Below are 57671 nucleotides of genomic sequence, written 5' to 3' on the forward strand. Positions count from 1 at the left end.
TCCGTCGGCGTGGATCGGCCCGTGGTCGATCGACAGATCGTGGCCGTCCAGCAGGCGGCGCGAGGTGCCGTCCTTCAGATTCAGCACCACGAGGCCGACCGCGCCCGGATCGGTCAGATAGGCGAGGTCGCCGTGAAAGCGCACATCGTCGAAATAGCTGTTGTCCTTTTGCGTCGCCTGATCGAACTGGTAGACGCGATCGACCTGGTTGGTCGACAGGTCGATGCGCACCAGCTTGCCCGCACCCGGCACCGCATGCGCGCCCGTGCCGATGCCGGTATTGCCCGCGTCGACCGCCCACAGCGCGCCGTCCGGGCCGATGCGCACGGCGTTCACGTGCAGGAAATGCTTCGCGGGATCGGCGCCGGTTTGCCAGTGGTTCCACTGTGCATCGGGGAAGGGCTGCAATTCGCCGTTGCGCAGTTCGGCGAGCGACATGCCCGGCCCTTCGGATTGCGTGAGCGACACGAAAATGCGCCCGTCGGGTGCCACGGCCACGCCGTTCCAGATATGCGGCGAGGTCGCCACGGCGATCAGGCGCGGGTCGTCGACGGTGGGCAGGGCGGGCGGCAGGGTGTCGGCCGCACGGGCCGTGTGGAAGGCGGGCAGCGTCAGCGCGAGCGCGGCGGCGAGCAGGATGCGCGAAGCGGTTTTCATGAGGTGGCGTCTCCGGTCTGTTCTGGTCAGGTTCCGCGCCGGAAAAGGCGCGGAATGGACCGGAGTATCGGCGTCGCGACCGATAGACACTATTGTTGTTTTTTTATGCTTCGATTCCCTCGGGGAATGAATGAGCCGCCATGACCGGCGCTTAATGCACCGCTAACGCATTGACCTGCGCATTGCCCACGCCAGACGCGATATTGATGCCGACGTTGCCGCTCACGGCCGCAAGCGCCCCCGCGCCGAGTTCGGCGACGCCGCTGCCGCTCATGCCGCTTATGCGCGCGGTGGCATGCACGTTTTGCTGCGTGACGATTTCCGCCTGAGGTGTGCTGACCAGGGCGATCTGATTGGCCTGGGCGTTGAGCGCCCCGGCGGCGATATTCACGCCCACGTTGCCGCTTGCGGCGCGCAGCACGTCCTGTCCCACCGAAGCCGCCGATGCGCCGAGCGTCGCGCGGCCGTCGATATCCTGCAGCGTGGTCAATTTCGCCGATGCGAACACGGTCGTGCCGTCGTCCGCGGACAAGGCCGCCGAGTTTTCCGCGAATGCCGGCGACGCTGTGGCCAGCGCTGCGGTCCAGAGCACCACGGTGCTCAGCAAGTTGCAAACATTCATCAAAGGCTCCTGGGCGTGTGCGAATCTCGCGTGTAGTCGCGATAACGACCGGAAATCGGCAAGTTGAAGAGCGGAGTTTCCCGGTGGCCGTGCGAGCCTGCTCTTCGGCCTTCGAAACCACATTTCACATTGCGGAATTCGCGGAAAATTTCTGCGATTAAAACTTTCCGTCCTTTGAAAGGGTGTTTCATGTCGCGAAATTCGTTATCTATCTCATTGAAAAATAACGGAAAATATAGTCTTATGTCTTATATAAGACTTGGATGAAGCGGCGCTACTATTGAGTCATGCAGTTCGCTTCGTCAGACGCAGCGGGACGCAAAATCCTCTACTTAATGCGCTTTGCCCTTAGGAGATCGACATGGCCCAATATCAGGACGACATCAAGGCAGTTGCTGGTTTGAAGGAGAAACAAGGCAGCGCGTGGAATGCCATCAATCCGGAATCGGCTGCACGCATGCGCGCCCAGAACAAGTTCAAGACGGGTCTCGACATCGCGAAGTACACCGCGAAGATCATGCGCGCCGACATGGCCGCCTACGATGCCGATCCGTCGAAGTACACCCAGTCGCTCGGCTGCTGGCACGGCTTCATCGGTCAGCAGAAGATGATCTCCATCAAGAAGCACTTCAACAGCACCGAACGCCGTTACCTGTACCTCTCGGGCTGGATGGTCGCTGCGCTGCGCTCCGAGTTCGGCCCGCTGCCGGACCAGTCGATGCACGAAAAGACCTCGGTCAGCGCGCTGATCCGCGAGCTGTACACCTTCCTGCGCCAGGCCGACGCCCGTGAACTGGGCGGCCTGTTCCGTCAGCTGGACGCCGCCGAGGGCGCCGCCAAGGCCGCCATTCAGGAAAAGATCGACAACCACGTGACCCACGTGGTGCCGATCATCGCCGACATCGACGCCGGTTTCGGCAACGCCGAGGCGACCTACCTGCTGGCCAAGCAGTTCATCGAAGCGGGCGCCTGCTGTATCCAGATCGAAAACCAGGTGTCCGACGAGAAGCAGTGCGGCCACCAGGACGGCAAGGTCACGGTGCCGCACGAGGACTTCCTCGCCAAGGTGCGCGCGATCCGCTACGCCTTCCTCGAACTGGGCGTGGACGACGGCATCATCGTCTGCCGTACCGACTCGCTGGGCGCAGGCCTGACCAAGCAGATCGCCGTGACCCATACGCCGGGCGACCTGGGCGACCAGTACAACTCGTTCCTCGACTGCGACGAAATCTCGGCCGATGCACTGGGCAATGGCGATGTGGTCATCAAGCGCGACGGCAAGCTGTTGCGTCCGAAGCGCCTGCCGAGCAACCTGTTCCAGTTCCGCGCCGGTACGGGCGAAGCACGCTGCGTGCTGGACTGCATCACGTCGCTGCAAAACGGCGCCGACCTGCTGTGGATCGAAACCGAAAAGCCGCATATCGCCCAGATCGCCGGCATGGTCAACGAGATCCGCAAGGTCATCCCGAACGCCAAGCTGGTGTACAACAACAGCCCGTCGTTCAACTGGACGCTGAACTTCCGTCAACAGGCGTACGACGCGATGGTGGCGGCAGGCAAGGACGTGTCGTCCTACGATCGCAATCAGCTGATGAGCGCGGAATACGATCAGACCGAACTGGCGATCGCCGCCGACGAGAAGATCCGCACGTTCCAGGCCGATGCGGCGCGTGAAGCCGGCATCTTCCACCACCTGATCACGCTGCCGACGTACCACACGGCGGCACTGTCGACCGACAACCTCGCCAAGGAATACTTCGGCGACCAGGGCATGCTCGGTTATGTGGCCGGCGTGCAGCGCAAGGAAATCCGTCAGGGCATCGCGTGCGTCAAGCACCAGAACATGTCCGGCTCGGATATCGGCGACGACCACAAGGAGTATTTCAGCGGCGAAGCAGCGCTGAAGGCGGCGGGTAAAGACAACACGATGAACCAGTTCTAAGACCGGTCGTACCTCACGCAAAAACGCCAACCCTTGCGGGTTGGCGTGAGAGAGGCAGAACTGAACGAAACAGCCCGATTGGCTTGCGCCAATCGGGCTGTTTTTTTGCATCCGGCTCTGAGTCGCCAGGCCGGGAGCGTTACGCCGTCGCCGTCTGGATCAGGACGCGTGAGCGGACGTCAGGTTGAGCGCCACCGCCTGCGCAACCTCGATGCCATCGATGGCCGCGGAGTAGATACCGCCTGCGTAGCCCGCGCCTTCGCCAGCGGGATACAAGCCTTCGACGTTCATGCTCTGGTAGTCGTCCTTACGTCGAACCCGGATGGGCGACGACGTGCGCGTTTCCACGCCGGTCAGCACGGCGTCGTGCATCGCGAAGCCGGAAATCTTCCGGTCGATCTGCGGCAGCGCTTCGCGGATGGCATCGATCACGTAGTCGGGCAGCGCGGTGCTCAGGTCGGTCGGGCGCACGCCCGGCTTGTACGACGGCACCACGGAGCCGAGCGACGTCGACGGACGGCCGGCGATGAAGTCGCCGACCAGTTGGCCCGGCGCGTGATAGTCGCCGCCGCCGAGTTCGAACGCGCGCTCTTCCCATTTGCGCTGGAACGCGATACCGGCCATCGGACCGCCGGGATAGTCTTCCGGCGTGATGCCGACGACGATGCCCGCGTTCGCGTTGCGCTCGGCGCGCGAATACTGGCTCATGCCGTTGGTGACCACGCGGCCCGGCTCCGAGGTCGCCGCGACCACCGTACCGCCCGGGCACATGCAGAAGCTGTAGACCGCGCGGCCATTGCTGCAGTGATGGACCACCTTGTAATCGGCCGCGCCGAGTTCCTTGTGGCCCGCGAACTTGCCGAAACGCGCGCGATCGATCAGGCCCTGCGGATGTTCGATACGGAAGCCCAGCGAGAACGGCTTGGATTCGATATAGACGCCGCGATCGTTGAGCATCTGGAAGGTGTCGCGCGCGCTGTGGCCGACGGCCAGCACCACGTGGTCGCAGCGCAGCGTTTCGCCGTTCGAGAGCTTGAGCGCGCGCACCTTGCCCTGATCGATTTCGATATCGTCGACGCGGGTTTCAAAGCGGATTTCGCCGCCCAGTTCCTCGATGTTGGCGCGCATCTTTTCCACCATGCTGACGAGGCGGAAGGTGCCGATGTGCGGCCGGCTCAGATAGAGAATGTCGTCCGGCGCGCCGGCCTTGACGAACTCGTCCAGCACTTTGCGGCCGTAGTGGTGCGGGTCCTTGATCTGGCTGTACAGCTTGCCGTCGGAGAACGTGCCGGCCCCGCCTTCGCCAAACTGCACGTTCGACTCGGGATTGAGGACGCTCTTGCGCCACAGGCCGAAGGTGTCCTTGGTGCGCTCGCGCACGGCCTTGCCGCGCTCCAGGATGATCGGGCGAAAGCCCATCTGCGCGAGGATCAGGCCGGCGAACAGACCGCACGGTCCCATGCCGATCACGACCGGGCGCAGGGCAGTGGAGTGTTCCGGGGCCTTCGCGACAAAGCGGTAGGTCATGTCCGGCGTCACGCTGCAATGCGGCGTGTCCGCGAGCCGCTTGAGCGCGGCCGCTTCGTCCTTGACGTCGACATCGACGATATACGTCAGCTTGATGTCCGAGCGCTTGCGCGCGTCGTGCGCGCGGCGGAACACCGTGTAACGGAGGAGCCCGTCTTCCGCCACGCCGAGATCCGCGAGGCGCGCGCGGATCGCGGCTTCGAGATCACTTTCGGGGTGATCGAGGGGGAGTTTGACTTCGCTTAGACGTAACATGAGTACTGGGATGCGGTCACCACGCAATCGTGGCGGTGTTGAAACAGGCGGAGGCGGCATGCGGATGGCGGCGCTGTTCGCAGCGCGGTCATCCCTTCTGATCAGAATGTGAGGCGAGCCTGGCGTGGAGAAGGCTCTCGCGTCCCGGAGTCGTCACGCAAGCCCGCGAGCGCAGCGGTAGATGCTCGCTTCACGCTCACTTCATCAACGATCTCGCCCGCGCCAGCCGCCGTTGGGCGGCGCGCTATCGCCAACTGGCGGAACGCGAAGATGCGGGTGAGGGCTGTGGGGACGAAACCGAGGGCCTGATCGACGTAACCGCCCTCTTTGTTGAAGTTTACCATCATCGGCCCGTCGCCAGAGCCGCCTTGGTACAAACGGCGCGCGTGGCCGATGGCGCCTGTCGGGCGTTAGCCGCGTTTGCGCAGCGGGTCGAGCAAGCCCTTCAGGCCGTTATGGTCCATCTCCTGCATCAGCGCGAGCAGTCGGCCGATCTCGCCTTGCGGAAACCCTTCGCGGGCGAACCAGTTGAGGTAATGCCCGGGCAGGTCGGCGATGAGCCGACCCTTGTATTTACCGAAGGGCATGGTGACGGTGACGAGGCGTTCGAGGTCTTGGACTTGCATCGGCCTATTATGCCGTGCCTCGCGCCCGCTCCTTGAGATCCGGCACGGTGGCGAGCAGTTGCCCGAGGATCCACCGATGCGCCGGTGTGCTCGCACGCCGCGTGTGTTGATAGATCTTCAGCGTGTAGCGCGGCATTTCAAACGGCATGGGGAACAGCGCGACCGGCGCGGCGTTCTGCAAGGTTAGCGCGGCCTGGCGCGGCACGGTCATCAGCAGTTCGGAGTGCGCGATGATGAACGGCGCGACGAGCACCGTCGGCAACTGGACCGCGACTTCGCGCGCGACGCCCAGACGATCGAGCACCAGATCGACCAATCCACGTGTGTCGTCCCACGGCGTGACCACCACGTGTCGGGCGGCAAGATACTGGGCGAGGCTCAATTTGCGCCGGATCGACGGATGCTGGCGGCTCGCGATCACCACGTATTCGTCGGAAAACCAGTCCGCACCCTGAACACCGGGCGGCAACGGCACATTGTCCTCTTCATAGCCCAGCGAGAAGTCGATGCGCCCCGATGCGAGTTCGTCGGCCGATTCGCGACCGCGCGAGTGCACGACCTTGAAGCGCAGTTTCGGCGCGACTTTCTGCATCCTCGCGATAAACACGGGCAGGATCGCGAACGCGGTGTAGTCGGTGGCGGCGAACACGAAGGTCCGGTCGCTCTCGGCGGCATCGAACCGGCTGGCGGGTGCGAGACCTTCATGCAGCAGGCCGAGCGCATCGCCGATCGGACGCATCATGCGTTCAGCGGCGGCGGTCGGGCGCATCTCGTTGCCAACCCGCACGAACAGTTCGTCGCCTAGCGCGTCGCGCAGTCGCGCCAGCGCGTGACTCAACGCCGATGCGCTGATTGCCAGTTCGTCGGCAGCCGAGGCGACCGAGCGGTGCCGCACCATCGCGTCGAACACGAGCAGCAGGTTGAGGTCGAGTCGGCGCAGCTCTTGATGCATGGTATGCAGCTTGTGGTGAAGAAAATGCAGTATATGCAGTTTCCGTTTCGCCTACCATGGTCGCCCGGCCACGGCTTCATCACAGGACAGATTCAGAGTCATGACACTACATATTCGCCCCGCCATCGCTGACGACGCGGCGCTCATCCTGCACTTCATCACAGAACTTGCGGTCTACGAGAAGGCCGAGGATCAGGTCGCCGCCACGGTCGAGACAATCGCCTCGTCGCTATTCGGCGCGCATTCGCCCGCAAAGGCATTGATTTGCGAGCGCGACGGCGTGGCTGTGGGTTTCGCCGTTTACTTCTTTTCGTATTCAACGTGGCTTGCAAAACCCGGGTTGTATCTGGAAGACCTCTATGTTTCGCCGGATGCGCGCGGCGTGGGGGCGGGCAAGCGGCTGTTGCAGCATCTCGCGGGCATTGCGGTGGAAACCGGTTGCGGGCGCTTCGAGTGGAGCGTGCTCGACTGGAACGAACCGGCCATCGGCTTCTATCAATCGATTGGCGCGCAACCCCAGGACGAATGGATTCGCTACCGGATGGAAGGAGATGCGATTCGCTCATTCGCGACTGAGTCTTGACCCGATTCAACGGCGATTAAAGCAGTCGCTTTCGAATGATGAAAAAAGTCCTTTAATCCGACAAATAAGAATCTCTAAAAACATTTATCGAACAAATCTCGTCAAATCAAGTTTTTCTCACGACTCTCCACGCGATGCTCTACATTCAAAATGGCGATCGAATCAATGCCATGCGTGAGGCATCGTGGGTGTGGATGACTGCGGAAAACATGGAGCAAAATAACGACACTTGATCACGCCAGGGAGGCCCCTCAATCCGACCGACAGGTGAAACTCATGTTTGCCTTCGTGATCATGGTGGCCGTTGCCGCTTTCGTGCCGTACGTTGCCACGCCGGCCATTCAACATGCAGTGAGCCCGGGAACAGCGACGCACCAAAGCCAGGACCCTTCCAGTGCTCCCGTACCCAGTGCCACTGCAACTAACACGACTGTAGACGTGAGTTCCGCGACACCCACCCAGTAGCCCGCGTTGACGATCGTCGCGACCGCGCGCGTCAGCCGTTGTTCTTCGGTGAGGACCGCCGGCGCGCTTCACCTTTCGCGGCGTCCGCCTCATGCTGCGCACGGACGATTTCAATCAACCGCCGCGCGGCGGGCGAAAGATATCCGTCGTTGCGATGCACGACGCCGAACTCGCGCGTCATCGTCGTGACCGGATTGGGTAGCTCGACCAACGCAGGCGTGAAGCGTCCGGCCTCCAGGTTGCGCCGCGAAATAAAGCTCAGAAGCCCGGTTTCGGCGATCAGGCGCGGCACGGCCGCGATCGAACTCGTCATCACCGCGGCGCGTGGCGCAGGCAGACCGTGCGCGGCGAACACGCCCTCCAGCCACTGACGCGTCGCGACCGACTGCGCGGGGAGTACCCAGCCGCACGCCGCCATCGCCTCCAGCGTCGCCCGTTTGCCCGCGAGCGGATGCGAGGCGCTGGCCGCGACCACTACGTCGTCCGCGAGGATCGGAATCTGCACGAGCGCCTCGTCGTGACTACCGAGCGGGCCGATCACCACGTCGAGCAGCCGTTTGCGCAAGGCGTCCTGGAGGACGTCGTTCATGCCGATCTGCAATTCCACCACCACGGCGGGCGCTTCCTCGTGCAGCACGCGGCAGGCCGTCGGCATGATGAATTCGGCGATGGTGGCCGCCGCACCCACCTTCACGAGCCCGGACAAGCCCGCGCCCAGCGTGGCGATCTCGCGCTGCGTCTCGTCGAGCGTGCGTTCGACGAGACGCACGCGCTCCTGCAACAGTCGCCCCGCGTCGGTCAGACGGATGCCGCGGCCGCTGCGCTCGAACAGCGCGGCGCCGTAGGTTTCCTCGAGCCGGTCGATGCATTTCGAGAGCGCGGGCTGCGTGACGTGCAGCGCCTCGGCGGCGCGGCCGAGGTGCCCCAGTTCGGCCACCTTCGCGAAATACAACAAATCGCGGACTTGCAGGTTCATGACCATACGGCCTGCCTTCCGGCGCGCGCGCCGCGTGACGAATCCATAGCTAACAGGAATGGAAAGATGAAAAAACGAAAATAGACATTATGAGTCGAGGTGTCAACAATGACGTCAGGCCGCATCACACCCGGCCACGCCATTCGGAGCTATTCAGAGCTACAAGGAGACACCTCGATGCCCTACCGCATCCTCGTCACCGCGCCGCGCCTCGCGCCGGCCGGGCAGCGCGTGCTGGCGGCCGCGCAGTGCGAGACCGTCTACATCGACGACGCCCAGAACGCCGCGCAGGTCGCGCAGATTCTCGCCACCCAGCCCATCGACGCGGTCATCTCGCGCACGGTCGACCTGTCGGGAGCGGCCATCGCTGCCTGCCCGACGCTGCGCGTGATCTGCAAACACGGCGTGGGCGTCACCAATATCGACGTCGAAGTCGCCACGCACCACGGCATTCCCGTGTTCACGACGCCCGGCACCAACACGCATTCGGTGGCCGAACTGGCGATCGCGCTGATGCTGGGCGCGGCGCGCAAGGTGAACTTCTACGACAGCGAATTGCGCGCGGGCCGCTGGACCCGCACCGGCGATGGCCGTCAGTTGCATGGCCGCACGCTCGGCCTCGTGGGCTACGGGCAGATCGGCAAGCGCGTCGCGGCGATCGCGCACGCGCTCGGCATGAACGTGCGGGCCTTCGATCCGGCGGCGAAGCCGGCCGACGCGCAGCCCTTCGTCACGCTCGACGCCACGCTGAACGACCTGCTCGCGCACGCCGACGTGCTGAGCCTGCATTGCCCCGTCAACGCGCACACGCGCAATCTGCTGGACGCGCAGGCCATCGCGCGTCTGCCGGACGGCGCGATCGTCGTCAACACCGCGCGCGGCGAACTCATCGACGAGGCCGCGCTCGTGGCGGCGTTGCGCAACGGCAAGCTGGCGGCGGCCGGGCTCGACACGTTCCGGCACGAGCCGCTGACGGCGGACGATCCGCTGGCCGCGCTGCCCAACGTCGTGCTCACGCCGCACGTGGGCGGCTCGACCCCTGATGCGCTCGACGCGGTGGCCGTGCTGGCCGCCGAAACCTGCCTGCGCTTCCTGCGCGGCGAGGCCGTCGACGCGGCGAGCTGCGTGAACCCGGAAGTGCTTCAGCTTACTCAATCCGACTCAAAGGTCATCGCATGAACCAATCCCAGGACCGGGCCGGCTGGCCCGCAGGCTTCTTCGTCGGCCAGCGCACGTCGCTGCCGAGCGTCGCGCAGATCGAGGCGTTCCGCAGCGTGCCGGTCGCTCACGCGGGCGATTGCATGGGCCGCAGCACGGGCGCGTACGGCCTGAACGCCTACCACCATTCGATCGCGCTGACGATGTGCGGCCCGGCCATCACGGTGCGCGTGCGTCCGGGCGACAACATGATGATCCACAAGGCCATCGAGCTTGCGCAGCCGGGCGATGTGATCGTCGTCGATGGCGGCGGCGATCTGACCCAGGCGCTCATCGGCGGGCTGATGCGCACCTCGGCGCTGACGAAAAAGATCGGCGGCTTCGTGATCGACGGCGCGATCCGCGACCTGGCCGAATGGGCCGAAGGCGGCATCCCGGTCTACGCGCGCGGCCACACGTTTCGCGGGCCGAGCAAGGAAGGTCCCGGCGAAGTGAACGTGCCGATCGCCTGCGCGGGCATGGTGGTGAATCCCGGCGACCTGATCCTGGGCGACGCGGATGGCGTGATCGCCGTGCCGGTCGATCGGCTCGACGCGCTGCTTCCGCTCGTGCGCGCGCACGCCGACAAGGAAGACACGATCCGCGCGACCAATGCGGCGGGCACCGCCGACCCGGAGCGCTTCAACGCGCTGCTGCGCAAGAAGGGCTGCCCGGTCTAGCCGCCGCCGCAACCCAGGCACCCCGGCACCAGGTTACCGCGCCGCAGATAAAACAAGACAGGAGACAAGGCTATGCAACCCAGCACCCCCGTTGCGGGCGCGCGCGAATCGCTCGATTCGCTGGATTCGCGTGATGCGGCCCATGCCGCCGACGCACGCCGCGCCGCCGCACAGGAAGCGCAGGCGGCGCATCTGGCTTACACCGCGCCGGATGTCCACGCGCGCCAGATATCGGCGCGCCTCGACCGGCTGCCGCCCAGCGCGCCCGTGTGGCTCCTGATCGGCGCACTCGCGCTCGGCGGCTGGTTCGAGATCTACGACATGTTCCTCACGGCCTACATCGGCCCGGGACTCGTCAAGGCCGGCATCTTCACGAAGACGACGGCCTCGCTGTTCGATCTCGGCGGCCTGGGCGCCTTTGTTGCGGCGCTGTTTCTAGGGCTCTTCATCGGCACGATCGGCGTGGCCTTCATCGCCGACCGGCTCGGACGCCGTCGCGTCTTTGTCGGCGCGCTGCTGTGCTACACCTTCGCCGCCGTGATGATGTCGCTGCAAAGCGAAGCGGGCTGGATCGTGTTCTGGCGCGTGATCGCGGGTATTGGCGTGGGCGCGGAGCTGGTGACCATCGACGCCTATGTCTCCGAGTTCGTGCCCGCGAGCCTGCGCGGACGCGCCTTCGCCTTCGTGCAGGCGATCCAGTACACCTCGATTCCGACCATCGCGTTTCTCTCGTGGCAACTCGTGCCGATTGCGCCATTCGGTCAGGACGGCTGGCGCTGGGTGGTCTGGATCGGCTGCTCGGGCGCGGTGTTCGTCTGGCTGATCCGGCTGGGTTTGCCGGAAAGCCCGCGCTGGCTGATCCAGCACGGCCGCACGGCCGAAGCCGAAGCCATTGTCGCGCGGCTCGAACGCCGCATCGAGCGTAGCTCGGGCAAGCCGCTGCCGGTGGTGAAGGTTGCGAGTGCAACGGTATCCGCGCCTGTTGCTACCTCAGCCGTGGACGACAGCCCGTGGAGCAAGCGCTATCGTCGCCGCACGATCATGCTGCTGGTGTTCAACTTCTTCCAGTCGATCGGCTATTACGGCTTTGCGAGCTGGGTGCCGACGCTGCTCGCCGAAAAAGGCGTCACGCTCACGCACAGCCTCTGGTACTCGTTCCTGATCGCCATTGCGAGCCCGCTCGGGCCGCTGGTGTCGATGTTCATCGCCGACCGCGTCGAGCGCAAATGGCTGATCGTCGGCGCGGCCGCGGCGATGGCGGTGCTCGGCGTGATCTTCGCGCAGCAGCGCGCACCTGCACTGCTTGTGACGATGGGCCTCTTGATGACGCTGGCGGGCAACTGCATGACGTTCTCGTACCGCACCTATCAGGCCGAGTTGTTCCCCACCCGCATGCGGGCCCGCGCCATCGGCCTTGTGTATTCGGCGAGCCGGATCAGCGCGATGCTCTCGGGCTTCCTGATCGGCTTCTTCCTGCGCCACCTGGGCGTGCCCGGCGTGTTTGCGTTGATCGCCGGGTCCATGTGCGTGGTTATGTTCACGATCGGCCTGTTCGGCCCGCGCTCGCGCGGCCTGAGCCTCGAACAGATTTCCGCCTGATTACGTCAGCATTGAGGATTCCGTATGTTTTATCTCGACCAGCCGCCGCGCCTCATTGAAACGCGCGTGTTTTCGTCCATGCCCGAGCGGTTCCGCCAGACGGGCGTCGGCTCGACCTGGGCGAACGCCAACAAGGCGGGCCAAAGCGTCGATAGCTTCCTCGAAGGCCCGGCGTTCGATGCGCAAGGGCGGCTCTACGTGGTGGATATTCCGTTCGGTCGGATCTTCCGCATCGACCGCGAGGGCGGCTGGACGCTCGTGGCGCAATACGACGGCGAGCCGAACGGCCTGAAGTTCCATCCCGACGGGCGCATCCTGATCGCCGACTATCGCAACGGCATCATGCAACTCGATCCGCAGACCGGGCGCGTAGAGCCTCTGCTGACCTCACGTAACGGCGAGTCGTTCAAGGGCTGCAACGATCTCGCCATCGCTGCGAACGGCGACATCTATTTCACCGATCAGGGGCAGACCGGCTTGCAGGATCCGACGGGCCGCGTCTACCGCCTGCGTCCCGATGGCCGCCTCGACTGCCTGCTCTCGAACGGTGTGAGCCCGAACGGCCTCGTGCTCGATCCCTCGGGCCGCGTGCTGTTCGTGGCGATGACGCGCGACAACGCCGTCTGGCGCGTGCCGCTGCTCGACAACGGCGGCACCGCGAAGGTCGGCCGCTTCTGCTCGCTGTTCGGCACCAGCGGCCCCGATGGTCTCGCGATGGACGAAGCGGGAAACCTCTATGTGGCGCACGCCTCGCTTGGCCACGTATTCGTGTTCGCGCCGAACGGCGAGTGCATCGCGCGCGTGAAATCGTGCGCGGGCGAGACGGTGACGAATCTTGCTTTCGGCGGGCCCGCGCGCCGCCAGATTTTTATCACCGAATCGAAGAGCGGCAGCGTGCTCGTCGCCGATGTGGCCGAGCCCGGCATCGCGTTGCCACGCGTTCTCTGAGCGCGCGCCATGACTGCCGCCTTCAGCCTGAACGACTATCCGCTTGCGAATCACTCGGCGCCGCGCACGGGGGCGTCGCCACGCATTCCGCGCCGCCTCGCGCGTGTGCTCTCGCTCGCCGACTTCGAGGTCGCGGCGCGACGCCATTTGCCGCGCCCGATCTTCGCGTATGTGAGCGGCGGATGTGAAACCGATCGCTCGCTGCGCGAGAATCGCGCTGCTTTCGAGGACTACGACTGGGTGCCGCGCGTGCTGGTGGATACCTCGCGGCGCACGCTGGAGACGACGCTATTCGGCCATACGTATCCTGACGGCGGACGTGCCGGTGTCAGGCAATCGCGAGAACAATCTGCGCGCGTGCTTTTCTACGCCGCTACGGCCCGGGCCGAGGCTTGCGTGGGATGGGTTGACGCATCCGCGCTGGTTATTTGGGACGGCGTTGCGCACGCTTTGGCGGCACGGTATGCCGCATTTCGAGAACTCGCGTGTCGGGCGCGGCGCGCCGATTTTATCGTCGAGTGTGCTGCGCGATTTTGGCGCGCGCGATCATTTGAGCTGGGAGCACTTGCGGCTGATTCGGCAGCGTTGGCGCGGCACGTTGGTGGTGAAGGGCATTCTCGATCCGCGCGATGCGCGCCGTGCGCGTGAGCTTGGCGCGGATGGGCTGATCGTGTCGAATCATGGCGGGCGGCAACTCGATGGCTCGATTGCGCCGTTGCGTGCGTTGCCTGCTGTGGTTGATGCTGTCGATGCGGATTGTCCGGTGATGATCGACGGCGGCTTTCGGCGCGGTGGCGATGTGCTGATGGCGATGGCGCTTGGGGCGCGCGCGGTGTTTATCGGCAGGCCGTTTAATTATGCGGGTGCGGTGGCGGGGCAGGCGGGGGTGTTGCATGCGCTTGCGATCGTGGCCGCGGAGATTCGGAGGAATATGGCGTTGTTGGGGGTGGAAGGGGTGGGGATTGGGCGGGGGAGTTTGCGGTTGCGAGGGGGGCATGAAGGGCTGAATTCCTGTGCGAACCTGGCGTTGCCCAATCATTTCAATCTATTGCGCATTTGATCGTCTCGTCAGGCTACCGAAATCAGAATGGTGTGCAGCGTGGTTATTGTCAGCCTACGTCGACGCGAGGCGGTTCTCCTTGGTTCGCCTGCGTTTCGTCGTGCGCGAGGAAGCGCTTTTGCGAGCGGTGATACGGGCGTGAGAGACTCAGCAATTAGCCTTCATAGAGTTGCTACCGTCCGCGCCCATCCATCTTGCGGGCGGGTAATTATCGCCATTGCTCCAAGGTAATTTCCACACGACGGTTGCGCGCGCGGCCTTCGCGTGTCTGGTTGTCATCCAACGGTGACGCGTCGCCATTACCGCTGACGGTGATGCGCTCCGGCGAGACACCCGCGCTCGCCAGCACCTGCATCACGCTCTGTGCACGCAGTGTCGAGAGCGCCTGGTTGGACAGTCCACCCGTCTTTTCAAACGGCGTGTCATCGGTGTAGCCGGTGAGATGGACCAGCACATTTGCCGGCGTCGCGGCGATCGCCGTGCCGACCTGGGTAACGGGCAGGGTGGCTGCCTGATTCAGGGCGTACTGGCCGGGCGCGAACATGCCATCGATACGGATAGCAAGGCGGGTATGGTCACCGTTCTCGCTGATTGATATCGCATTGCCGCTGCTTTGCTGCACGATCTGGTTCCTGATCTGCGCGGCTATGGTGTCCAGACTGCTGGCCTGGTCGGCTTCGTTCGTTCGCAGGGCATACAGGGTGTAGCCGCCAAAACCCAGCAGTGCGGTGAGCAGTGTGAGGGTGAGCGCGCCCAGGACATTGCGCTTCCGGTCTTTGCGATCCGGTTTTTCCTGACCGATACGGGTGCGAGGACTGGTCGTGGTTCCGCGCGCGGATGGCCCCATCCTGAACGCGACATCGTCTACGTCATCGTCTTCGGCAGGTCTGCGTCGGCTTGTCCCGGCTTCAGAGCGCGCGGTGCGCGGCGTTTCGAAGACGGTGTCGCTTGCGTCTTCCGCGGCCGACGGCATTGCATTCGCGCCCTTGCGCTTTTGTCCTGCTGAGTCCGTTGTCCGCGGCCCGTCCTGCGCCCTGGCCACCGCCTGCTCAAGATTCCGGCTCATTGCCTTGAGCATGCGCGCGCCGTCGGGTGAACGTCGATAACGGCCTTTAAAGCCGCCTGCAATGATCTGCTGGAGCACCGCGAGCAGTTCACCCTTGGCGGTAGGGTGTCGCATGGCGCTGTCGATCAGGTTGACGACCCGGTCCGCACCCTGGCGGTCATAGCCAAGCGTGGTGGCCAGACCGTTCGCGCTCCATTCCGCACCCGTCGTTTCGCCTTTGCCCCACTCGGTTTGCATGGCCGCTTCGTCGAGCGCCGAGCACAGACAGTAGCGCGCGCTGTCCGCATCCGCGTGCGGGAGCTTGAGCCCTGTACAGAGGCGCTCGAACATCTTCGCCTCATTGAGCAGCCATTGCCGGCGCGTGAGCACATCGTCCGGCCGCAGTTGTGCCGGTGTGGTGCGCAGGGCCTGCAACAGCGGGCGGGCCGCTTCGAGCATCGGGTGCTGCGCCGCGGCTGCCGCCTGCAAACGTTCGCCGTAGGAGAGCGGGATGCCGAACGTGTTGTCGGAGGTGTCGGGTTTGGCTGTCGATCTCATCGTGCGTACTCAGTGCGGTGCCACCGGGATCGCCGGTGCGGCTGCGCCCGCCGGTGGCAGGCCAGCCGGCGGGCCGCTGTCGGGCAGACTCAACATTGGCATCGAGCTCGGGCAATGGAACGTGGTGAGCACGTCGCTCGTGAGCGGATTGGCAACGCTCCCTGCACTCGCGAGATCAAGCACAGCGCGTCGCCCATCGAAGTCGAACGCCACGCGCGTGCGCCCCGGAGTGGCCGTCTGGACCGCTACGCCCTTGTGGATCAGGCGCATCAACGCCCACGGACCATCGGTCGAAATCGTTGAGGTATCGGGCTTGATGCGGGGGCTAGCCGTGATCTCAGTGTGCACGCCGCCGCGCGGGCCCGGCCAGCTGACGTTGAGCGGCGTGACCGGTCCATGCTGGTACAGGGTGCTCTGACCGTCGATGTCGATCGACAGGCTCATGATGGTCGGGTCCATTTCCGGCACACGGACTTCGGCCTTCCACAGCAACTGCTTGCCCTGATCGCCGAAGAACACGTCTCGGATGGATTTCGCGTGCTCGAACGGTTCGAGATCGGGGCCCTGCACAGGCTCGGTCGCGCCGGGCAGCGTGCGATATCGCCAGGGTTTGGCCGACGTATCGACGAACGGGGCGAGATTCTTGGTGAAGAAGTCGTCGATGACGCCGCCCTGGGCAAACACCCGGGTGAAGTCGTCGATGCTCACGTCACGCTTGCTGTCAGGCGCGAACGGATAGTTGCCCTCGACGGTGAGGCGACACGTGTCGCTCACGACGCTCTGCATCTGGCGCGAAAGCAGCTGGCCGATGCCCTGGTTCACTTCCCGCGAGCCCTGCACGGACAGGCCGAGCAGCACAGCACGGAAAGGAGCGGGCATCGTGTTGGCTGCCATCTTGAGCTTCGCGGCGATGTCGCTCGCGGGCGGCATGCTGTTGTTGCTGATGGCGTTATCGGCCACCGTGAGCGCCGTGTAGTAGTCGTTGAGCATGCTCGAGACGCCGTCGAGGCCGGTCTTGCCGGCTGCCTGCGTGCCTGCGCCGGCGTCCTGAGCGTTGCTGCCGGCCTCGGTGCTACCTGTCACCATCTCGCGCAGCGCAGCGAAGTGATTGTCGACGAGTTCGCGCTCAATGCGCTCCTCGGCGCGAATGCCCAATGCACCCACTGCGCCCTGGGCTGCGCTGGACCTCTGACTGAGTTTGTCCGCGGCCTTCTGCAACAGCACACCATCGCTGCCGATGGGCTGCGTGAGCGTCGTTTCGCGCACGACCGCGCGCGCCAGCCGCGTCAGCGGCGAATCAGGTGCCGCGAGCTGACGCAGCACCTGGAGATTGAACGAGAGGCTTGTTCCCGTTACGGTGCGGATATCGCCCAGGTACGCGTCCCATTGCTGGGCGTACTCCGTCAGATAGAGCCTGCGGATGGCGGCGGTCACGGAATCGTCCGAGTCCGTCACTGAACTCACAATGTCAGCCGTTTTTTTTTCAGCCTCACCCAGGTAGGAGCGCCCCATCACCCACGCGTCGTCGTCGCGTGCGGCCTGTGCGAACTCACGCAGGCGCTTGTCGAACAGGTTGCGATACCCGTCGAACGTAAAGAGACCCGGCACGCCGCGCGACAATGGCGCGCCGCTCGCGCGTGTGAACACCGTCCCGGCCTGCGGCCCGACCGCGCGCAACATGGTGAACTCATCAGGCGCTTCCTTGGCCATGTCGGCCTTCGCGCGATCGTAGAGCCGTTGCGTTGCGTTACTCGAATCGAGAAAGGCGCGCGCCTGCTGGATCAGGCCGTCGTTGCGGATCAGCGGGGACTGTACGACGCGGTCTCCCGAGAAGAGCTGTTGCACGTGCTCGATCATCGAGGCGCGGCCGCCGAAGATCGCGGCACTGTCGGTCTTCGCCCAGTCGTCGAGCACCCAGGCTTTGACGTCGCTGGCATTGAACTTCGCCTTGTCGTACAGCATGAGGTAGACGCGCAGGGCGTCGTAGGTCGCTTTGGCGTCTTTCACCGCCATGGCCTGCGCGATGACGTCTTCCATGCGATGAACGATCTGCGGGACCAACAGATTATTCTCGAGCGCGAAGTACGTACCGCGACTTGCATCGACGATACGCGGCGCCGTGTAGAGGCCGTAGCGGTAGCCACCGTCCGGATCGGAAAGGTCGAGCCCCGTGAGTGTGGGCAGATAGCGTGCCTCACTGAGCGTATCCGGCACGGCTTCGGGCTTCGGGTCGCGATAGAGCTGCGTGACTTTGGCCGCGAGCGCCTGGGTCTTGCGCGCGATTACATCGAGATAGTCGCTGTTATTGCCGAAGCTCGTGCGCAGGCCGATCGCGAGCCACGCAAAGAGCAGGACGGCGAGCGCGTGGCCAACGAGGCGCAGCACGCGGAAGCGGTATTCCCAGCGCAGGTTCGGGCTGACCAGATGGGCTTCCGGGAAGATGACCTTCGTGAAAAGGTCGTGCAGGAAGTAGCTCAGATGGCCGTCGGCGCGTGCCGGGTGGGTGACGATGTTGCGATTCAGTCCTGTAGCGAGACGCTGGACAACCGTGAGCGGCTCCGCGACCACGGCGGAGCCGCCCTGTGCTGCACTCGTGAAATACACACCGCGCAGCGTCGCATGCAGTTGCGTGTCGTCGTAACGCGAGTCGAGGAATAGCTGCGAAAGCAGGTCGACGAGCGCAGGTGTGAGCGCCGAGAAAGCCTCCGGCAGCGCTGCGAGGCGGCGCCTGCGTTCGGTATCGTACTCATCCTCCAAGCGCGTGTTGATGCTGCCGGTGAGGCGCGTCGCGAGCTGTCGCAGCTCGCCCTCGCAGCGCAGGCTCAGGTTCGCCTGCGCGCCGTTACCCGTGAGTGGCAAGGTGAAGCCCCACATCTGCGCGCGGGTTTCTTCCGTGAGCGAGCTGAAGTAGTCGGTGAAGCCCGGCATGCGGTCCATCTGTGTGACGATCAGATAGACCGGAAAGCGGATGCCGAGCGTCGCGCGCAACTCGGCCAGGCGTGCGCGGAGTGCTTCAGCCTCTTCGGCGCGTTCGGCCGGGTCCGGTGACGTCAGTACGTCAAGGTTGACCGACACGAGGGCGCCGTTGATCGGCGCGCGCGGCCGGTGACGGCGCAACAGCTCGAGAAAGCCTGTCCACTCTGCCGCATCGACGCTCGCGATGTCGTTGCTTGCGGTACCCGTCGGGCTGGCCACGAGGGATGTGGTGGTCGACGTCCCCGTAGCAGGTGTCAGAGCCGAAGTAGCCGTAGTCGTAGTCGTCGATGACGATGCAGCCTGCCCCGGCACCGCGCTGGCCAGCCGCTGGGGCTCCAGCAGCCCCGAGGCCACCGACATGCCGTGACGCGTGTAGTGGCCCGCCGTGTCGATCAGAACCGCGTCATTGGTCAGCCACCAGTCCACACTTTTGGTGCCCGCAGTGGCACCGGCCTTGCGGGGCGTTGCGGCGCCCAGGGGGAAGGGCAAACCGGCGTTGAGCAGTGCACTCGTCTTTCCCGATGCGTTCGAGCCGAGCGTGAGATACCACGGCACTTCGTACAGGTAGCGGGTACCCTGGAAGAGGCGGCCGGGGCCACGGGCGCCTGTGCGCATTGCCTTGAGGCGCGTGAGCGCGATATTGAAGCGTTGCTCGACGTCCCTTAGGCGCTCGGCAGCCGGCGAGGCCGCCTTTGCCTTGCCAAAGGCCAGCGCCTTCTTCAGGAAGTCCTCGTCGCTGCGCATGCGGTTAAAGAGCCACCACAGGCCCCATATCGCAAAGCAGGCGAGCACGACCACAATGGCGATAATGCGTGCAGCCACCGATGCAAACGGTGTGCTGGTGCCAAAGCTCAGAAGCGGCGCGGCGTACCAGATCAGCAGGCAGGCCAGTGCGCCGAACACAAAACTGGTGGTCAGTCCGGCAATCCACAGCAGGACCCCCGCGAGCAGCAACGCAATGACCACCACGCGCAGGCCCACGCTGGCCAGAGGTTTCAGGCCACCGAATGCGACGAATGGTCCGATGAACCAGATGAGCAGCGCGAGGACCAGCAGTCCCAGCAGCGCCAGGAACCAGCGCGACCACAGAAACGACAGCTTCTTCATTCCAGCATCCTTCGCGCTCAAGGCGTAACAGTAATTTCAACGCGGCGGTTCTGCGCGCGTCCCTGCGGCGTGGCGTTGTCACCCAGCGGATTGGCTTCGCCCTTGCCGATCGCTTCCAGACGTGCCGCCGGCACGCCGTCGGCCTGCAATAGCTGCATGACCTGGGTGGCACGCTCTTCCGAGAGTTCGTCATTCGAGGCGAACTGGCGGCTCTTGATGGGGATGTTGTCGGTGTAGCCGGTGACCGTCACCTTGCCAGGCACCTTGACGACTTCATTGGCGATCTTCGCGATCAGCGGCCCCATCGACGCATTCACGGTGACGCCTCCCGGCGGGAACATCGCGTCGCCGCGGAACGTCACCGAGCTGTGATGCGCGTCCTCGTCCACGCTCACCGTGCCGGCTGCGATCTCGCCCTTGAGCAGTTCCTTCAGATGGGGCAGACGCGGCGCAGGCGGGGGTGTCAGGCGCCCAATGTCGATGATCTGTTTTTCGACGCTCGCGCTGTGGTTGAGCAACTGGTATTTGAACCAGCCGAACAGGCAGGCCAGGATCAACCCGAGCACCGCGAACGTGATCCAGACCGGAAAATCGTAAAACGAGAGGCGACGATGCTTCGCGTCCGAGGCCGCATGCGGTGACAGCGCGAGAGGCACGGCGCCCCGCTGTGTCTGGAGTTCGGTGTAGAGCACCTGGCGCACGGCATCGTGCTTGCGTGAGCCGTCGGCATCGTGGCGGTAACGACCCATGAATCCCAGACTCAGGATCCGGTAGATCACTTCGAGCAGGTCGAGATGCTCACGCGGTTCGCTCATCAGACGCGAGACCAGCAGATAGACCTTGTCGCCGCCATGCCGGTCCTCGTGGAATTCGGTGGCGAGCCCGTTCTTGATCCAGTCCAGACCTTTCTCGCGCTCACCCCATTCCGTCTGCATCGCAGCGTCGTCCAGCGCGGTGCACAGGCAATAGCGCGCGCCGATCATGTGATCGCGACGGATATTGGCCTGCTCACACAGACGCTGGAACGTACGGACCTCAAGCTTGAGCATCTGGTGCAACTGCTCGATGCCCCGTTGATCCAGCTCGCCCGGCATATCGGCGAGCGCGCGCAGCAGCGGGCGCGACGCCTCGAGCAGTGGATTGGCCGCCTGGTTGACCGCGCTCAACCGTTCGGCCGGCGCCTCGCCCGCAGGTATCGAGGACAGCAGACCCGTTGTCACCGGTATGCCGGGCCCCGGATCGAGTTCCGGGTGCCCAAACACGCCGTAGGTTGACTCTGCGTTCACAATTCTTCCCCCTGGTCCTTCTTTTGATTTGCGCGGCAGGCAACGTGCTTACGTGCCTGCTTCCCCGATCTGTGCACTGGAATCAGCGCACCCCCCACAGTTCGAGCTTCAGGCCCGGGAAGTCACCCGCCACATGCAGGGCGATACCGCCATGCTCGACAATCGCATCCCAGAGCTGGCCGCTGCGCGTCAGCTCGTAGTAGATGTAGCCAGCATTGAACGGAATCTGACGTGGCGGGACCGACAGCGATTGCAGCGTGAGGCCCGGCAGATGCGCGCGAACAAGGTCCGGGAGACGCTCCGAGGGACCGACCTTGGCGTTCGTGGCGAACTGCTTTTCGAGCGCGTCGGGTGGCAGTTGGGCCGACACCGCGAGCACCACGGCTGTAAAGCTGCGGAGCTCGCTGGGATCCACCACGGCGTTGCGCATGCCGTAGCCTGCATCCTTGAGCGGGATGCTTTGCGCACTACGTACCAGCACGGCGTTGAGCAGCCAGCGTGTATCTTCAACGAGTGGCTTGAGGCAGGTATGCGGCTCGATGTGCTGATAGGCCGGATGCGATTCGAGCGGCCGCCGGGTTTCCGGACGGACATAGGTCGACAGCTCGCCAGCCATGCTCAGTAGTACGGCATAAATGTCGGCTGGCGACGTCGTCGGGACCCGTCGCAGATGCTGCAACAGCGGCTCGTAGCGATTGAGCGTCTGCAGCAGGAGGTAATCCGACACCTCCGCAACCGAACCTGCCTTGCCGTCACTGCCCGTGAGCCGCCTGGCAAGCGCATCGGCGCGCAGGCGCGTGAGATCATGAATCTGCACGAGCCAGCTCACCAGGAGCTCGCTGGCGCCATAGCCACAGACGGGCGGAATCAGTTCGGTATTCAGCTGGATGCTGCCATCGGCGCGCAACGTGGTGACTTTCGTGAGCGGCAGCCCGATCCACGCATCGGTCATTTCCTTTTCGGGAACAAGCCGCAGACGCAGGTTCGCAAGCTGTACAGCTCGCGCGCCCTGGCCCACCGAGTTTGTATCCCGCAGCTCGGTTGCAAAGACGATGTAACGCGCGAGCGAGTCCGGCGTGTTGTCAAAGCTGGTTTCCTCTCCGTTGGGTACACGGATCGGCACGGCCAGATGGATGACCTGTTCGAGGTGCTCCTGACGGATGGTCAACGGCGGCGGCGGCGGCGTGCTGCCCGGCGCGTCGAATGGCGTGCCGTCAGCAAAGACGCCGCTCGCGGATTTGAGAATCACCTTGCCGAGCGACAGCGCCTCCTGGTCGATCGAGAAATGCGAAAAGCCAAAGAAGAAGGGCGACAGCGGCGCGGCGCGCCGGTGGGCGAATTGCTCGAGATAGCGCTCCTGCTGCTGGAAAATCTGCGGACGCAGGAATTGCCCTTCGCTCCAGGCCACCTTGTTGTGCCAGCTCATGGTTGTGTTCCGTTACTTGCTGTTTGGTTGTGCGTCGGTAATCCTGATGGCGTTCGCATCAAGATTGATGGTGAGTTTCACTTTCGGGCCGCGGTGATACCACGCGGCAGTGGGCGAGGGAGGCAGCGTCCAGGTGGCGCGCCAGACCGAATTGGGCAGATCGCGATAGGCCGCGATCACGCCGAGTGTTGTCGTCGCCTGATCCGCATTGCGCTGGATGATCTTCTGCTCGCCCGGGCGCAACTGAAACTGGTCGCGCAGCACCAGGTCGTCAGCGAGCACCACCTTGTCCTTCTCCTGCAGGGAGAAAAAGTCGGCACTGGTAAAGGCATCTGCATTCTTGAGTTCGTAGACGCGCACGATGATGGGTGCGGCTCGCTGCTGCTCGTCCGGATTGACGCCCGAGGAAGCCTTGATCGACAGGTCGAGCTTGACCGGCTCGTGAGCGACCTTCGAGGTGTCGCTGGCGCAGGCAGTGAGGACAAGTGCCAACAGGCAGACGATCGCAACGGCACGGTTAGACAGGGTCATCGGAAAGTACGGGCGAATGAAAGACGAAAGTGGCCTGAACTCGAGTTCAGGCCACGGACTTCCGGAAGGCGATCAGGCTTCCTTGTTCAGCTTGATGTCGTAACCCGCGGTGATCGCACCGCCGCTGCCGCCCTGGGCGTTCTGCACGACATATTCCTGCTTGACCTTGGAGAACGACAGGCGGACGTGCTCGGTAATGCCGTTGTCGCTGTTGCTGCCCGACGGCGAAACCTGCGTGACGAGCACGTCGCTCATGGTGATCTTGAGGTATTCGAGCGGGTTGCCGCCGGCCTTGCGGATCGTCAGCACCGCGCTGTCGATGTGCTTGCCGGTCAGACAGTACTTCATGAGGTTCGGGCTGGCGCGATCGACCAGATGATCGAAAGCCAGATCTTCGACGGTTGCCTTGCCGGCGCCGCCACCCGAGCCCATGTGCATATTCGATTGCTGGGAAACCTGCCAGCTCCAGCTTGCCACTTCGATCTCGTTCTTGTGAGCCGAGTCCTGCGACTCACCGTCGATGCCGTTGATCTTGATGAAGATATCCTGAGCCATCTGAAACTCCTTGGTTGAAGAGGTACTGCCTTGTCCTACGGTTGAATGAATCGTAGTGACCTTTGAATTATTCAGTGTTGCGAAACTTCACTTTGGTGAGCACGACCGGTCCAGTCGAACTCGTTGATTTCCCATGATCAACACACCGTTACGGTACTTCGCTGGACCGCCTTCGAAAACGCGGCTATGCCAGAGGGTGTGACAATCCCTGGTATCGATTGCGTAGACCCGGTTCTCACTTCCGGAATACGTCGAGAAGTAAATCCTGTTGCCCGCAAGCCATTGCCGGCCAAAGATGATCGAAACGTCATCGCTTGCTGTACAGCTAGCACCGTCACCAACCCGGATTTTCGGTGGACCTTGATACGCCATTGGCGACGACGAATCCGGCGGGGAAGCCTCGCCGAGATCGACGGAGACATTCGCGGCCTGTGCAGTCTGACCGGAGACCTTCATTTCAACGAGGCGGCATTGCTGCGACCACGCAGGCAAGGACGCAATTACGGAACCCAGGAAAATCGCGGTTGCGGCGCAAGCGTGTCGGTTGATATTCATACCCTGGCCTGTTCAAACATCATCATCGAAGCAGATGAGGTTCCCGATACACGGGGATCAGCTTACTGAGAACCCGCAGCCTGCAAGCTGCGGGCGTAATAGTGGACATGCTGCAGATCTGCCGCTGTCCATGACCAATGGATGCTCGCATGCTTGCGTCCGACACTGTGAAGCTTCCCCCAGTAGGCGATGGGCACAGCGCTAGTTGCGCGCACCACGATCGCGACATGGCCGTGGTGACCGGGTTCAGCGAGACCCGCAACGACCAGATAGCCGTTGTTTGCATAGCTGATTGCCTGACTTTGGCTCGTCCCGAGGTCACGCCAGGCTGCCGATGAGCTCATAGATGCAACCAGCTGATTTGCCAGACCGGTCATGCTTATGCCCAGGTCTGCCGCCACGGCTCTTACAAAGCCACTGCAGTCGTTCTTGTGCGTTTCCCACCGTGTTTCGCAGGCACGGATGACTGGATCATCCATATTGACGTTAGGCGTCTGGTTACTCGGATGTGGGTGTGACATTTTGAATTCCTTCCGGGCTGATTTCAGCAGTTGCGATTTTGCTCAATGGACCGCCGCGTTGTCTTTGCGTCATGCTGTTCTCAGACGCCGCGGCGAAACGGGGAATTACGCGGCTTCCTTCACCGAGGGAAGCTTCGCTACAAGACGCAGTGACACCGTCAGGCCCTCAAGCTGGAAGTGCGGTCGCAGGAAGAATTTCGCCTGGTAGTAGCCGGGGTTGCCTTCCACTTCTTCCACAAGCACCTCGGCCGCGGCGAGCGGGCGGCGTGCCTTCGTCTCCTGCGACGAATTCGCCGGGTCGGCGTCGACGTAATTCATGATCCATTCGTTGAGCCAGCGCTGCATGTCCTCGCGCTCGCGGAACGTACCGATCTTGTCGCGCACGATGCACTTGAGGTAATGCGCGAAACGCGAGCATGCGAACAGATAGGGCAGACGCGCGGACAGGTTGGCGTTGGCCGTCGCATCCGGATCGTTGTATTCCGCAGGCTTCTGCATCGATTGCGCACCGATGAATGTCGCGCTGTCGGTGTTCTTGCGGTGCACAAGCGGAATAAAGCCGTTCTTCGAGAGCTCCGCTTCCCGGCGATCCGAAATGGCGATTTCCGTCGGGCACTTCATGTCGACGCCACCGTCATCGGTCGGGAACGTATGGCAGGGCAGACTGTCCACCGTGCCGCCCGACTCCACGCCGCGAATCAGCGAGCACCAACCGTACAGCTTGAACGAGCGGTTGATGTTCACGCCCATCGCGTAAGCGGCGTTGGACCACGCGTAGTTGCGATGATCCGGGCCGTTGGTGTCTTCCTCGAAGTCAAATTCGTCGACCGGATTCGTGCGCGCACCATACGGCAGGCGAGCAAGAAAGCGCGGCATGGCGAGGCCGATGTAGCGTGCGTCTTCGCTGTTGCGCAGCGAATTCCAGGGCGCATACTCGAGGTTCTGGTTGAAGATCTTCGTGAGGTCACGTGGATTGGCGAGTTCCTGCCAGGACTCCATCTGCAGCACGGATGGCGAGGCGCCAGAGATGAACGGCGTGTGCGCCGAGGCCGCGATCTTCGCGATCGAGCCGAGCAGATCGACGTCGGGCGGCGTGTGATCGAAGTAATAGTCGGCGACGAGGCAGCCGTACGGTTCGCCACCGAGCTGGCCGTATTCTTCTTCGTAGATCTGCTTGAAGAGCGGGCTCTGGTCCCATGCGACGCCCTTGTAGCGTTTCATCGTGCGGCGAAGTTCTTCCTTCGACACGTCCATGAAGCGGATCTTCAGGCGTTCGTCCGTCTCGGTATTCGAGACCAGGTGATGCAGGCCACGCCACCCTGATTCAAGCTTCTGGAAATCGGTGTGGTGGATGATGAGGTTGATCTGCTCGGAGAGCTTGTGATCGATCTGCGAGATGATCGCTTCGATGCTCTTGTAGGCGTCGTCGCTGATAGTGATGGATTGCGCGAGCGCCTGCTCGGCGAGCGTGCGGACGGCGTAGTCGACCGCCTCACGCGCCTGCGTGGTTTTCGGGCGGAACTCCTGCTCAAGCAGTTGCGAGAAAACGTCCGGCGAGTGCGCGGCGCGTGCGGCGTGGTGAGCCTGCTGTGCTTCCATGATATTCCTTCGTTATCCTGTCTAAGTGAAAATCATCTCGACCAATTGGCCGGACCGCTCCCTGGGATTCAGGCGGCCGGGGTTTCGGTGTTCGAGGTTTCCTCGTTCGCGTTGTCGTCGAGTACAGGCTTCGGTGCGGCGGCGAGCGACTTCAGCAGTGCGGGGTCGGCGAGCAGCTTGTTGATGAGCGCTTCGGCGCCCGACTTGCCGTCCATGTAGGTCTGCAGGTTGGCGAGTTGCGTACGCGCGGCGAGTAACTGGCTGAGCGGCTCGACCTTCTTCGCGACGGCTGCTGGCGAAAAGTCCTCGATGCTCTCGAATGTCATGTCGACCATGAGCTGCCCTTCGCCCGTGAGGGTGTTTTTCACCGAGAACGCCGCACGCGGCTTGATTGCCTTCATGCGTTCGTCGAAATTGTCGATGTCGATATCGAGGAAGCGCCGGTCGGCGACGGCGGGCAGCGGTTCGACGGGCTTGCCGGACAGGTCAGCGAGCACGCCCATGACAAAGGGCAGCTCGACCTTCTTTTCCGAACCGTAGACTTCAACGTCGTACTCGATCTGGACACGCGGGGCGCGGTTGCGTCCAATGAACTTCTGCGAATTGTTGGTAACGGACATGCATGGACTCCGTAGGCGTGGAAAGGGCCAATCAGACCGGATCGGCCGTGGCGTGGGAAACGGGTTCGAGCTGCGCGGTGAACGTGAGAGCCTGTAAGGGCGCTGCAGTCTGATCGGCTACATCCACCGCGATTGTCTTGAGTGCCTGTCTGGCAGCCAGAGCGTCCAGCCAGAGACCAGAGAGTCTGGGCAGGATGTGCTGCTCAATGAATCCGATGAGAACGCGGGCGCCGGTTTCTTCAACGAGGCAGCGCGACACGACGTAGTCGACAACGCCCTCGCTGTAGGTCAGCACGACCTCCTGGTTCTCGGCCATGCGACGCACGAGGCGTTCCAGATGCAGGCGTACGATGCCGGCCAGGGTCCCGCGCGCGAGCGGCCGGTAGGGCACAACGCTGACACGTCCGAGAAACGCGGCCGGAAAGGTCTTGAGCAGTTCCGGCGCCAGCGCGCTGCGCAACCCATCCTGATCAGGCGAGAGCGCTTCGTCCGCGCACAGGCTCGTGACGAGTTCAGAACCCGCGTTGCTGGTCAGCAGGATCGTCGTATTGCGAAAGTCGATGAAGCGGCCGTCGCCGTCTTCCATGTAACCTTTATCGAAAACCTGGAAGAACACTTCGTGTACGTCGTGGTGGGCCTTCTCGATTTCATCGAGCAGCACGACCGAGTACGGACGCCGGCGCACGGCCTCGGTCAGCACACCGCCTTCGCCATAGCCCACGTAGCCCGGCGGCGCGCCCTTGAGTCCGGAGACGGTATGCGCCTCCTGATACTCGCTCATGTTGATCGTGATGAGGTTCTGCTCGCCACCATAGAGCGCTTCGGCGAGTGCCAGTGCGGTTTCCGTCTTGCCGACGCCCGAGGGCCCGGCCAGCAAAAAGACGCCAAGGGGCTTCTTTGGATCAGCGAGTCCTGCCCGTGCGGTCTGCACGCGTTCGCAGATCTGGAGCAGGGCGCCTGTCTGGCCGACGACCCGCGCTTCCAGCGTGGCAGGCAACGCGCGCACCGCGGCAATCTCGTCCTTGACCATGCGGCCGGCGGGAATGCCAGTCCAGTCCGATACGATCGCTGCAACAATCGCCTCGTTGACTTCCGGGAAAACCATCGGATTCTCGCCCTGCAACTCGCGCAGCTTCTGCTCGAGCGTGTACAGCATCTCCTGGCTGATAGTGTTGTCGTCGCTACCACGCCGCTCGATAGCCGCTTCGCGTGCGCTGATCAGCGCCCGTGAGGCTGCCAGCTGCTCCTGCCAGCAGGTTTCGATGGCCGTCTCCTCGGTCGTCAGGACGTCGATACGCGCCTGCACGGCGCCGACGGCAGGACTGGTGTGGAGGCCAATCTGAGCCTCGCGCCCGAGCAGTTCCCGTTCGACGCGCGCGGCCGCCAGACGCTGACGCACATCCTGAAGCTCCCGCGGCGCCGTGTGCTGCGAGAGTGCCACCCGCGCGCAGGCGGTATCGAGCAGGCTGATAGCCTTGTCGGGGAGCTGACGCGACGGAATGTAGCGATGGGACAAGGTGACGGCCGCACGAATCGCCTCGTCACGCACGATGACGCGATGGTGCCCAGAGAATGTCGCTGTCAGCCCGCGTACCATATCGATCGCTTTGGTTTCTTCGGGTTCCGCGATCTGCAGCACCTGGAAACGCCGCGTAAGCGCGGGATCTTTCTCGATATGCCGCTTGTACTCCGACCACGTGGTCGCGCCGATGGTGCGGATCGTTCCGCGCGCCAGCGCCGGCTTAAGCAGATTGGCGGCGTCGCCTGTGCCAGCCTGACCTCCTGCTCCCACAAGCGTGTGAATTTCGTCGATAAAGAGGACGATCGGAACATCGGATTTTGCGGCGGATTCCAGCAGGTCCTTCAGACGCTTTTCAAACTCGCCTTTCATGCTGGCGCCGGCCAGCAGGGCGCCGACATCGAGCGTCATGAGGCGGACCTGCGCCAGCTGCGGGGGGACATCTCCCTTCGCAATGGCCAGTGCAAGTCCTTCGACCACCGCCGTCTTGCCCACCCCCGCCTCACCCGTGAGCAGGGGATCGTTCTGCCGGCGTCGCAGCAGGATGTCGATCATCGTGCGGATTTCGTGCTCACGCCCGACCACGGGATCGATTTGGCCGGCCCGTGCACGGGCCGTCAGGTCCTGGCAGTACTGCTCGAATGATCCGCCGCCCGCGGTACCGGCCACGGCCTGCGAAGCTTCACCGGGTGAAGCCGCAGAAAAGTCGCTGTTGTCGTAGGGCAACTCAGCGGACTCTGGTGATCCTTCGATCCAGGAAACCAGGCTGTTTGCCTGATCCCCCGTGGGGATACGACCGAATGCAGGAGAGAGCGCAAGCAGTACGCGACGCAGCTCTGGCGCGTCGAGCAGCGCCGCCAGTAGCCACGCGCTGCGAATGCGCCGTTCACCGAATTCAAGGGAAGTGGTGACCCACGCGCGCTCAATCGCCTGTTCAACGTCGGACGAGAAATCACACATCGAACTGGTACCAGCAGGCAACGTGGCGAGCGCACGCACGATGTCCCGTTCAAGGACGTCACGGTCGATACCGGCATGCCGGAGAATGCGATGCAAATCGCTGTCTGGCAATTGCAGGAGCTGGTTGAACCAGTGGGAGAGTTCGATGAAGCGGTTGCCTCTGAGTTTGCAGAAGGCGGCGGCCGATTCAATGCTGCGGTACAGCGTAACCCCGAGTTTGCCGAACAATGCGCGGCGAGGAATTGCCATGGCTTTAGCCTTATGGTTAACCGCTTTTTCTGTTGAACGGTCGATGATTCGACTCGTACTGTTGCTTCAAGATGTCCGCTTTTTTGATTAACGCCGTCGATGGGGCGAAGGAACCAAAATTGTTCGGCAACTGATAAGTGAATGCAATGAGTTGTGGGGATACCTTATGATCCAATTATTGACAGATATTTCTCGGATCGTCAAATGAATTGGATAATATTTTTGGATAGTAATATTCTTGTTTTGTCGCAATGTTTAATGTTTGGTGCATCAAGAAATTGGTGGTTTTTTGATAAAAAATAATGAAAATTTTTAATTTTTGCGATAGAAATTCTCGCCTCTTCGACTGAAAATTATAGGTTCTCTCATGCGAAGTTGTAAGAACCTACAAATAGATGAGATTATTTTCGGATTATTCTCAAATTCATGTTCGATCGAAATTTCGTTTCTAGAATTAATGCTCTACTATCGTGTCGTGATGGTAGGCGTCAGGTTCGAGAGAGGCTGGACTTATCCACCATGCTATGTATTAATAATTTAGCGTTACTGAGCGTGTTGAAAAATTTCTAGGCTTCCTGCACTCGCGAGTGCGAGACGGATGTGACCGGTGAATCAGCTATGTGGATAACCAGGTTGTTTCGTAGCACATCATCGAAGATCGATCGGATCGGAGAACCTTCGGGCGTCTCGATATCCGCGGAAAAAGGCAGGAAATCAACTGGCAGTATCTGCCATGACGCTAGCTCGCGTCGCGCGCCGAGCATCATGGCCGATACTGGGCGCACCGAACATACGTACCCGATTCTTGAGCTTCTGGGTTCGCATATTGGAGATCATGGCCAGGGTTTCATCCCGGCGCCAGAGAGACCCGCGCTCCCATCGACTTTGATTGACGGTCATGGTCTGATGGGTACGCTCTATGCCCACTATTGCAAGGCGCTCGACACGCCACAGTCCCTGATGAGCGGGGCGTGGGTATCGTCGACGCCTGGTGTCGCCAGCAGCGCATCCACACATGACCATGACGAACCATGGGACAGCGAGTCGGGCGGTGTGATCAGCAGTCTCTTTCCCGACATTGAGCGTGTGGATCAGGCGTTCGGGAGGCTAGGCGCAGGAGAGGGGCAGTATCTGGGGGAGCGTGATGGTGTGCCGGAGATTCTGAGACTCTTCGCGCCATCGGAATACAAGGCAAAGCCTCCTGGTGAATCGACCCGGCCGCCGACGCTAACCCAGCGTGAACACCATACCTTGGCGATCGACAGTCCACTCATGGAGCTGAACGGTCCACCGGAGCAAACGGACAATCATTCATGACCCATCCCGTAGAAGCACGCCTGTTCTCGCAGCAGGCAGGTCATCAAACGGTTGCTGAGCGTATTGCCGCCATCGAATCGCAGGTTCGCCTGCATCCGGGCGATGCGCAACACCGATGGGCACTCTTCCAGTGGTTATGCATTGGCCGCGAGTGGGAGCGCGCCATACGCCAGCTCCAGGTCTTTGGTCAGGTTGATGCCAGTAACCTCTCGCTCGTGCAGGCCTGTCGTGACCTTGTCAGGGCGGAGCGTTGGCGCGAAGACGTGATGCTAGGCCGCAAACAGCCTGGTTATGTGATTGACGACGCACCGCAGTGGGTGCAGGGAATGATCGATGCGCTGGTGTTGACGGCGCGCGGAGAGGTTGCTGCTGCGGACGACCTGCGCGAGCAGGCACTCGATGCAGCACCGTCCACGCCGGGTCGAGGTGGTGACGTAAGCTTTGAGTGGATTGCCGACAGTGATACCCGTCTGGGCCCGGTGTGCGAGATCATGACAGCAGGGTCGTACCGGTGGCTGCCGTTTGACGAAATCGCGGACTGGAAGATTACCCAGCCAACGACGCTGGTTGATCTGGTGTGGGCGCCATGCTCAATCAGGCTCCATGACGGGACGGTCGTGCGCGGCTTTGTACCATCGCGCTATCCGCTGCCGCCATTATCAACGCCATCTGGCATCGATCGCGACGCACTGGATCTGGGACGCCAGACGATGTGGCATGAAGTCGGACGAACGGCCGTGATCGCAGTCGGGCACAAGTGCTGGACGACCAGTATCGGGGACGTCGGGCTGTTCGACTGGCCCGCATGTGCCTTCGGAGCCGAGAGCAAAGCGTCCGCGCTTGTGCCAGGTGAAGTGCCGCAGTCTACGCCGACGAATTCAGGAGGGAGCTCACTATGAGACGACGCAAGCACGACGTCACGCCTTCGACTGACACTCCACGTCGCCAGAGCGGCTATCTGATGCCTACGTTGCTTGATCGGTTGGCCGATTCAGCACCGCATCGGCAACACGAGGCGCCAGGCGAATATGCGGTGACGCGCAACCAGATGCGCGACATCATCCAGCGCGATTTGGCGTATCTGCTTAACACGACAAACCTGGGCGAGACGCTTGATAGCGGTCAATTCCCACTCGTTGCCAAATCTACGATTAACTACGGTGTTCCGCCGTTGGCCGGAAGCCATGTCGCAACACGTAAGTGGGAAGACATTCAACGTGAAGTACGACAGGCAATCCTGAATTTCGAATATCGCCTGATTCCTGGGGAACTAGTGATCGAGCGGCTCGAAGGAGAAGAGGACGGCCATTATGGCAACTTGTCTTTCGAGATTCGCGGAATGATTCGCATGGATCCGTATCCCCTGGAATTTATGGTGCAGAGCACGCTTGATCTGCAGACCAGCCAACTTAGCGTCGCGCCAAAGCATGAGGGTTGAAACGTACCTGAGGATTGTCATCTCTTAATACTGCGTCGCGATTTTTTCCTTTCGTAAGCAGACAAGGTCGAGTGCAACAAATTTTCATAAGATATTAATACAACTCTTTGCATCGTTATGCTTATGATGTTGGTAAACACATCGTATGCAGTTTTTGCAAGCAGCGAAGCAATATTATTAATCACAGATCCGACTTCTGATCTGTCTGCATTTCTTTCCCGTTGTCGACCCGCGCGCTTCGATGTTTGAGCGAGCGCATGTGTGGCTAGCAAGGGAAGGAATATCAACGCGCTGGCCGGTTCCCGTGCAACGGAGTGCTTTGAATTGGATCCACTGCTGCTGGACTATTACAACCGCGAACTGATCTACATGCGCGCACTCGCAGGCGAGTTCGCGCATCAGCATCCCAAGATCGCGGCGCGTCTTGGCATGAATGCTGCCGAAGTCGCTGACCCGTACGTCGAGCGTTTGATCGAGGCATTCTGCTTTATGGCGGCACGCATGCAGATCAAGATCGACGCGGAGTTTCCCAAATTCGTCGGGCGCCTGCTGGAGGTTATTTACCCCAATTATGTCGCCCCGACACCGTCAATCTCGGTCGCGCAGATCTACCCCGATCCGGTGGAAGGCAACCTCGCCAAAGGTGTTGAGGTGCCGCGGGGTACCACTTTCCTGGGGCGCAAGCCGCAGGGCGAGAGTACCGAGTGCCGGTTTCGCAGTAGCCAGAATGTAACGCTGTATCCGCTAGAGATCGCTGGGGCGAAGCTCACACCGATTCCGCCGGATGTGGTGGGCCTCGACCGATATCTGTCACCTGAGCGCCAGGTGCGCGGCGCATTGCGCATTCGCCTGCGTACGACGAATGAGACACGCATCGCCGATCTGCAGGAATTGGATCGATTACCCATATACCTGTCCGGTGATGAGCAGGTGGCTTCGCATCTCTTCGAATTGCTGCACGCCGCCAGTATCGCACTTGTTATCGGGGAACCCGATCAATTTGGAGTGCAAGGAAAGCCGCACGCAGTAGTCACTGAACATCCCGTCATGCACGAAGGCATGGGCATCGAAGATGGGCTGCTGCCACTCACCTGGTCGAAGTTCCATGGGCATAACCTATTGCATGAATATTTCGCCTGTCCGAGCCGGTTTTACTTCTTTTCCCTGAACGGGCTGCAGGAAGGATTTAGCCAGATCAGCGGTCGCGAGGTCGAGGTGATCGTGCTGCTCGACCAGCCTGCAGACCGATTGGCCAGTTTGGTGGATGAGACCCGCTTCGCTTTGTTCTGTACACCCGTGGTCAATCTCTTTAGACGGCGTGCAGACCAGGTAGAGATTCCGCACGGCGGCGAATCGCAACTCGTACCTTCGCGGCTTGAACCCATGGATTACGAAGTGTTTTCCATCGATCGTGTGTTTGCGCGAAAGTCAGCCGATTCGGAGGAAATCGAGTTCCGCCCGCTATTCCAGACACTCAATAACGACGAGGGAAACTACGGCAGGTATTTCTCGATCCGACGCGAAAGACGTCTCATGTCCGATTCAGCGCGGCGTTACGGCACACGCACGCCCTACATCGGCACAGAAGTCTTCGTGTCGCTCGTCGACCAGCAGGAGGCGCCCTATGATCAGGAGCTGCGCTATCTGACGGTCGACGCCTGGGTGACCAATCGAGACTTGCCGCTACTCGTCCCGCGAGACGGTGTGGATGATCTTGACGGGCTGGATGAGGACGGCATCCGCTCGGTGGGCCTGATCCGCCCACCGAGTGTGCCCCGGCCTCCGTATGCCGATCGGGAAATGGCCTGGCGTTTGATCCGGCAACTCAACTTCAACTACCTTCCGTTCAGTGACATGGATCACCGCGAAGGCGGGCAGGGGCTGCGCGATCTGCTACGTCTGTTTGTGGCGGATGACGACACCGATCGCCAGCGACAGGTTGAAGCGTTAATCGGCGTGAAGACCCAACCGGTCAATGAGATGCTGCCAGGCAACGGCCCTCTCGTATTCGGACGCGGGATCGAATGTGCGTTGACTGTGGACGAGACGGGTTTCTCAGGCGTCAGTCCTTTCCTGCTCGGCCTGATTCTGGAGCACTACCTGGCGCGCCACGTATCGATGAACTCGTTCACCCGGACCGAACTGCACTCGATGCAGCGCGGTCTGGTGGCACGCTGGCCGGTACGCATGGGCACCCGGGGCGTCGCTTGATGCAAAGGCCGCCCTTCATCGCGCTGCTGCGCGATCTTCGTCTATCGCCCGAGCTGCTGGAAAGCCTGCAGGACGCGCCGTGGAAATGCAGCTTTCTAGCGCTGATGCGCCGTATCGGCGCCGACGCGAATCTTGACCCGATCGGTACTGCCCGCCTGCCGCAAACGGAGCCGTTCCGGCTTGGTCAGATGCCGAACCTGGCCTTTGCTCCTAGCGAGATCGCCCGCGTGTCGGTCGAGCATGGGCGCCTCAAGACGCGCCTCTTTGGTCTTGGCATGCTTGGTCCGAACGGCCCATTGCCGCTTCACATAACTGAGATTGCGCGTGAGCGCCAGGAATTGCGCAACGATCCGACGCTTGCCAATTTCCTGGATCTATTTCATCACCGCTACCTCACCATCTTCTACCGCGCGTGGGCTGCATCGCAGGCGACGGCAGGCCTTGACAGGCCGGATCGCGAGAAATTCACGTTCTATATCGCCAGCCTGAGCGGACATGACGTCAAGGAAATCGAACAGGGACCGCTGCCTTCCCACGCCCGGCTTTCAGCTTCTCCGCATCTGATTCGCGAGGCGCGCAATCCGGACGGTCTGGCAGCGACGCTCGCGCATTACTTCGACGTTCCCGTCTCGATCGACGAAAACGTTTTTCACTGGATGGAGCGGCCATTGCCCAAGCAGAGCCGTCTCGGTGTGCCAGGTGCGTCTTCGACGATGGGTGTGGACGCCATGCTGGGCGATCACATCCCTGATCGTCACGGCAAATTCCGCATCGTCATGGGGCCGCTTGACCTGAAGTCCTATCTGCGCTTTACCCCGCAGGGCGATCAATTGCTGCGTATGGTGGAATGGGTGAGGGCGTTCGTTGGACAGGAGTTGCGCTGGGAACTGAAGCTGACGATCAGGCCCGAATGCGCATCGCCCGCGAAGCTGGGGGACAACGAGCAACTGGGTTGGTCCACCTGGCTCGGGGAGTCGCCCGCAGACGTGCCGCTCACCGGCATGCTATTTGAACCTGAAGACTACGTGCCGAAGCTGAAACGCGCGGCTCGGTCTCCACTGGAAAAAGGTTGATCCATGAGCGGGAGTAAGAAGTCGCCGCAGGACGAGGCCACGCCCATTGTCGTGCACGACTGGATGGCGCATGTGCGCGATGACGCGCCCTGTGGCGTCGATCTTGAATACGATCCTGAGTTCGTCGTACTGGGTGCGAACATGGTGGCAAAAGCCGATGCGCAGTACGGCAACTTCGTGGGGACGCCCGAGCCCGTGAATTGGGGCGACGTAGATCGCGATTGCCGTCGGCTCATGTTGCGCAGCAAGGATATCCGGCTCGCTGTGCTGTTTACCCGTTGTTGTACGCGCCTGAGGTCTGCCACCGGACTTGCCGAGGGCTTGGCTCTACTCACGGGTTGGCTGAATCGGTTTCCCGAACACATCCATCCGCAGCCCGACGTCGATGAGGATCGCACTGCAGCGCTAGAGATCCGTATGAACGCGTTGCAGTCGCTCACTGACCCACAAGGGCTGCTCTCCGATGTGCGTGAAATTGTGTTGGCTCGCTCCACGGCAATGCGATTACAGGTGAGGGACGTAGAGCGGGCGTTTGCGCGTCCTCGACCCGACGATGCGCTGTCGCCTGAATCGGTTAAACGCCAACTCGAAGATTTGCGTGTCGAGCAGCCGTCCTTACTGGCCGACTTCGATGAGGCGCTGCGGGGCGTGATGGCCATAGAAGCCTGGAGTCGCGAGCATTTGAGCCTTCATGTGCCCGATCTTTCCTGCCTGAAGCGTCTGCTTCTGAGTGTGGGTGCTCAGGAGGAGATCATTGCGGCAACAGTCATTGAAGCGATAGCGCTTGCAGACGTCAGCGCAGAAGGAAGCGGGCTGAAGCAGGAGAAGTGCGGGATTGACAAGTCTGCTGAGGGCATGCCGGAGTCAATCGTGATCGATAAACCTGACACACCAGCTACCGAATCGCCCGTCGTGCGAGCGTTCATCAAGGACCGCTCCGCTGTTCTGAGCCTGATCCGTGAAGCGCGCCACTGGTTTGAGCAGCACGAACCAAGTAGTCCGATTCCTCTGTTGCTGCGGCGGGCGGAACAGTGTGCCGGCAAACGATTTGCAGAACTGGTCAACGTCATTCCGGCGGAACTGCTTGGACAGTGGGACAGGGATGGGCAGTCAGGTGAGTGACTCATGAACAAAGCGATCGTGATGTTTTTTGTCGGAATCGCGTTGCTCCTCATTGCGGTTTTCGCGGCGTTGTCCACGCGGCATTTTCTGCAGACGGCGATCGCTGTGCCCGGACAGGTTGTCTCGCTTAACGCAGGGGGTAGTCATCCGCAGATTGAGTTTGTGACGCGAACGGGCGATCGGATTTCGTATCCGCAGGGCGGAATGATCTTCGGGATGAAGGTCGGGGACAAGGTCACCGTGCTCTATCGGCCGGAGGCGCCGTCCATCCGTCCGACGATAGACCGGATCGGGGCCGTATGGGGCGCCGAGCTGACGTTATTGTTTATCGGCTTCGTGACGATGGTGGGTGCGCTGACTAATCTCCCGTCCCGAAAAAAAGAAACCTGAGGGAGGTGGCAGATAGTGTTAGCCATGCGAGACAGCAAATGGACATACAACACGGGTTCGACGGCAGGCGCGAGCGTCGAATTCGTCATTGCGTCCGGCGGGGAGATCGCGTTGAACGATCCCGATGGCCATCGCGTCAATTTCCATTACGGGGGCGCCGGTGTGGGATATGGGGTAGGCATAAAGATCTCTAAAATCAGGATTCCGAAGATAAGGCTTCCGGATATAAAAATCCCACCGGTATTCGGTCATGAAGTGGGCGGTGCAGGGTCGATTGAATCCTTTGATAGCGGCGGATATGTCTTCATGGCGCCGGGGTTCCATGGAGCTGAACTCTCGCGGTCGGATTTTCAGGGCGCGACGATCTATTTTGACGCCGGGGCGGGCCTGGGATACGCCAAGGCGGCAACGGGCATGCTCATGGGGATCAACGCGGCACGACTCGCTATGGGTATGTCGAGTCCCATGCTGGAGTGGATGGCCATCGACGCCATTGCAGACGCGAGGGCGTGTCTGCTGATGTACGGAACCAGCGTCGGCCTGGTCGCAGGCGGTGGAATCGGCATCCTGGTGGGCTATGTGCACTGACCTCGAAGCCGTGATTCGAACACATTCATTGCAGGAGGCATTGCGTTATGTTGGACTTTCTGACTACCCGTACCGTGACGATGGACGGGCCAGCTGTGCCGCTGTCGCCCGATGGTGATGCGTTGCTGCAGTTACGTGCCGTTCGCGGCACCGAAGTTCTCTCGGTCATTTACAGCTATACCCTCGATTGCGTGACTTCACCGGACTCCATGTTCGCCGGCGACACCGCCAATCTCGACCTGAAGGCGATGATCGGCAAGGAGTTGACCATCACCGTGCAACTCGACGGGATGGGCAGCTACGTGCCGGGCTTGCCGGATGGCTCCCCGAACATCGGCAAGGGCATTCGAGAAATCAGCGGCATCGTGACCGAAGCCACTTTCAAGGGGCAGACGAACCGGCAAGGTCGCTACCAGTTAAAACTGAAGCCATGGATCGAGTTGGCGAATCAACAATCGAATTTCCGCATTTTCCAGAACAAGAGCGTGGTGGAAATTCTGGACGAGGTGTTCGGTGCCTATCGCTACTCCTGGGATAAACGCCTAAGTGCCCAGTATCCGCGGCTCAACTACCAGGTGCAGTACGGAGAAACCGACTTCGATTTCAGCCAACGCTTGATGCAGGAGCACGGTATCTACTGGTTCTTCGAGCATTCGAACACGATTCATCGCATGGTGCTGGTCGACCAGCTCGGCGCACACAAACCGGTGGAGAGTGCCGCCTACCAGACGCTCTCGTATTACCCCCCTGGTCACAAGATCGATACGGAATACATTCACACGTTCGATATTACGGAGCGCCTGCAGACCGGCCGCTGGAGCAGCGGCGACTTCAATTTCACGAAGCCGAAATCGCGGCTTGCGGTGGAAAATGCGTTGCCCCGTGAAACGGCGCACAACAGGCTCGAACGCTATGAATGGCCCGGCGACCACAGCGACGTAGATACGGGCGAGGCGTTTGCCCGTATCCGCATGCAGGAACTATACGCGCAGGGCTCTCGCGCATGGGGCGAAGGCAATCTTCGCGATGTAGTGTGCGGTACGACTTTCGACCTGGAGGGCTTTCCGCAGGACAGCGCGAACCGGGAGTACCTGGTAATCGCCGCGTCGCTCCATGCTATCGAACTGGGCGACGCTACGGGCGGCAGCAGCTACAGCATTGGCACGTCGTTTCTGGTACAGCCGGCGACGGTGGTGTTTCGTCCACCGCGCGATGTTGAGAAGCCACGCACGACCGGCCCGCAAACCGCCATCGTGACCGGACCCGAAGGGCATGAAATCTGGACCGATCAGTATGGCCGGGTCAAGCTGAAATTTCACTGGGACCGTTCGCCGATCAAGGACAACCGTTCGTCGTGCTGGGTGCGTGTGTCATATCCGTGGGCAGGCAACAACTACGGGATGATCTCGATTCCGCGCGTGGGTTCGGAAGTGATTGTTGATTTTGAGAGCGGCGATCCCGATCGGCCCATCATCATCGGGCGCGTTTATAACGGCTCGAACATGCCACCGTGGTCGCTGCCGGATAACGCCACGCAGAGCGGAACACTGTCGCGTTCAACGGAAAAGGGTGGTTATGGGACGGCTAACGCGATTCGCTTTGAAGACAAGAAGGGTGCGGAAGAGCTGTGGCTGCAGGCAGAGCGCGATATGCGGACGGAAGTCGAGCATGATCGACTCTCGACCATCGGAGCGAACGATACGACGATCATCACGGGGAATCGAACGGACCATGTGCTCGGCTCTCATGGCGAAGTCATTAAAGGATCCATGGGGTTGAGCGTGCTTAACGAGCCATCGAAAGATGGCGGGGAAAGAGCACAAACTGCAATCAATATCGTCGCGAACAAAGGCGATATTTCGATTAATGCGACGGACGGAAGCATTAATCTGACCGCGAGCAAAACCATCACTTTGACCGTTGGAAAGAGCAGCATCGTAATGGATGCCGAAGGACATATCACGGCTCTTGGACCAGAAATGATTCTTCTGAATCAATAGCCCGCGCGGTCATCGTTATTTCAGGACATGCTGAATCACAGAATCAGTCAGCGTTTTTCCAAGGAAGGCACTCATGCAATATCCGTTGCCAGAAGGTGCAATTGAGACGCCCGCTCCCGCGCTTGATCAGTCGATGAACGTACTGGTTTTTCAAGAGCCGGAAAGTCGCAGCAATTACACCATCATCATCAATCGCGATCGGATGAACGCGGGCGAAACGCCGGAAAGCTATTGTCGGCGTCAGATCGTGACATTGGAGCGGCAGTTCGACGAATTTACTGTGGAGCGTGAGTTGGAAGTGCATACCGAGCATCGCACAGTGCCCTATGCGCTTTTTGCCAGTCGTTTCAGGCAGAACGGCGTCCCCGTTCATCAGCGGCAGTGTGTGGTCCAGATTACCGGCGACGGTAGCGTCATGAACTTTACGCTAAGCGGTACCACGCCATTCAATGAAGCACAAACGAGTCATTTCGATGACGTACTTAGGTCGTTCATCGCGTCGCGCATGCACCTGACAGTGGTACAGCACCCGTAAAGCTAACTGGCGCCCTGTACGCCCAATCCGTTCTAACCTGGAGCTGGATCGAGCTGGGTGTGCATCAAAGTTCGTGACCAATCGAAGGTAACCATGACAGCATCCGAGGCCCCTCGCGCCGCACGTGTTGATGATCCGATCGCGCATACCAGTTTTGCAGCAATGCTCTGCAAGGTCGGCGCGGGAATTGTGGTGGCCGCGGCAGTTGCGGCCGCGGTGGCGGGGGCCGTCGCGGCGGCGCCTGTGCTGCTCTCAGGTGGAGGTTTGGTTGCGGCAGCAGCAGCCGGCGCGGCGGAGGCTGGCGGTGCGCTTGTTGGGGGACTCACCCTTGGACTGGCAGGGGGGAGCACGCTTACCACAGCGGGATCTATTGCCGCGATGATTGGTACGGCGTTGGCACTGAAAAGCAACCCCATCAAGCGCTTGAACAGTTGGCTAGATGGTGTACTTAACGGGTGGTTCCCCCCCGAGGTCACAGGTGCCATTGGTGGAACAGGCTCGCCTAATGTCTGCATTAATGGAAGGGGACGATGGGCGGCACGCGCGGCTAGCACTCTGTTTGAAAAAACCCCTCAGCCGACCGTCTCAGTAGCGCGGAGATTGCTGTGGGGCGGTCTCGGAGCTGCAGTCGGATCGATTTTGGGGCCGTTGGGCATGGTTGCAGGAGCGGCGATCGGTGCAGCAATGGCGAAACCTGATCCACCGTTGCCAGGCAAACCGACGGAAGACGAGAAGGCGTTGTGTTCGCGACATTCTCCGCCCCAGTTTTTGGCCGAAGGATCCAGCAATGTGCTGATCAACGGTCAGCCTGCACACCGGGTCGGCGACCAGACTACCTGTGGTGCGAAAACCAGTGAGGGGTCATCCAACGTTCGCATTGGCGGTGGAAAGCTTCAGGTTCGCGAGATAAGCAGCGAGGTGCCTTGGTGGGTGGAAGCTATCCCGTACCTCTTTGCCGGGGCTGCACTGTGTAGAGGTGGATGGTCGAAGCCAGCTTCAAAAATACTCTGCATCGGTATGAATCTGGGGCAAATGTCTGGGATGGGCAAGCTGATCGATATGGTTACCGGCGAACCCGTACATGCGACTACCGGAGCGAAAATCCTTCAAGATGAAAGTGACCTGGATTTTGTACTACCTTCTCGTTTGCCGCTGGTCTGGCAACGCAATTACAACAGCCTCGACCTCCGAGAGGGATTGTTCGGGCAAGGCTTCAGTGTCCCTGTAGAGGTCGGACTGAAGCTGAACCGACTGGATGACGATCATCCACATTGCTTTATCAACGAGCAGGGGCGTGAAATTCCATTTCCGAATGTCGTGCCCGGTGAAAGCCATCTGAACGCCAGCGAAGGCTATCGTCTCGCATGCCTGTTCAATCACCACTATGTGGTGGAGAGCAACGATGGATACTGCTTCGATTTCGGCCCTGCGCTCACGCACGGCACTCAGATATTGTTGTTGCAGCGTATCGAAGACCGGAATGGTAATTGGATCGTGTTGCATCGAGCCGAGGATGGCAAGCTGCTCACAATAGGTGACTGTGCTCAGCGCCTTTACCGCATCGACTATCACCCGCAACATGCCAATCGTGTCGCAGAAGTCGTGCTGGTTCAGGCAGACAAGAGTCTCGCCGAGACGCGAAGCCTGCCTCGCACACTCGCCCGGTACGGATACGATCACCGGGGGCGCCTGTCTAGTGTGCGCAACGCTTTGGACAAGGAAGTCCGGCAGTTCACCTGGCATGACGATGGGCCCGGGAAAGGATTGATTGCCAGCCACACCCTACCGGACGGATTAACTTGCCACTACCGATGGGAACGGTTCGCCGATCACCCCCGTGTGGTCGAGCACTGGACAGATGACGGCCAGCGCTGGATCAGTCGGTATACCTTGCCGAAAGTTACCCAACGCGGGCATACCGAAGTTACTGACCATCTGGGCCGCATAAAGCGGTGGGAATGGGATGGCCGCTACGCTCCGCTGGTTTATGAGAGTGCCGCGGCTGCTCGCACTACCTTGGAGTGGGATGCCGCTGGTCAATTGGTGGCGGTGCGCCAACCGCATGGTGCGTGTTGGACATTTGCCTATGACGAGCGCGGAAATATGGTGCATCGTCGCGATCCACTGGGACAAGTGTTGCGATTGCAGTGGCGCACCGATATTCCCCTGCTCGCGCAGTCGACGGCTGATGAGCGATCCTGGCGCTATGGCTACGATCACCGGGGCAATCTTTTTCGGATGATCGACCCGGCTGGAGGGGAAACGCTGTTTGGTCATGATGAGCATGGACAGGTCATCACGCATACCAATGCGAAGGGTGGCACAAGTCATCAGGCATGGAATGCTGCTGGCCAGTTGCTGGCGTACACCGACTGTAGTAAGCGTACGACCCAATACGACTATGGAGAATACAGCCAACTTACACGCGTGCGAGATGCTGCGGGGCGTGTGCAGACCGTCCATTCTGATGCACTGGGCCAGGTGACGGGCATCATTGCGGCAGATGGTGGGATCTGGCGCTCGCAGTGGAGTCGTGCGGGGCAGTTGCAACGGCTAACGAATGCGCTCGGTGGTTCAACCATCTATTGTCGGGATAGCCGGGGACGGCTTACTGAACACATCGATGCACTTGGTCATATAACGGGTTATCGCTATGACCAGGCAGGAAACCTCGCGGAACTCACGACACCGAACCGCGAAAGCTACGGATTCCATTACAACACGGCGGATCAACTGATTGCCCAGATCGGGCTTGACGGGCGTGCGACCCGCTACTCACTCGATGCGCAGGGCCTTCCCATTGGTATCGAGCAGGCAGCCAATACGCAGGAGTCTGTGCAGACGGAACTTGGGCGTGACTTGCTCGGTCGACTGATTGTAAAGCGTAGCGCCGAGACATCGACTTTCTACCGATATTCGCAAGAGCGCCTGGCGGACGTTATTCGACATCGGCGTAACGCCGACGGCACCGACGGTGCCTTGCTGGATCGCATCACACTGGAATGGGACGCCCTCGGCAACTTGACGAAGGAGACGAGTGAGTGGCATCCGTCTCTGCTCGAGCAGGTTGGCGTGAGGACTGGCGAGCCGGTGGTGCACGTTCTTGCGCATCAATATGATCCATTGGGCAATCGCATAGAAACTGTGCTGCCCGATGGTGAAAGTGTGTCGATGCTGTACTACGGCAGTGGCCATCTGCACCGGCTCTCGCTGGACAGCGAGGCCGGTGAGCAGGTCGTGGCGGATTTCGAGCGCGATGCACTTCATCGCGAAATCTGGCGCAGTCAGGGGGCAATCGGGACGTACACCGGCTACGCGGCAAGTGGGCAGATCGACCGGATGCGCGCGAGCCCCGAGGGGGCCGGGTCCCAGGACGTGTTGAACCGCAGCTGGGACTACAGCCTGAACGGCGAATGCGTATTTCGGCGTAGCCGCCAGACGGGCCAGCAGACATACAGCTACGATGCGCTGGGGCGTGTCACCGGCAGTAGGCAGATGGCGCTGGCAGATGGCATGGGCCAGTTGCACAAGCCGCTTCTAAGCCTGCCGGACGAGCGATTTCTCTGGGACGATGCAGGCAATCCGTGGGACGGCAAGCCGCTGCATGCAAATCGGGTGACCGGGCTGCAGGCTTTACAGCAGACGCATGACCTGCTGGGACGTCTTATGCGCAGGGCGAAGTCGGAGTACGGGAAGGACTGCAGCAAACAGTCATTCACGTGGAACGCCAGCGGTGAACTGGCGGCGGTTCGTACCCGGGAAAACGGGCGGGAGTCCTTGAGCCGCTACGCCTACGACGCGCTGGGTCGGCGGATCGCTGTCCATGACGGACACAATGACGGGGTCACACTAACCGTCTGGCAGGGCATGCAGGTCGTCCAGCAGCGGCGCCTGGGTGATTGCGGACTGTCACATACCACGGGCCAACACGTTGCGACCTTCGTATATCAGCCCGGCAGTTACGCGCCGGTGGCGCGTGTGGAAACGTTTGCCGGTGTGCTGGGAGAACTGGTGCGCGATCAGCATCAGAGGCTGGCAGGGCGGCCGTTCCGGCCGGTGGTGTATCACTTCCACACGTCGCCGAATGGCACACCGGAGGCGATGACGAACGAGACGGGGCGGCTGGTGTGGCAGGGCTACGCGAAGACTTGGGGCGGTCTGACATACGAAGCCGTGGACGAAGTGGAGGTTCGCGAGCGCGTGTGGTCGGGTATTCCGGAGCCGTTTCCCCAGGACATGCGCATGCCGGGTCAGTGGCATGACCGGGCGACGGGACTGCACTACAACACGTTTCGGTACTATGATCCTGAAATCGGGCGCTTTATCTCTGAGGATCCGATCGGGCTGTTGGGGGGCGTCAATCTTTACGCATACGCGCCCAATCCACTCCGGTGGATCGATCCGCTTGGATTGACAGTTCAATGGGTAGATCCCACGACAATTAACTTCTCACAAAGAACTGTTACCTCAAATAATTATGCTGAGTTGATGAGAACTGGGCAGTGGGACTGGAATCAGTCGCCATTGAACGTGATGGATGTGGATGGCCAATTGGTAACATACGATAACCGCCGTTTGGATGCCGCTTTGGAAGCAGGGCAAGAAAAAGTGCCGATCAATATAGTGGACCCGGATTCTGTTCATCCCGATTCGACAACAGGTAAAACGTGGCGAGAGAAATTTCAGCAACGATTTAATGATCGAAGGAATGTGCGGGCCGGCGGAGCGGTGCCGGAAAAAGGTGTTAGCACCAGACCTTCCCATTGTTAAGGATAAGATTTTATGGCATCAATAATTTCTGATTTATGGGAAAATGAAACTCTTCCAGTGAAGAGTGGAGTATATTTTTCCGATGGCCGATCAATCGAAATCAGACTCGAATCATTTCCGGCGCCGACAATTGAAATCGGCTGTGAATTTAATTTCACTGAATTTTATTCGAGAAATAAAGATGAATTGACGTCAATAGATTGCCTTAAGATTCTTCAACTAAGCAGTGGTGGAGTCTGCTGCGTCGGAGAAGGTGGATATGGATCGGAAGGATTTATTTCTCGACTAGACGAAGATGGGAATCTAGTATGGGTTATATATTCCGAAAAATCAAACCCATTTATTGATATTTTTGAAATCGATGATGGGTACGTGGTTGCAAAATCCAGTGCAAGATACGCACTAAAAATTGCTTTAGATAATCCGATCAAGATCGGGTTGTGTGAATAAGGAGAGGCAATCAGGGCCGCATATGCGGCCCTTCGGTTGTCTATTCAGCGGTAATGGTAAGCCGTCCGTGTTCGACAGCGATCCTCACACGCTGCCCTGCTTCGAAGCCTGCGTGCTCGATCCACCGCCCTGCCAGCTTCATCCACGGATAAAGCGGCGGCACGGTGTGGCTTCTCCAGTTGCGTGGTTGGCGCTGCGACTGCTGGATGGTCACGAATCGCTCCGTGACGGGTGAACGTGCCTTAAGATTGGCATTCGCCATGATCAACTCCTTCGATGAGTTGGTGGTGGTCAGCGGGCCGCGAGTGTTGGTAGCACTCACGGCCCGCGCTTCGTTTACCCGCCGGTTCCTTCCCTGCCAATGATCTGCTTGGCGCGGTACTTCAAGATCATGCCGTCGAGCAGCGCCTTGATGATGTTGCGCTCCTCCTGGGGCATCTGGCTCACGGCTTCAAACTGCAAACGCAGTTCATCAGACGGCCCGCGCTCGCTCTCATCGAACACCAGTTCGTCCAGGCTCACATTCGAATGCCCGCACCAAATTCTGAACCTGAATGAGCACCATCAAGCAGTTCTTCAGGCAGGGCAGCCAGCGGCCCTCGGGAGCGGGGCGTCCCTTGACTCCAAGAGATGCATTGCTACGTCTCCCCCTCACCCACCCCGAAAATACTCACTAGGCGCCACCCCCAACACCTTCCTGAACATCGCCGAAAACGCGCTCGGGCTCTCGTACCCGTGCTCCAGCGCAAGCTCGAGAATAGAAACACCCGCAGCCAGCCTCGGCAGGCTCAACAACAGCCGCGCGTGCCGCCACCACGCACCCGGCGTCATCCCCGTCTCGCGCTGGAACGCCCGCGCCAGCGTGCGTTCATTCATATGAGCCGCGCTCGCCCACGCCTGTAGCGTGACGCGCCCAGAAGGTTCGCGGATAAACTCCGTACACAACGCCACCAACGCGCGATGCCGCGGCATCGGCACATGCAGTGCGAGCGGGGCCGCGATCTCGATCTCGTCGAGAATCAACGCGAGTACACGCCCAGCGCGATGATTGAGGTCGTAGTCCGCAGGCAAGCCATTCGCAGCGATCACCAGTTCACGCAACAACGCACTCACCTCAATCGCGCGACATTCGCGCGGCAGGCTCGGCCGCACTTCATGCGCAACGAACACCGAGCGCAGGCGCACATCACCCGCCATTTCGATCTCATGACGCGTACCAGCGGGCACCCAGACTGCGCGCCCCGGCGGGACGACCCAGCTACCGTCCTCGACGCGCACGATCATCACGCCGTCGATGGCCAGAATCAGTTGAGCCTGCGCGTGGGTATGCGCGGCAAACGCCTCTCCGGCGGCCGAATCGGTGGCGAGCACGCCAATCTGGCGTGACTTGTCGGTGGCGTCCAGCGCTTCGAAGAACTCGTTCATCTGGCCTCTATTTGTCCATTTCGCGACGATGAATGCACATTGCGCGCGCGATTGACCAAAGGGTTCGACCATAACATGGCACATCCGTTTTGTCCGACTGTCTCCGTTGCCTGACTTCCCGATGTTGCCTGCCACGCTTTCGTTTCGTTCCCCCATGCCGCTGCGCGCGAGCGCCGCGTTTGCCGCGCTCGTCGCGCTCGCCGCCTGTTCACCTGCCGAGCCTTATCGAGCCCCCGTCGCGGATGCCGCGCGCACCGCGTCTTTCGATGCCGCAGCATCCGCACCCAGCGTGTCCACCGACGCACCGCCCGATCACTGGTGGCGCCTCTACGACGACCCGGCGCTCGACGCGCTGATCCGCGATGCGCTGGCCCAGAACCGCGATCTCGCCGTGGCGCTCGCGCATGTGCAGCGCGCCCGCGCCGTCGCGGGGGAAGCCGAAGCCGAGCGCCTGCCCTCCACCCAAGCCACGTTCGGCGTCGACTACGGCAAACACACCGACGACCAGATCGTCGCTGCCGCACGCAATAGCGGCACGGACGGCAGTGCGCCGACGCGTTTCGGCTGGTCCCCCGGCTTCGAACTCTCGTGGGAAGTGGATCTGTGGGGCCGTGTGCGCGATCTCGTCGACGCCGCACATGCCGATGCCGAGGCGCAGCAAGCCGCCGCCGACGCGATGCGCGTGACGGTCGCCGCCGAGACCGCGAGCGCCTATGCGCGCGCCTGCGCCTACGGTGCGCGCATCGACGTCGCGCAGCGCTCGCTCGAAGTCGCCACGCGCATCGCCGCGCTCACGGCGCGTCAGCAGGCGCTCGGTCTGGTCGCGTCGATGGACTCGGCGCGCGCCCGCGCGTTCGCCGACGACACCCGCGCGACGCTGCCCACGCTGGAAGGCGAGCGCCGCGCCGCGCTCTACGAACTCGCGGTGCTAACGGGCCACGAGCCTGCCGACGTTCCCGCATCGGCCGCACAGTGCCGCGTGCCGCCGTCGCTCGCCCAACCGTTTCCGCTCGGCGATGGTGCCGCGCTGTTGCGCCGCCGTCCCGATCTGCGCGAAGCCGAGCGCAATCTCGCAGCGGCGCATGCTCGCGCGGGCGCGGCGCAAGCGGCACTCTATCCGTCGATCGTGCTCGGCGGCTCGGTCAACTGGCTCTCGACGACGGGCAATCCGGCCTCGCTCGGCGACCGCTATGCGATCGCGTGGGGCGTGGGTCCGCTGATCAGTTGGCGCTTTCCCAATCTGGCCGCGAGTCGCGCGCAACTGGGCGCGGCGCGTGCCGACGATAGCGCCGCGCGCGCGTCTTTCGACGCCGACGTGTTGCGCGCGTTGCGCGAAACCGAACAGGCGCTCGCGCGCTACGGCGCGGCATGGCGCGAGCGCGATGCGCTACGCGAGGCGCGCGCCGAGCACGCGCGCGCTTTCATGCTGGCCGAGCGCGAATTCCGCGCGGGCGCGCTCGATTCGCTCGGTGTGCTCGATGCCGAGCGCAGCCTCGTGGCGGTCGATGCGTCGCTCGCGCAATCGGCGCAGCGTGTCGCGCTCGATCAAGTCGCCGTTTTCAAGGCGCTCGGTGGTGGTTGGCAGCCCTGAATGCTTCGCCCGAATATTTCCCTCATTGAAAGAAGATTGCCTGCATGAGTACGACCGTTGATACCGCAACTGAAATCGAAGCCGCAAGGCGAAGCCGTCGCGCGAAGCGGCACTGGATGATCGCAGGCGCGTCGCTGGCCGCCCTGGCGTTGATGGCGTATGGCTGGCACTGGTGGCGCGTCGCGCGCTTCATCGAATCGACCGATGACGCCTACATTCGTGCCGATGTCGTCACCGTGAGCCCGCGCGTTTCGGGTTACGTGACGCGCGTGGCCGTCGACGACGATCAGCGCGTGCGGCGCGGCGATCTGCTGGTAGCGCTCGACGATCGCGACTTCCGCGCCAAAGCCGCCGCCGCCGATGCGGCCGTCGCGACCGCGCAGGCCGCGTTGCAGGAAGCCGAAGCCGCCACGCAGACTATCGACGCGCAGATCGTGCAGCAGGCCAGCACGATCGCGCAGGCGCAAGCCGACGCTCAAGCCGCCCGGGCCGAAGCCACACGCCGCGATGCCGATTCGCAGCGCTATCACGCGCTGCTCGCCGACGAAGCCGCCAGTGGCCAGCGCTGGGAAGCGGCGCTCGCCGACGCGCAAAAGGCGCGAGCGCAGCTCGCGCACGCTCAGGCCGCCGTGCGCGAACAGTATGCCGAGCGCGACGTGCTGCAACGGCGTGGCGCGCAAAGCCGCGCAGCCATCGACGCGGCCCGCGCCCGGCTGGCGGCGGCGCAGGCCCAGCGCGAACTCGCGCGCCTCGATCTCGAACACACGCAGATCCGCGCGACGCGTGACGGCGTCATCGGTCAGCGTGGCGTGCGTGCGGGGCAATACGTGGAAGCGGGCACGCCGCTGCTGGCGGTGGTGCCGTTGGGCGAGGTCTATGTGGTCGCGAATTTCAAGGAAACGCAGCTCGCTTCGATGCGCGCGGGCGAGCGCGTCGAACTGGATATCGACACGTATTCTGGCCGCCCCTTGCATGGCCGTGTGAGTGGCGTCGCGCCAGGATCGGGCGCCGAATTCGCGCTGCTGCCGCCCGACAACGCGACCGGCAACTTCACGAAGATCGTGCAACGCGTGCCCGTGAAGATCGCGCTCGATCCCTTGCCACACGACGTGGTGTTGCGGCCCGGCATGTCGGTGATCGCGCATGTCGACACGCGCGAGCGCGCGCAATGAGCACGCTCGCCAATGGCGTCGCGCGCGAAGAGGCCGTTTCGCTGCGCGCATGGGTGGCCGTGCTGGGCGGCGTGTTCGGCTGCTTCATGGCGGGCATGAACGTGCACGTGACGAACGCCTCGCTGCCCGACATACGCGGCGCGCTCGGCGCGAGTTTCGAGGAAGGCTCGTGGATCACGACCGCGTACCTCGTCGCCGAAATCGTCGTGATCCCGCTCACGGGCTGGCTCGTGCAGGTGTTCTCCGCGCGCCGGGTGCTGCTGGTGGGCGCAACGGGTTTTCTGGTGTTTTCGCTGGTTTGTTCGCTCGCGCCGACAATCGGGTCGATGATCGCCGCGCGCGCTTTGCAGGGCGCGTTTGGCGGCGTCCTGATTCCTTTGTCGTTCCAGTTGATCGCGACGGAATTGCCCGATTCGCGGCGCGCGCTGGGCATGGCGTTGTTCGCGGTCGCGAATAACGTCGCGCAGGCAGCGGGGCCTTCGCTCGGCGGCTGGCTAACGGACACCTACTCGTGGCGCTGGATTTTCTATCTGCAGGTGCCGCCCGCCATCGCCCTCGTGGCGGCAATTGCATGGTCTATCCGCCCCGTGCCTGTCGATATCGGCAAACTGCGCAATGCAGACTGGTTCGGCATCCTGACGATGGCGATGGGTTTGAGCGCCTTGCAGATCGTGCTGGAGGAGGGCGAGCGCAAGGACTGGTTTGCGTCCAGCGGAATCGTTGCCTTGACGTGCGTGGCGGCGATGGGCCTCGTGGCCTTCGTCGTCACGGAATTGCGGCGTGCGCACCCATTCATTAATCTGCGTTTGCTGGGCGGCTATAACTTTGGCGTCGCGAGTCTGATGCAGTTTCTGTTCGGCGCGGTCGTATTCGGCGTCGTGTTTCTGGTGCCGAACTATCTGGCCGAGGCGCAGGGCTATAGCGCGCGAGACATCGGCATGGCGATGATTCCCTATGGCCTCGTTCAGTTCGTCATGTCCTTTCTCACGCCGCCGCTCATGAGGCGCACGAGCGCGCGATTTGCGATTGCCGCGGGTTTCGCGCTCGTGGCGGCTGGGTGTCTGATGAACATCCATCTCGACGCCGATTCCGCGGCGAACGTGATCGTGCCGTCGCTCGTCGTGCGCGGCGTGGGGCAATCGCTTGTGGTGATCGCGTTGTCGGTGATGGCCGTGAATGGTATCGAGAAGGCGCAACTCGGCTCGGCGTCGGGCGTCTTCAGCATGGTGCGCAACGTGGGCGGCGCGGTTGGCATTGCGCTCGCGAGCCAGATCGTGGTCGAGCGGCAGAAGCTGCATGCGATGCGGATCGGCGAGGCTATCACGCCGTTTTCGCAGGCGTTTCAGGCGCGAATGGCGTCGCTCGTGCGGGCTCTCGAACACGTTCATCTCGCGCGCGCCGATGCATTGCCAGGGCAGCGATACGACGGCGTGCGCGAAACCGCGCTGGCCCTCGTCAATCAGCGTGTGATGCGCGAGGCGCTGCTGATGGCGTACAGCGATGCGTTCTTGCTGGCGGGCCTGGCGATGCTGGCTTGCGCGGCGGGGGCGTTCGCGTTGCGCGCGGCGAAACGCTGAGGCCGATAAAAGCGGTCGAGCGTCACGCCCGTCCGCTTTTTCGTATCACCTCACGCCTGGCGCCCGGCCATGACTCCGCCATCCACCGGTAGCACCGTCCCCGTGATCCACGCGGCCTGCGGCGAGGCAAGAAACAGAATCGCCTCGGCGACATCGGCGGGCTGACCATTGCGGCCGAGCGGATGGAACGCATTGAAGGCGGGCAGCGTCGCCTTCACCTGATCGTCGCTCATGAACGTGTTATAGACCGGCGTTTCCACCACGCCAGGAGCTACGGTATTGATCCGGATATTCGACGCGGCAACTCGATGGCGAGGTTGCGCGTGAGCGCATGCACGCCCGCGTTGGCGGCGGAATACGCGGACGAGGGCGTGGCGCCGATCGCTTGCAATGCCCACAACGAGCCAGTCTGCACGATCGCGCCGCCGCCGCGCAACTGCATTGCCTTCGCGGCGGCCTGCGCCGTGAAAAACTTGCCCTTGAGGATCGTGTCGAGGAAGCCGTCGTACTCGGCTTCGGTCACGTCGAGAAACGCCTTGGGACGAAAGATGCCTGCGTTGTTGACGAGGATATCGACGCCGCCGAACGCATCGGTGGCCAGCGCGACCAGCGCGGTGGCCGTGGCGGGCGACGCAATGTCGCCCGCGAGATAGCGCACCTTCGCGCCGCTCGGGTCGATCTGCGCGGCGGCCTGCTTGAGCTTGGCTTCGTCGCGGCCGCCAATCACCACGCTTGCGCCCGCCTTGACGAGACGCGTCGCCACTTCCTTGCCGATACCCGAACCGCCGCCAGTGACGATGGCAATCTTGTTAGAAAAACTTTGGCTCATGACTGACTCCTCGAATCGTTGAGGGGGCAGAGACGGAAAATTGATCTCTGCAATGAAGCTATTCTGGGCGCGTGCCGTCCCGCCTTCAAATGAGATATTCTGTCCTTAACTGATAGAAAAACTTTCAGATATGGCAAACCCGGTTTATCTCAATGCCTTGCGCGCTTTCGAGGCGAGCGCGCGCCATCAGAGCTTTTCCGCTGCGGCGGCGGAACTCAACGTGACGCCTGCCGCAGTCGGCCAGCTCGTGCGCAGCCTGGAGGAATGGCTCGGCACGCCCTTGTTCGTGCGCGGCAGCGGTGGCCGCGCACGGCTGGTGGCGACCGAAGTCGCCGAGCGCGCCTTGCCCGATATCCGCGCGGGCTTTGATCGCTTGACGCTAGGTCTGGAGCGCCTCAAGGAGGGGGCGGCGAATGGCGTGTTGACGGTCACCGTCAGTCCCGCGTTCGCGGCGAAATGGCTGTTGCCGCGCATCGAGCGCTTTCACACGCAATGCCCCGATACCGACGTGCGGCTCGATACGAGCCTCAAACTGATGGGCTTCGCCGCTCAGGGCATCGACATCGGCGTGCGTTACGGTGCGGGGGTGTGGCCAGGCCTCACGGCAGAAAAGCTGATGGAGGAGGAAATCTACCCCGTCTGCGCGCCCGCGCTGGCCAAAAAGGGGAAATGGCGCGCGCCGCGCCAACTGGTGGGCGAGACGCTCATCCACGATCTTTCGGTGGACAGCCACGCGGGCTTCGCCACGTGGGATGCGTGGTTCGAGACTGCCGGTGTGCAGCAGGCGCCGACGCGGCGCGGCATGACGATCAACAACTCGGCGGCCGTGTTGCAGGCCGCCATCGACGGGCAGGGCATCGCGCTCGCGCGCAGCGTAATGGCGCGCGACGACGTGGCGGCCGGGCGTCTGGTTCGCCTGTTTCCGACGATTGCGTGTCGTTCGGCACTGGCCTACTACGTGGTGTATCGGCCCGAATGCGCCAGCCTGCCGAGGCTTATGACGTTTCGTGAGTGGCTGATGCGCGAAGCGCAGGGCAAGTCGCGTAGCGCACGACGCGGGGCTGCTATTTGATTTCGTGATTGCGACAGACGCGCTTGCGTCATCCCTGAGCAGCGGGGTGGTCTGTTTGCTCGATAGCTGAAGTGCGCGCCTCGATGGCGCGAACGACGGCCACCATGTCCTGCTTGCCGAGGCCAAGCGCTTCGGTTTCGCCATACAGCGCGTGGCAGAGGTCGAGCAAGGGCGAAGCCACGCCCGCACCGCGCGCGGCCTCGGCCACTAGCCGCGCATTCTTGAGCACGTCGGTGATGGCCGCCTGCACGGAGAAGTCTTGCATGGCGAGCTTGTCGATTTTCACGCGCGAGACGTCGCTCGCCATCGGACTGGCGTTGAGCACGTTCGCGAACAGCGCGAGGTCGATGCCGTGGCGCTGCGCGAAATGCGTGGCTTCGGTGAGTCCTGTGACCATCGTGATGAGAAACAGGTTGACGGCGAGTTTCATGGTCAGCGCCGCGGGCACTGCGCCGCACGTGAAGCTGTCGCGGCAAAGCGGCTGGACGAGCGCGCGCACCGCGTCGACATCGTCGGGCTCGCCGGCGAGCATCACCACTAGCTGCCCGGCTTCCGCAGGCTTGCGCGAGCCCGAGACGGGCGCTTCGACATAGCGCCCGCCCGCGGCCGCGATTTCCTGCGCCAACTCGAGCGAGTACGCGGCCGAGTTCGTGCCCATGTTGACGATCACATGGCCGCGCACACGTGCCTCGAAGGCGGGCGTGTGCCGGCCCAGCACCGTATCGATGGCGTTGTCGTTCGCCAGCATGAGGATGATCGTTCGGCAGTCGTCGAACAGGTCGTCGATGTGTTCGACGGTGCGCGCGCCCGCTTCGCGCAGCGCATCGTACTGGTCCGGCGAACGGCTCCAGACCGCGAGCGGCGTGCCGGCCCGCGCCAGATTGAGCGCCATCGGCGTGCCCATCACACCCAGGCCGACGAATCCGGTTTGCGTTGCCATGGTTCAGCTCCTTGAAATCGCGTCGGGCGCGTAGCCATCAGGCGATCGGAAGGGACTTAGGATACCGTTCGCGCGACTGGGCGTGCGTGTTTATCCGCCCGCCCGCCGCGCGTTGCGGTCGATCGCATCCGCGATCGTGTCGTCCAGCGCCGTCGGCAAATCGTGGCCCATGCCGTCGATCAGCATGAAGTTCGCGCCCGGAATGGCGGTTGCCGTGTCCTCGCCGCATGCGGGCGGCACCAGCGGATCGTCCGCACCGTGGATCACGAGCGTCGGCGCGGCGATGGTCGCAAGCCGCGCGCGCCGGTCGCCCGCGTTCGCCAGCGCGGCAAGCTGCCGGGCGAAACTGCCCGCATCGTGCGGATGGCGGCGTTCTTCGCGCAGTAGTGCGCGGTGCTGTTGTGCATCGAATGGAAAACCTCGACCGGCGATGCGGCGCGCGAACGCCAGACTGTGTTCGATAAACGCGGCTTCGTCGGCGACGGGGTCGGGCGCGGGCCGCATCATCATCGCCATGACGTCCGGCGCGGCCGGGGGCAGGGCCGGATTGCCGCTGCTCGACATGATCGACGCCAGCGAGCGCACGCGCGAGCGGTGCTCGCTGGCCGCGATCTGCGCGATCATGCCGCCCATCGAGCGGCCGACGATATGCGCGCGCTCGATGCCAAGGGCGTCGAGCAGCGCGATGGCGTCGTCGGCCATGTCGCGCAAGGTGTACGGCAGGGCGGGTTGTTGACCGCTCGCGAGCATGGCGGCCAGCGTGCCAAGGTCGGGCGCGGCGGCATGGCGCAGGTGCGTCGAGGCGCCCGCGTCGCGATTGTCGAAGCGGATCACGCGATAGCCACGCGCGGCGAGTGCCTCGCAAAACGGTACGGTCCAGCGCAGTCTCTGCGTGCCGAGACCCGATATCAGCAGCAACGCATTGCCGTGCGTCTCGCCGAAACAGTCGTAGCCGAGTTCGATGCCATTGGCGTGCAGTCTGTTCATTGTCGCGGGCCTACCCTAAGTTTTGGCGTATTTTACCCGGGTAAAAATAGAAGTCAAACGCGGATCGGGCAAGCGCCGTGTCGACGAAAGGTGTTTCCCGCCATGCCGCGCCCGATTACGATCACGGTCAATGTCCCCGGAAGAACCCCGCATGCCGCTATCCAGGATCGACCTGAATCTCTTCATCGTTTTCGAAGCGGTCTACCGAACGCGCAATCTCACGCGCGCGGCGGAACTGCTGTTCATCACGCAGCCCGCCGTCAGCAACGCGCTCGCACGCATGCGCAAGACCTTCGACGACCCGCTGTTCGTGAGCACGCCCGGTGGCATGGTGCCCACGCCCGTTTCCGAGAACATCATCGGGCGTGTGCGCGAGGCGCTGCAATTGCTCGACTCGAGCACCCACGCGGGCGAGCGCTTCGATCCGGCGACCTCGCAGCGCACCTTCCGGCTCAGCATGAACGACCTGACCGAGGCCATGCTGCTGCCCGCGCTCGAAGAAGTGTTGCAGCGTCTCGCACCCGGCATCCGCATCGAAAGCTATTTCACGACGCGTCGCGAAGTGCCGGAGGCGCTCGCGAGCGGCGAAGTCCATCTGGCGATCGACGCACCGCTGATCGACGATCCGCAACTGGAGCAGGCGCCGCTTGGCAGCGACCGCTACGCCTGCATGCTGCGCAAGGACCATCCGTTCACGAAAAAGACGCTCACGCTCGACGATTACCTGCGCCTCGGTCATATCCACATTTCCAGCCGCCGCCAGGGGCCGGGTCTGGTCGATACCGAACTCAACAAACTCGGGCAGCGCCGCAACATTCTCACGCGCGTGCAGCACTACCTGGTCGCGCCGATGATCGCCATGCGCACCGATCTCGCGCTGACCGCGCCGCTCACGCTGCTGCAACGCTACGATGCGCGCATTCTCAAGCTGCCCTTCGATCTGCCCGAACTGGAGTCGCATGGCTACTGGCACCGCAGCGTGGCGGGCGATCCGGCGCACCGCTGGCTGCGCGAGCAGGTTGCGCAACTGTTGCAGGAAAGGAAACGTCCAGGTGCGCTGGTATCACCATAATCTATAGCGTGACATAAATAGAATAAACTTCCTGAATACCGACAGGCCGGATATCGTCACAGTCATCTTCACGCGAGGACGGCATGGCGGATCTCTATCTGGTACGGCACGGACAGGCGTCGCTAGGCGCCCAGAATTACGACGCGTTGTCGCCCTCCGGGCGCATCCAGTCGACGTGGCTCGGCGAATATTTTGCGCAGGCGGACCTGCAGTTCGACCGCATCGTCACCGGCACGATGCGGCGTCACGAGCAAACCGCCGAGGCGCTGCTCGAAGGCATGCGCGCGCCGAAGATCGACGTCGTGCAGGACGCCGATCTCAACGAATACGATTTTCACGCGCTGTTCGAAGCGCTCCAGGCGAGCGGTCTGATGCCGCCCGCGCCCGCCGATGGCTCCATCAAGCACTTCTACAAGGCGCTCAAGCATGCGTTGCTGCTGTGGTCGGAAGACCGCCTGCCCGGCGTGTTGCCGGAAAGGTGGCAGCAGTTTCAGGATCGCGTTGCACGTGCGCGCCAGGCGATCCAGCGCATGGGCGGCAAGCGCGTGCTGGCGGTGAGCTCGGGCGGCGCGATCGCCGTGTTCACGCAGCAGATTCTTCAGGCCCCCGCGTCCGCTGCGATCGCGCTGAATATGCAGATCCGCAATAGCAGCGTGAATCAGTACGTTTTCAACGAAAGCGCCGTGTCGCTGGTCGGCTTCAACGCGCTGCCGCATCTCGAACGTGCCGAGCGGCGCAAGCTCGTCACGTATGGCTGACAGGCGGCGCAACCGCTTCTACTCTCTCGCAGCATGACTATGTCCGATCATTTCGACGTCGAAACCCTCACGCGCTATCTGGCGGCCCATGTGCCCGGTTTTCAGGGCCCGGTCACCATCGAAAAGTTCGCCGGAGGTCAATCCAATCCCACCTTCCTGCTGACGGCGCAAAGCGGCCGCTACGTGCTGCGACGCCAGCCGCCGGGCACGCTGCTCAAGTCCGCCCACGCGGTGGACCGCGAATTCCGCGTACTCAAGGCGCTCAGCGCGACGCCGGTGCCGGTCGCGCAGGCGCTGCATCTGTGCGAGGACCGCGAGGTCATCGGCAGTCTGTTCTATGTGATGAGCTTCGAGGAAGGCGAGACCTTCTGGGACCCGGCCTTGCCGGAACTGGCCGTCGATCAACGCGGCGCGCGCTATGACGCGCTGATCGAAACGATGGCGGCGATGCACAACGTGGATGTCGAAGCGGTGGGTCTTGCCGATTACGGCCGCGGTGGCAACTACTTCGCACGCCAGATCGACATCTGGACCACGCAATACCGCGCCGCGCAGACCGACGAGATCGACGCGATGGAAGCGCTGATCGCCTGGCTGCCCGCGCATTGTCCCGCCGAGACCGGCAAGCCCGTGCTCGTGCACGGCGACTTCCGCATCGACAACTTCATCTTCCAGCGCGGCGAGCCGCGTGTGCGTGCGGTGCTCGACTGGGAACTGTCCACGTTGGGCAATCCGCTCGCGGATCTCGCGTACTTCTG

46 protein-coding genes and 4 pseudogenes (2 of these 50 cut by a window edge) are annotated in these 57671 nt (G+C 62.1%); 26 read left to right on the plus strand and 24 right to left on the minus strand.

Annotation, left to right across the window (positions count from 1 at the left end):
• Both U5782_RS30010 and U5782_RS30015 read right to left on the minus strand, forming a co-directional pair.
• Positions 1-657, minus strand: partial view of an SMP-30/gluconolactonase/LRE family protein gene (locus tag U5782_RS30010; RefSeq protein ID WP_322047497.1) — the 5' portion only. It extends 486 nt beyond the left edge of the window; the window shows 657 of its 1143 coding nt (coding positions 1-657); the start codon lies at positions 655-657; its stop codon lies off the left edge, out of view.
• A 151-nt stretch (positions 658-808) separates the two neighbouring features.
• On the minus strand, positions 809-1279 hold the full coding sequence (locus U5782_RS30015) for a hypothetical protein (protein WP_322047498.1): 471 nt from the start codon (positions 1277-1279) through the stop codon (positions 809-811).
• A gap of 361 nt (positions 1280-1640) precedes the next feature.
• On the opposite strand from U5782_RS30015, the gene U5782_RS30020 reads away from it, so the two are divergent.
• Positions 1641-3221: an isocitrate lyase gene (locus tag U5782_RS30020; protein WP_322047499.1), complete on the plus strand. Its 1581-nt coding sequence runs from the start codon at positions 1641-1643 to the stop codon at positions 3219-3221.
• A gap of 159 nt (positions 3222-3380) precedes the next feature.
• Here U5782_RS30020 and U5782_RS30025 read toward each other — a convergent pair whose 3' ends face one another.
• The 4 genes from U5782_RS30025 to U5782_RS30040 all read right to left on the minus strand — a co-directional run bounded on the left by U5782_RS30025 (position 3381) and on the right by U5782_RS30040 (position 6581).
• A complete protein-coding gene (locus tag U5782_RS30025; protein ID WP_322047500.1) occupies positions 3381-5003 on the minus strand; it encodes an NAD(P)/FAD-dependent oxidoreductase in 1623 nt (540 codons plus the stop codon).
• 101 nt (positions 5004-5104) lie between these two features.
• Complete coding sequence (locus tag U5782_RS30030; RefSeq protein ID WP_322047501.1) at positions 5105-5350, minus strand: hypothetical protein; 246 nt, start codon at positions 5348-5350, stop codon at positions 5105-5107.
• A gap of 63 nt (positions 5351-5413) precedes the next feature.
• Entirely contained in the window at positions 5414-5629 is a 216-nt protein-coding gene (locus U5782_RS30035; protein ID WP_322047502.1) for a DUF3820 family protein, read from the minus strand.
• 7 nt (positions 5630-5636) lie between these two features.
• Complete coding sequence (locus U5782_RS30040) at positions 5637-6581, minus strand: LysR family transcriptional regulator (RefSeq protein ID WP_322047503.1); 945 nt, start codon at positions 6579-6581, stop codon at positions 5637-5639.
• A 100-nt stretch (positions 6582-6681) separates the two neighbouring features.
• On the opposite strand from U5782_RS30040, the gene U5782_RS30045 reads away from it, so the two are divergent.
• Entirely contained in the window at positions 6682-7164 is a 483-nt protein-coding gene (locus U5782_RS30045) for a GNAT family N-acetyltransferase (RefSeq protein ID WP_322047504.1), read from the plus strand.
• Positions 7165-7660: 496 nt separating this feature from the next.
• On the opposite strand, the gene U5782_RS30050 is transcribed toward U5782_RS30045, so the two are convergent.
• The gene (locus tag U5782_RS30050; RefSeq protein WP_322047505.1) at positions 7661-8605 is read right to left on the minus strand and encodes a LysR family transcriptional regulator; all 945 of its coding nucleotides are present in this window, start codon (positions 8603-8605) and stop codon (positions 7661-7663) included.
• Between the two features lie 177 nt (positions 8606-8782).
• Here U5782_RS30050 and U5782_RS30055 point away from each other — a divergent pair, with 177 nt between their 5' ends.
• From U5782_RS30055 to U5782_RS30075, 5 genes and pseudogenes are all read left to right on the plus strand, one after another.
• Positions 8783-9784: a hydroxyacid dehydrogenase gene (locus U5782_RS30055; protein WP_322047506.1), complete on the plus strand. Its 1002-nt coding sequence runs from the start codon at positions 8783-8785 to the stop codon at positions 9782-9784.
• The gene (locus tag U5782_RS30060; RefSeq protein WP_322047507.1) at positions 9781-10482 is read left to right on the plus strand and encodes an RraA family protein; all 702 of its coding nucleotides are present in this window, start codon (positions 9781-9783) and stop codon (positions 10480-10482) included. The genes U5782_RS30055 and U5782_RS30060 overlap by 4 nt, the downstream gene beginning before the upstream one ends.
• Positions 10483-10554: 72 nt before the next feature.
• A complete protein-coding gene (locus U5782_RS30065) occupies positions 10555-12081 on the plus strand; it encodes an MFS transporter (protein WP_322047508.1) in 1527 nt (508 codons plus the stop codon).
• A 24-nt stretch (positions 12082-12105) separates the two neighbouring features.
• Entirely contained in the window at positions 12106-13029 is a 924-nt protein-coding gene (locus tag U5782_RS30070) for an SMP-30/gluconolactonase/LRE family protein (RefSeq protein ID WP_322047509.1), read from the plus strand.
• 9 nt (positions 13030-13038) lie between these two features.
• Positions 13039-14089, plus strand: a pseudogene (locus U5782_RS30075) (alpha-hydroxy-acid oxidizing protein).
• A 208-nt stretch (positions 14090-14297) separates the two neighbouring features.
• Here the strand turns inward: U5782_RS30075 and U5782_RS30080 are convergent.
• From U5782_RS30080 to tssH, 11 genes are all read right to left on the minus strand, one after another.
• Entirely contained in the window at positions 14298-15692 is a 1395-nt protein-coding gene (locus U5782_RS30080) for a DotU/TssL family secretion system protein (RefSeq protein WP_322047510.1), read from the minus strand.
• Between the two features lie 9 nt (positions 15693-15701).
• Positions 15702-19775 carry a type VI secretion system membrane subunit TssM gene (gene tssM, locus U5782_RS30085; RefSeq protein WP_322047511.1) on the minus strand — a complete coding sequence of 1358 codons (4074 nt, stop codon included), beginning with the start codon at positions 19773-19775 and terminating at the stop codon, positions 15702-15704.
• A gap of 17 nt (positions 19776-19792) precedes the next feature.
• Positions 19793-21001, minus strand: coding sequence for a type VI secretion system protein TssL, long form (tssL, locus tag U5782_RS30090; RefSeq protein WP_322047560.1), 1209 nt, complete (start codon positions 20999-21001; stop codon positions 19793-19795).
• 142 nt (positions 21002-21143) lie between these two features.
• Complete coding sequence (tssK, locus tag U5782_RS30095) at positions 21144-22487, minus strand: type VI secretion system baseplate subunit TssK (protein ID WP_322047512.1); 1344 nt, start codon at positions 22485-22487, stop codon at positions 21144-21146.
• Positions 22488-22499: 12 nt separating this feature from the next.
• On the minus strand, positions 22500-23018 hold the full coding sequence (tssJ, locus tag U5782_RS30100) for a type VI secretion system lipoprotein TssJ (RefSeq protein ID WP_322047513.1): 519 nt from the start codon (positions 23016-23018) through the stop codon (positions 22500-22502).
• A 72-nt stretch (positions 23019-23090) separates the two neighbouring features.
• Entirely contained in the window at positions 23091-23573 is a 483-nt protein-coding gene (locus tag U5782_RS30105; RefSeq protein WP_322047514.1) for a type VI secretion system tube protein Hcp, read from the minus strand.
• Between the two features lie 87 nt (positions 23574-23660).
• Positions 23661-24128: a hypothetical protein gene (locus U5782_RS30110; protein WP_322047515.1), complete on the minus strand. Its 468-nt coding sequence runs from the start codon at positions 24126-24128 to the stop codon at positions 23661-23663.
• Positions 24129-24190: 62 nt separating this feature from the next.
• Positions 24191-24649, minus strand: a complete 459-nt coding sequence (locus U5782_RS30115) for a hypothetical protein (protein WP_322047516.1) — start codon at positions 24647-24649, stop codon at positions 24191-24193.
• Between the two features lie 105 nt (positions 24650-24754).
• On the minus strand, positions 24755-26248 hold the full coding sequence (gene tssC, locus U5782_RS30120; RefSeq protein WP_322047517.1) for a type VI secretion system contractile sheath large subunit: 1494 nt from the start codon (positions 26246-26248) through the stop codon (positions 24755-24757).
• 68 nt (positions 26249-26316) lie between these two features.
• On the minus strand, positions 26317-26868 hold the full coding sequence (tssB, locus tag U5782_RS30125) for a type VI secretion system contractile sheath small subunit (RefSeq protein ID WP_322047518.1): 552 nt from the start codon (positions 26866-26868) through the stop codon (positions 26317-26319).
• Between the two features lie 31 nt (positions 26869-26899).
• Positions 26900-29596, minus strand: a complete 2697-nt coding sequence (tssH, locus tag U5782_RS30130; RefSeq protein WP_322047519.1) for a type VI secretion system ATPase TssH — start codon at positions 29594-29596, stop codon at positions 26900-26902.
• 765 nt (positions 29597-30361) lie between these two features.
• Between tssH and U5782_RS30135 the strand changes: the two genes are divergently transcribed.
• The 12 genes and pseudogenes from U5782_RS30135 (at position 30362) to U5782_RS30190 (ending at position 45490) form a co-directional block, all read left to right on the plus strand.
• A complete protein-coding gene (locus U5782_RS30135) occupies positions 30362-30913 on the plus strand; it encodes a TagK domain-containing protein (RefSeq protein ID WP_322047520.1) in 552 nt (183 codons plus the stop codon).
• Entirely contained in the window at positions 30910-31812 is a 903-nt protein-coding gene (locus tag U5782_RS30140) for a type VI secretion system accessory protein TagJ (RefSeq protein ID WP_322047521.1), read from the plus strand. The genes U5782_RS30135 and U5782_RS30140 overlap by 4 nt, the downstream gene beginning before the upstream one ends.
• Positions 31809-32351, plus strand: a complete 543-nt coding sequence (tssE, locus tag U5782_RS30145; RefSeq protein WP_322047522.1) for a type VI secretion system baseplate subunit TssE — start codon at positions 31809-31811, stop codon at positions 32349-32351. Before U5782_RS30140 ends, tssE begins: the two co-directional genes overlap by 4 nt.
• A 324-nt stretch (positions 32352-32675) precedes the next feature.
• The gene (gene tssF / locus U5782_RS30150; RefSeq protein WP_322047523.1) at positions 32676-34562 is read left to right on the plus strand and encodes a type VI secretion system baseplate subunit TssF; all 1887 of its coding nucleotides are present in this window, start codon (positions 32676-32678) and stop codon (positions 34560-34562) included.
• Positions 34562-35635 (plus strand): type VI secretion system baseplate subunit TssG, encoded by a 1074-nt coding sequence (gene tssG / locus U5782_RS30155; RefSeq protein ID WP_322047524.1) that lies wholly within the window; start codon positions 34562-34564, stop codon positions 35633-35635. The genes tssF and tssG overlap by 1 nt, the downstream gene beginning before the upstream one ends.
• Before the next feature lie 3 nt (positions 35636-35638).
• Positions 35639-36757 carry an ImpA family type VI secretion system protein gene (locus U5782_RS30160; RefSeq protein ID WP_322047525.1) on the plus strand — a complete coding sequence of 373 codons (1119 nt, stop codon included), beginning with the start codon at positions 35639-35641 and terminating at the stop codon, positions 36755-36757.
• A 3-nt stretch (positions 36758-36760) separates the two neighbouring features.
• Positions 36761-37147: a DUF3592 domain-containing protein gene (locus tag U5782_RS30165; protein WP_322047526.1), complete on the plus strand. Its 387-nt coding sequence runs from the start codon at positions 36761-36763 to the stop codon at positions 37145-37147.
• A gap of 24 nt (positions 37148-37171) precedes the next feature.
• The gene (locus U5782_RS30170) at positions 37172-37735 is read left to right on the plus strand and encodes a hypothetical protein (protein ID WP_322047527.1); all 564 of its coding nucleotides are present in this window, start codon (positions 37172-37174) and stop codon (positions 37733-37735) included.
• A gap of 47 nt (positions 37736-37782) precedes the next feature.
• Positions 37783-39648: pseudogene (locus U5782_RS30175) on the plus strand (type VI secretion system Vgr family protein); the annotation flags it as partial.
• A 160-nt stretch (positions 39649-39808) separates the two neighbouring features.
• The gene (locus U5782_RS30180; RefSeq protein ID WP_322047529.1) at positions 39809-40270 is read left to right on the plus strand and encodes a DcrB-related protein; all 462 of its coding nucleotides are present in this window, start codon (positions 39809-39811) and stop codon (positions 40268-40270) included.
• Positions 40271-40363: 93 nt separating this feature from the next.
• Positions 40364-45040, plus strand: coding sequence for an RHS repeat-associated core domain-containing protein (locus U5782_RS30185; RefSeq protein ID WP_322047530.1), 4677 nt, complete (start codon positions 40364-40366; stop codon positions 45038-45040).
• A 12-nt stretch (positions 45041-45052) separates the two neighbouring features.
• Positions 45053-45490 (plus strand): hypothetical protein, encoded by a 438-nt coding sequence (locus U5782_RS30190; protein ID WP_322047531.1) that lies wholly within the window; start codon positions 45053-45055, stop codon positions 45488-45490.
• Positions 45491-45530: 40 nt separating this feature from the next.
• Here the strand turns inward: U5782_RS30190 and U5782_RS30195 are convergent, their stop codons facing one another.
• The 3 genes and pseudogenes from U5782_RS30195 to U5782_RS30205 form a co-directional block, all read right to left on the minus strand.
• Positions 45531-45812, minus strand: a complete 282-nt coding sequence (locus U5782_RS30195) for a SymE family type I addiction module toxin (RefSeq protein WP_322047532.1) — start codon at positions 45810-45812, stop codon at positions 45531-45533.
• Positions 45813-45826: 14 nt separating this feature from the next.
• Positions 45827-46015, minus strand: a pseudogene (locus U5782_RS30200) (RstR family transcriptional regulator); the annotation flags it as partial.
• Between the two features lie 126 nt (positions 46016-46141).
• Entirely contained in the window at positions 46142-47050 is a 909-nt protein-coding gene (locus U5782_RS30205) for a helix-turn-helix transcriptional regulator (RefSeq protein WP_322047533.1), read from the minus strand.
• On the opposite strand from U5782_RS30205, the gene U5782_RS30210 reads away from it, so the two are divergent.
• The 3 genes from U5782_RS30210 to U5782_RS30220 all read left to right on the plus strand — a co-directional run bounded on the left by U5782_RS30210 (position 47037) and on the right by U5782_RS30220 (position 51255).
• A complete protein-coding gene (locus U5782_RS30210) occupies positions 47037-48506 on the plus strand; it encodes a TolC family protein (RefSeq protein ID WP_322047534.1) in 1470 nt (489 codons plus the stop codon). The two genes, U5782_RS30205 and U5782_RS30210, sit on opposite strands and share 14 nt — an antisense overlap.
• A 116-nt stretch (positions 48507-48622) precedes the next feature.
• The gene (locus U5782_RS30215; protein WP_415914430.1) at positions 48623-49678 is read left to right on the plus strand and encodes an HlyD family secretion protein; all 1056 of its coding nucleotides are present in this window, start codon (positions 48623-48625) and stop codon (positions 49676-49678) included.
• Positions 49675-51255 carry a DHA2 family efflux MFS transporter permease subunit gene (locus U5782_RS30220; RefSeq protein ID WP_322047536.1) on the plus strand — a complete coding sequence of 527 codons (1581 nt, stop codon included), beginning with the start codon at positions 49675-49677 and terminating at the stop codon, positions 51253-51255. The genes U5782_RS30215 and U5782_RS30220 overlap by 4 nt, the downstream gene beginning before the upstream one ends.
• A gap of 50 nt (positions 51256-51305) precedes the next feature.
• Here U5782_RS30220 and U5782_RS30225 read toward each other — a convergent pair.
• Positions 51306-52084, minus strand: a pseudogene (locus U5782_RS30225) (SDR family NAD(P)-dependent oxidoreductase).
• A 130-nt stretch (positions 52085-52214) separates the two neighbouring features.
• On the opposite strand from U5782_RS30225, the gene gcvA reads away from it, so the two are divergent.
• On the plus strand, positions 52215-53156 hold the full coding sequence (gene gcvA / locus U5782_RS30230) for a transcriptional regulator GcvA (protein ID WP_322047537.1): 942 nt from the start codon (positions 52215-52217) through the stop codon (positions 53154-53156).
• A 28-nt stretch (positions 53157-53184) separates the two neighbouring features.
• Here the strand turns inward: gcvA and U5782_RS30235 are convergent, their stop codons facing one another.
• Entirely contained in the window at positions 53185-54096 is a 912-nt protein-coding gene (locus tag U5782_RS30235; protein ID WP_322047538.1) for an NAD(P)-dependent oxidoreductase, read from the minus strand.
• Between the two features lie 90 nt (positions 54097-54186).
• Positions 54187-55083: an alpha/beta fold hydrolase gene (locus U5782_RS30240; RefSeq protein ID WP_322047539.1), complete on the minus strand. Its 897-nt coding sequence runs from the start codon at positions 55081-55083 to the stop codon at positions 54187-54189.
• A gap of 151 nt (positions 55084-55234) precedes the next feature.
• Here U5782_RS30240 and U5782_RS30245 point away from each other — a divergent pair, with 151 nt between their 5' ends.
• The 3 genes from U5782_RS30245 to U5782_RS30255 all read left to right on the plus strand — a co-directional run.
• Positions 55235-56155: a LysR family transcriptional regulator gene (locus tag U5782_RS30245; RefSeq protein ID WP_322047540.1), complete on the plus strand. Its 921-nt coding sequence runs from the start codon at positions 55235-55237 to the stop codon at positions 56153-56155.
• 83 nt (positions 56156-56238) lie between these two features.
• A complete protein-coding gene (locus U5782_RS30250; RefSeq protein WP_322047541.1) occupies positions 56239-56913 on the plus strand; it encodes a histidine phosphatase family protein in 675 nt (224 codons plus the stop codon).
• Between the two features lie 33 nt (positions 56914-56946).
• On the plus strand, positions 56947-57671 hold the 5' portion of the coding sequence (locus U5782_RS30255) for a phosphotransferase family protein (protein WP_415914429.1). 292 nt of this gene lie beyond the right edge of the window; only the first 725 of its 1017 coding nucleotides appear in the window; the start codon lies at positions 56947-56949; its stop codon lies beyond the right edge, outside the window.

Source organism: Paraburkholderia sp. J67, assembly GCF_905220265.1.
Lineage (GTDB): Bacteria > Pseudomonadota > Gammaproteobacteria > Burkholderiales > Burkholderiaceae > Paraburkholderia.

Bases quoted from the DNA above. Each gene is read 5' to 3' on its own strand.
- gcvA (WP_322047537.1), top strand. From the start codon at position 52,215: ATGGCAAACCCGGTTTATCTCAATGCCTTGCGCGCTTTCGAGGCGAGC.
- U5782_RS30055 (WP_322047506.1), top strand. From the start codon at position 8,783: ATGCCCTACCGCATCCTCGTCACCGCGCCGCGCCTCGCGCCGGCCGGG.
- tssJ (WP_322047513.1), bottom strand. From the start codon at position 23,018: ATGACCCTGTCTAACCGTGCCGTTGCGATCGTCTGCCTGTTGGCACTT.
- U5782_RS30065 (WP_322047508.1), top strand. From the start codon at position 10,555: ATGCAACCCAGCACCCCCGTTGCGGGCGCGCGCGAATCGCTCGATTCG.
- U5782_RS30015 (WP_322047498.1), bottom strand. From the start codon at position 1,279: ATGAATGTTTGCAACTTGCTGAGCACCGTGGTGCTCTGGACCGCAGCG.
- U5782_RS30240 (WP_322047539.1), bottom strand. From the start codon at position 55,083: ATGAACAGACTGCACGCCAATGGCATCGAACTCGGCTACGACTGTTTC.
- U5782_RS30160 (WP_322047525.1), top strand. From the start codon at position 35,639: ATGAGCGGGAGTAAGAAGTCGCCGCAGGACGAGGCCACGCCCATTGTC.
- U5782_RS30220 (WP_322047536.1), top strand. From the start codon at position 49,675: ATGAGCACGCTCGCCAATGGCGTCGCGCGCGAAGAGGCCGTTTCGCTG.
- tssC (WP_322047517.1), bottom strand. From the start codon at position 26,248: ATGGAAGCACAGCAGGCTCACCACGCCGCACGCGCCGCGCACTCGCCG.
- U5782_RS30060 (WP_322047507.1), top strand. From the start codon at position 9,781: ATGAACCAATCCCAGGACCGGGCCGGCTGGCCCGCAGGCTTCTTCGTC.
- U5782_RS30170 (WP_322047527.1), top strand. From the start codon at position 37,172: ATGCGAGACAGCAAATGGACATACAACACGGGTTCGACGGCAGGCGCG.
- U5782_RS30070 (WP_322047509.1), top strand. From the start codon at position 12,106: ATGTTTTATCTCGACCAGCCGCCGCGCCTCATTGAAACGCGCGTGTTT.
- U5782_RS30185 (WP_322047530.1), top strand. From the start codon at position 40,364: ATGACAGCATCCGAGGCCCCTCGCGCCGCACGTGTTGATGATCCGATC.
- U5782_RS30050 (WP_322047505.1), bottom strand. From the start codon at position 8,605: ATGAACCTGCAAGTCCGCGATTTGTTGTATTTCGCGAAGGTGGCCGAA.
- U5782_RS30105 (WP_322047514.1), bottom strand. From the start codon at position 23,573: ATGGCTCAGGATATCTTCATCAAGATCAACGGCATCGACGGTGAGTCG.
- U5782_RS30045 (WP_322047504.1), top strand. From the start codon at position 6,682: ATGACACTACATATTCGCCCCGCCATCGCTGACGACGCGGCGCTCATC.
- U5782_RS30165 (WP_322047526.1), top strand. From the start codon at position 36,761: ATGAACAAAGCGATCGTGATGTTTTTTGTCGGAATCGCGTTGCTCCTC.
- U5782_RS30215 (WP_415914430.1), top strand. From the start codon at position 48,623: ATGATCGCAGGCGCGTCGCTGGCCGCCCTGGCGTTGATGGCGTATGGC.
- U5782_RS30020 (WP_322047499.1), top strand. From the start codon at position 1,641: ATGGCCCAATATCAGGACGACATCAAGGCAGTTGCTGGTTTGAAGGAG.
- U5782_RS30110 (WP_322047515.1), bottom strand. From the start codon at position 24,128: ATGAATATCAACCGACACGCTTGCGCCGCAACCGCGATTTTCCTGGGT.
- U5782_RS30180 (WP_322047529.1), top strand. From the start codon at position 39,809: ATGCAATATCCGTTGCCAGAAGGTGCAATTGAGACGCCCGCTCCCGCG.
- U5782_RS30115 (WP_322047516.1), bottom strand. From the start codon at position 24,649: ATGTCACACCCACATCCGAGTAACCAGACGCCTAACGTCAATATGGAT.
- U5782_RS30140 (WP_322047521.1), top strand. From the start codon at position 30,910: ATGACCCATCCCGTAGAAGCACGCCTGTTCTCGCAGCAGGCAGGTCAT.
- tssG (WP_322047524.1), top strand. From the start codon at position 34,562: ATGCAAAGGCCGCCCTTCATCGCGCTGCTGCGCGATCTTCGTCTATCG.
- U5782_RS30235 (WP_322047538.1), bottom strand. From the start codon at position 54,096: ATGGCAACGCAAACCGGATTCGTCGGCCTGGGTGTGATGGGCACGCCG.
- U5782_RS30080 (WP_322047510.1), bottom strand. From the start codon at position 15,692: ATGAGATCGACAGCCAAACCCGACACCTCCGACAACACGTTCGGCATC.
- tssB (WP_322047518.1), bottom strand. From the start codon at position 26,868: ATGTCCGTTACCAACAATTCGCAGAAGTTCATTGGACGCAACCGCGCC.
- U5782_RS30245 (WP_322047540.1), top strand. From the start codon at position 55,235: ATGCCGCTATCCAGGATCGACCTGAATCTCTTCATCGTTTTCGAAGCG.
- tssM (WP_322047511.1), bottom strand. From the start codon at position 19,775: ATGAAGAAGCTGTCGTTTCTGTGGTCGCGCTGGTTCCTGGCGCTGCTG.
- tssK (WP_322047512.1), bottom strand. From the start codon at position 22,487: ATGAGCTGGCACAACAAGGTGGCCTGGAGCGAAGGGCAATTCCTGCGT.
- U5782_RS30135 (WP_322047520.1), top strand. From the start codon at position 30,362: ATGGCCGATACTGGGCGCACCGAACATACGTACCCGATTCTTGAGCTT.
- U5782_RS30025 (WP_322047500.1), bottom strand. From the start codon at position 5,003: ATGTTACGTCTAAGCGAAGTCAAACTCCCCCTCGATCACCCCGAAAGT.
- tssE (WP_322047522.1), top strand. From the start codon at position 31,809: ATGAGACGACGCAAGCACGACGTCACGCCTTCGACTGACACTCCACGT.
- U5782_RS30030 (WP_322047501.1), bottom strand. From the start codon at position 5,350: ATGATGGTAAACTTCAACAAAGAGGGCGGTTACGTCGATCAGGCCCTC.
- U5782_RS30250 (WP_322047541.1), top strand. From the start codon at position 56,239: ATGGCGGATCTCTATCTGGTACGGCACGGACAGGCGTCGCTAGGCGCC.
- U5782_RS30210 (WP_322047534.1), top strand. From the start codon at position 47,037: ATGTTGCCTGCCACGCTTTCGTTTCGTTCCCCCATGCCGCTGCGCGCG.
- U5782_RS30040 (WP_322047503.1), bottom strand. From the start codon at position 6,581: ATGCATCAAGAGCTGCGCCGACTCGACCTCAACCTGCTGCTCGTGTTC.
- U5782_RS30190 (WP_322047531.1), top strand. From the start codon at position 45,053: ATGGCATCAATAATTTCTGATTTATGGGAAAATGAAACTCTTCCAGTG.
- U5782_RS30035 (WP_322047502.1), bottom strand. From the start codon at position 5,629: ATGCAAGTCCAAGACCTCGAACGCCTCGTCACCGTCACCATGCCCTTC.
- tssH (WP_322047519.1), bottom strand. From the start codon at position 29,596: ATGGCAATTCCTCGCCGCGCATTGTTCGGCAAACTCGGGGTTACGCTG.